The sequence below is a fragment of the Bradyrhizobium stylosanthis genome (assembly GCF_001641335.1).
Classification (GTDB): domain Bacteria; phylum Pseudomonadota; class Alphaproteobacteria; order Rhizobiales; family Xanthobacteraceae; genus Bradyrhizobium; species Bradyrhizobium stylosanthis.
Window position 1 is genome coordinate 453762 of record NZ_LVEM01000005.1, and the last position, 53331, is coordinate 507092.

57 protein-coding genes and 1 tRNA gene (1 of these 58 cut by a window edge) are annotated in these 53331 nt (G+C 65.9%); 44 read left to right on the forward strand and 14 right to left on the reverse strand.

Annotation, left to right across the window (positions count from 1 at the left end; translation table 11 throughout):
- Positions 1-72: 72 nt before the first annotated feature.
- Together A7X65_RS33380 and A7X65_RS33385 are read right to left on the reverse strand one after the other, a co-directional pair.
- A complete protein-coding gene (locus tag A7X65_RS33380; protein ID WP_063693350.1) occupies positions 73-1698 on the reverse strand; it encodes an MDR family MFS transporter in 1626 nt (541 codons plus the stop codon).
- Positions 1640-2890 (reverse strand): HlyD family secretion protein, encoded by a 1251-nt coding sequence (locus A7X65_RS33385; RefSeq protein WP_063693352.1) that lies wholly within the window; start codon positions 2888-2890, stop codon positions 1640-1642. The genes A7X65_RS33380 and A7X65_RS33385 overlap by 59 nt, the downstream gene beginning before the upstream one ends.
- A 90-nt stretch (positions 2891-2980) precedes the next feature.
- Here A7X65_RS33385 and A7X65_RS33390 point away from each other — a divergent pair, with 90 nt between their 5' ends.
- From A7X65_RS33390 to A7X65_RS33420, 7 genes are all read left to right on the forward strand, one after another.
- Positions 2981-3640, forward strand: coding sequence for a TetR/AcrR family transcriptional regulator (locus tag A7X65_RS33390; protein ID WP_063693355.1), 660 nt, complete (start codon positions 2981-2983; stop codon positions 3638-3640).
- A 47-nt stretch (positions 3641-3687) separates the two neighbouring features.
- Positions 3688-4143, forward strand: a complete 456-nt coding sequence (locus A7X65_RS33395) for a MarR family winged helix-turn-helix transcriptional regulator (RefSeq protein WP_063693358.1) — start codon at positions 3688-3690, stop codon at positions 4141-4143.
- 10 nt (positions 4144-4153) lie between these two features.
- Positions 4154-4924, forward strand: coding sequence for an enoyl-CoA hydratase (locus tag A7X65_RS33400; protein ID WP_063693361.1), 771 nt, complete (start codon positions 4154-4156; stop codon positions 4922-4924).
- A gap of 123 nt (positions 4925-5047) precedes the next feature.
- Entirely contained in the window at positions 5048-7129 is a 2082-nt protein-coding gene (locus A7X65_RS33405) for a methyl-accepting chemotaxis protein (protein ID WP_063693364.1), read from the forward strand.
- A gap of 296 nt (positions 7130-7425) precedes the next feature.
- Positions 7426-8364 carry a dihydrodipicolinate synthase family protein gene (locus tag A7X65_RS33410; protein WP_063693863.1) on the forward strand — a complete coding sequence of 313 codons (939 nt, stop codon included), beginning with the start codon at positions 7426-7428 and terminating at the stop codon, positions 8362-8364.
- Between the two features lie 382 nt (positions 8365-8746).
- On the forward strand, positions 8747-10147 hold the full coding sequence (locus tag A7X65_RS33415) for a selenium-binding protein SBP56-related protein (RefSeq protein ID WP_063693366.1): 1401 nt from the start codon (positions 8747-8749) through the stop codon (positions 10145-10147).
- A gap of 83 nt (positions 10148-10230) precedes the next feature.
- Complete coding sequence (locus A7X65_RS33420; RefSeq protein WP_156528345.1) at positions 10231-10824, forward strand: hypothetical protein; 594 nt, start codon at positions 10231-10233, stop codon at positions 10822-10824.
- Here A7X65_RS33420 and A7X65_RS33425 read toward each other — a convergent pair.
- Genes A7X65_RS33425 through A7X65_RS33435 form a run of 3 tightly spaced genes read right to left on the reverse strand, consistent with a single transcriptional unit; the run spans position 10802 to position 13386 of the window.
- Positions 10802-11515: a DUF1045 domain-containing protein gene (locus A7X65_RS33425; RefSeq protein WP_063693372.1), complete on the reverse strand. Its 714-nt coding sequence runs from the start codon at positions 11513-11515 to the stop codon at positions 10802-10804. The two genes, A7X65_RS33420 and A7X65_RS33425, sit on opposite strands and share 23 nt — an antisense overlap.
- 18 nt (positions 11516-11533) lie before the next feature.
- Complete coding sequence (locus tag A7X65_RS33430) at positions 11534-12727, reverse strand: alpha-D-ribose 1-methylphosphonate 5-triphosphate diphosphatase (protein WP_063693375.1); 1194 nt, start codon at positions 12725-12727, stop codon at positions 11534-11536.
- The gene (locus A7X65_RS33435) at positions 12724-13386 is read right to left on the reverse strand and encodes an LbetaH domain-containing protein (protein ID WP_063693378.1); all 663 of its coding nucleotides are present in this window, start codon (positions 13384-13386) and stop codon (positions 12724-12726) included. Before A7X65_RS33435 ends, A7X65_RS33430 begins: the two co-directional genes overlap by 4 nt.
- 176 nt (positions 13387-13562) lie before the next feature.
- Here A7X65_RS33435 and phnC point away from each other — a divergent pair, with 176 nt between their 5' ends.
- From phnC to phnE (A7X65_RS33455), 4 genes are all read left to right on the forward strand, one after another.
- On the forward strand, positions 13563-14372 hold the full coding sequence (gene phnC / locus A7X65_RS33440; protein ID WP_063693381.1) for a phosphonate ABC transporter ATP-binding protein: 810 nt from the start codon (positions 13563-13565) through the stop codon (positions 14370-14372).
- A 65-nt stretch (positions 14373-14437) separates the two neighbouring features.
- Positions 14438-15373, forward strand: coding sequence for a phosphonate ABC transporter substrate-binding protein (phnD, locus tag A7X65_RS33445; protein WP_063693383.1), 936 nt, complete (start codon positions 14438-14440; stop codon positions 15371-15373).
- A gap of 77 nt (positions 15374-15450) precedes the next feature.
- Positions 15451-16335 carry a phosphonate ABC transporter, permease protein PhnE gene (gene phnE, locus A7X65_RS33450; RefSeq protein WP_063693386.1) on the forward strand — a complete coding sequence of 295 codons (885 nt, stop codon included), beginning with the start codon at positions 15451-15453 and terminating at the stop codon, positions 16333-16335.
- 29 nt (positions 16336-16364) lie between these two features.
- Positions 16365-17180, forward strand: coding sequence for a phosphonate ABC transporter, permease protein PhnE (gene phnE / locus A7X65_RS33455; RefSeq protein ID WP_430643785.1), 816 nt, complete (start codon positions 16365-16367; stop codon positions 17178-17180).
- Positions 17181-17303: 123 nt separating this feature from the next.
- Here the strand turns inward: phnE (A7X65_RS33455) and phnF are convergent, their stop codons facing one another.
- Positions 17304-18032: a phosphonate metabolism transcriptional regulator PhnF gene (gene phnF, locus A7X65_RS33460; protein ID WP_063693864.1), complete on the reverse strand. Its 729-nt coding sequence runs from the start codon at positions 18030-18032 to the stop codon at positions 17304-17306.
- 119 nt (positions 18033-18151) lie between these two features.
- Between phnF and phnG the strand changes: the two genes are divergently transcribed.
- The 9 genes from phnG to A7X65_RS33505 are packed head-to-tail and all read left to right on the forward strand — an operon-like array spanning position 18152 to position 25128.
- Entirely contained in the window at positions 18152-18616 is a 465-nt protein-coding gene (gene phnG, locus A7X65_RS33465) for a phosphonate C-P lyase system protein PhnG (RefSeq protein ID WP_082885147.1), read from the forward strand.
- 4 nt (positions 18617-18620) lie between these two features.
- Positions 18621-19229 (forward strand): phosphonate C-P lyase system protein PhnH, encoded by a 609-nt coding sequence (gene phnH, locus A7X65_RS33470; protein ID WP_063693865.1) that lies wholly within the window; start codon positions 18621-18623, stop codon positions 19227-19229.
- A gap of 3 nt (positions 19230-19232) precedes the next feature.
- Positions 19233-20336 (forward strand): carbon-phosphorus lyase complex subunit, encoded by a 1104-nt coding sequence (locus A7X65_RS33475; protein ID WP_063693395.1) that lies wholly within the window; start codon positions 19233-19235, stop codon positions 20334-20336.
- Positions 20333-21229 carry an alpha-D-ribose 1-methylphosphonate 5-phosphate C-P-lyase PhnJ gene (locus A7X65_RS33480; RefSeq protein ID WP_063693398.1) on the forward strand — a complete coding sequence of 299 codons (897 nt, stop codon included), beginning with the start codon at positions 20333-20335 and terminating at the stop codon, positions 21227-21229. Before A7X65_RS33475 ends, A7X65_RS33480 begins: the two co-directional genes overlap by 4 nt.
- The gene (gene phnK, locus A7X65_RS33485; protein WP_063693401.1) at positions 21222-22019 is read left to right on the forward strand and encodes a phosphonate C-P lyase system protein PhnK; all 798 of its coding nucleotides are present in this window, start codon (positions 21222-21224) and stop codon (positions 22017-22019) included. Before A7X65_RS33480 ends, phnK begins: the two co-directional genes overlap by 8 nt.
- A gap of 8 nt (positions 22020-22027) precedes the next feature.
- Positions 22028-22726, forward strand: coding sequence for a phosphonate C-P lyase system protein PhnL (gene phnL / locus A7X65_RS33490; RefSeq protein ID WP_063693404.1), 699 nt, complete (start codon positions 22028-22030; stop codon positions 22724-22726).
- Positions 22727-22738: 12 nt separating this feature from the next.
- Complete coding sequence (locus A7X65_RS33495) at positions 22739-23896, forward strand: alpha-D-ribose 1-methylphosphonate 5-triphosphate diphosphatase (RefSeq protein WP_063693407.1); 1158 nt, start codon at positions 22739-22741, stop codon at positions 23894-23896.
- Complete coding sequence (phnN, locus tag A7X65_RS33500; RefSeq protein ID WP_063693410.1) at positions 23893-24489, forward strand: phosphonate metabolism protein/1,5-bisphosphokinase (PRPP-forming) PhnN; 597 nt, start codon at positions 23893-23895, stop codon at positions 24487-24489. The genes A7X65_RS33495 and phnN overlap by 4 nt, the downstream gene beginning before the upstream one ends.
- A gap of 27 nt (positions 24490-24516) precedes the next feature.
- Positions 24517-25128, forward strand: a complete 612-nt coding sequence (locus tag A7X65_RS33505; protein WP_063693413.1) for a pyridoxamine 5'-phosphate oxidase family protein — start codon at positions 24517-24519, stop codon at positions 25126-25128.
- A gap of 355 nt (positions 25129-25483) precedes the next feature.
- Here A7X65_RS33505 and A7X65_RS33510 read toward each other — a convergent pair whose 3' ends face one another.
- Positions 25484-26215, reverse strand: a complete 732-nt coding sequence (locus A7X65_RS33510; protein WP_063693417.1) for an SDR family NAD(P)-dependent oxidoreductase — start codon at positions 26213-26215, stop codon at positions 25484-25486.
- A 390-nt stretch (positions 26216-26605) separates the two neighbouring features.
- Here A7X65_RS33510 and A7X65_RS33515 point away from each other — a divergent pair, with 390 nt between their 5' ends.
- Together A7X65_RS33515 and A7X65_RS33520 are read left to right on the forward strand one after the other, a co-directional pair.
- Positions 26606-26827, forward strand: a complete 222-nt coding sequence (locus A7X65_RS33515) for a hypothetical protein (protein WP_063693420.1) — start codon at positions 26606-26608, stop codon at positions 26825-26827.
- A 20-nt stretch (positions 26828-26847) separates the two neighbouring features.
- On the forward strand, positions 26848-27801 hold the full coding sequence (locus tag A7X65_RS33520) for a sulfonate ABC transporter substrate-binding protein (protein WP_156528350.1): 954 nt from the start codon (positions 26848-26850) through the stop codon (positions 27799-27801).
- 143 nt (positions 27802-27944) lie between these two features.
- Here the strand turns inward: A7X65_RS33520 and A7X65_RS33525 are convergent, their stop codons facing one another.
- The 3 genes from A7X65_RS33525 to A7X65_RS33535 form a co-directional block, all read right to left on the reverse strand.
- Complete coding sequence (locus A7X65_RS33525; protein ID WP_063693423.1) at positions 27945-28727, reverse strand: alpha/beta fold hydrolase; 783 nt, start codon at positions 28725-28727, stop codon at positions 27945-27947.
- Between the two features lie 4 nt (positions 28728-28731).
- A complete protein-coding gene (locus tag A7X65_RS33530; RefSeq protein WP_063693426.1) occupies positions 28732-30027 on the reverse strand; it encodes an O-acetylhomoserine aminocarboxypropyltransferase in 1296 nt (431 codons plus the stop codon).
- 316 nt (positions 30028-30343) lie between these two features.
- The gene (locus A7X65_RS33535) at positions 30344-31135 is read right to left on the reverse strand and encodes an IclR family transcriptional regulator (protein ID WP_063693431.1); all 792 of its coding nucleotides are present in this window, start codon (positions 31133-31135) and stop codon (positions 30344-30346) included.
- Positions 31136-31266: 131 nt separating this feature from the next.
- On the opposite strand from A7X65_RS33535, the gene A7X65_RS33540 reads away from it, so the two are divergent.
- The 7 genes from A7X65_RS33540 to A7X65_RS33570 all read left to right on the forward strand — a co-directional run bounded on the left by A7X65_RS33540 (position 31267) and on the right by A7X65_RS33570 (position 37822).
- A complete protein-coding gene (locus A7X65_RS33540) occupies positions 31267-32232 on the forward strand; it encodes a Bug family tripartite tricarboxylate transporter substrate binding protein (protein ID WP_063693434.1) in 966 nt (321 codons plus the stop codon).
- A 4-nt stretch (positions 32233-32236) separates the two neighbouring features.
- Positions 32237-32854, forward strand: a complete 618-nt coding sequence (locus A7X65_RS33545; RefSeq protein ID WP_063693437.1) for a flavin reductase family protein — start codon at positions 32237-32239, stop codon at positions 32852-32854.
- Between the two features lie 53 nt (positions 32855-32907).
- Entirely contained in the window at positions 32908-33768 is an 861-nt protein-coding gene (locus A7X65_RS33550; RefSeq protein ID WP_063693440.1) for a fumarylacetoacetate hydrolase family protein, read from the forward strand.
- Positions 33769-33771: 3 nt separating this feature from the next.
- Positions 33772-34575, forward strand: coding sequence for a 2-oxo-hept-4-ene-1,7-dioate hydratase (gene hpaH / locus A7X65_RS33555; protein WP_063693444.1), 804 nt, complete (start codon positions 33772-33774; stop codon positions 34573-34575).
- 24 nt (positions 34576-34599) lie between these two features.
- Positions 34600-34995 (forward strand): RidA family protein, encoded by a 396-nt coding sequence (locus tag A7X65_RS33560; RefSeq protein ID WP_063693448.1) that lies wholly within the window; start codon positions 34600-34602, stop codon positions 34993-34995.
- A gap of 12 nt (positions 34996-35007) precedes the next feature.
- A complete protein-coding gene (locus A7X65_RS33565) occupies positions 35008-35883 on the forward strand; it encodes an amidohydrolase family protein (protein WP_063693451.1) in 876 nt (291 codons plus the stop codon).
- Between the two features lie 229 nt (positions 35884-36112).
- On the forward strand, positions 36113-37822 hold the full coding sequence (locus A7X65_RS33570) for a methyl-accepting chemotaxis protein (protein ID WP_063693454.1): 1710 nt from the start codon (positions 36113-36115) through the stop codon (positions 37820-37822).
- A 134-nt stretch (positions 37823-37956) separates the two neighbouring features.
- On the opposite strand, the gene A7X65_RS33575 is transcribed toward A7X65_RS33570, so the two are convergent.
- Positions 37957-38964, reverse strand: a complete 1008-nt coding sequence (locus tag A7X65_RS33575; protein WP_063693457.1) for an LLM class flavin-dependent oxidoreductase — start codon at positions 38962-38964, stop codon at positions 37957-37959.
- A gap of 260 nt (positions 38965-39224) precedes the next feature.
- Between A7X65_RS33575 and A7X65_RS42915 the strand changes: the two genes are divergently transcribed.
- The 5 genes from A7X65_RS42915 to A7X65_RS33600 all read left to right on the forward strand — a co-directional run bounded on the left by A7X65_RS42915 (position 39225) and on the right by A7X65_RS33600 (position 42177).
- Positions 39225-39401, forward strand: coding sequence for a hypothetical protein (locus A7X65_RS42915; protein WP_167358321.1), 177 nt, complete (start codon positions 39225-39227; stop codon positions 39399-39401).
- Positions 39402-39594: 193 nt separating this feature from the next.
- Positions 39595-40098 (forward strand): peptidase associated/transthyretin-like domain-containing protein, encoded by a 504-nt coding sequence (locus tag A7X65_RS33585; protein WP_063693463.1) that lies wholly within the window; start codon positions 39595-39597, stop codon positions 40096-40098.
- 10 nt (positions 40099-40108) lie between these two features.
- Complete coding sequence (locus A7X65_RS33590) at positions 40109-40747, forward strand: ferric reductase-like transmembrane domain-containing protein (RefSeq protein ID WP_063693466.1); 639 nt, start codon at positions 40109-40111, stop codon at positions 40745-40747.
- Positions 40748-40844: 97 nt separating this feature from the next.
- Positions 40845-41633, forward strand: a complete 789-nt coding sequence (locus A7X65_RS33595; RefSeq protein ID WP_063693469.1) for a class I SAM-dependent methyltransferase — start codon at positions 40845-40847, stop codon at positions 41631-41633.
- Between the two features lie 67 nt (positions 41634-41700).
- Complete coding sequence (locus A7X65_RS33600; protein ID WP_063693472.1) at positions 41701-42177, forward strand: cyclic nucleotide-binding domain-containing protein; 477 nt, start codon at positions 41701-41703, stop codon at positions 42175-42177.
- Positions 42178-42659: 482 nt separating this feature from the next.
- On the opposite strand, the gene A7X65_RS33605 is transcribed toward A7X65_RS33600, so the two are convergent.
- Entirely contained in the window at positions 42660-42923 is a 264-nt protein-coding gene (locus A7X65_RS33605; RefSeq protein ID WP_063693475.1) for a hypothetical protein, read from the reverse strand.
- A 1121-nt stretch (positions 42924-44044) separates the two neighbouring features.
- Positions 44045-44119, reverse strand: a tRNA-Thr gene (locus A7X65_RS33610).
- A 317-nt stretch (positions 44120-44436) separates the two neighbouring features.
- Here A7X65_RS33610 and A7X65_RS33615 point away from each other — a divergent pair.
- The 5 genes from A7X65_RS33615 (at position 44437) to A7X65_RS33635 (ending at position 48682) form a co-directional block, all read left to right on the forward strand.
- Positions 44437-44622, forward strand: coding sequence for a hypothetical protein (locus A7X65_RS33615; RefSeq protein ID WP_063693868.1), 186 nt, complete (start codon positions 44437-44439; stop codon positions 44620-44622).
- 68 nt (positions 44623-44690) lie between these two features.
- Positions 44691-46397, forward strand: a complete 1707-nt coding sequence (locus tag A7X65_RS33620; RefSeq protein ID WP_063693867.1) for an FAD-dependent oxidoreductase — start codon at positions 44691-44693, stop codon at positions 46395-46397.
- A gap of 318 nt (positions 46398-46715) precedes the next feature.
- The gene (locus tag A7X65_RS33625) at positions 46716-47024 is read left to right on the forward strand and encodes an EthD family reductase (RefSeq protein ID WP_063693478.1); all 309 of its coding nucleotides are present in this window, start codon (positions 46716-46718) and stop codon (positions 47022-47024) included.
- A 208-nt stretch (positions 47025-47232) separates the two neighbouring features.
- Positions 47233-47742, forward strand: a complete 510-nt coding sequence (locus A7X65_RS33630; RefSeq protein ID WP_063693481.1) for a hypothetical protein — start codon at positions 47233-47235, stop codon at positions 47740-47742.
- 115 nt (positions 47743-47857) lie between these two features.
- Entirely contained in the window at positions 47858-48682 is an 825-nt protein-coding gene (locus tag A7X65_RS33635; RefSeq protein ID WP_063693483.1) for an alpha/beta fold hydrolase, read from the forward strand.
- A 162-nt stretch (positions 48683-48844) separates the two neighbouring features.
- On the opposite strand, the gene A7X65_RS33640 is transcribed toward A7X65_RS33635, so the two are convergent.
- Positions 48845-49486 (reverse strand): TetR/AcrR family transcriptional regulator, encoded by a 642-nt coding sequence (locus A7X65_RS33640; protein WP_063693484.1) that lies wholly within the window; start codon positions 49484-49486, stop codon positions 48845-48847.
- Positions 49487-49570: 84 nt separating this feature from the next.
- Between A7X65_RS33640 and A7X65_RS33645 the strand changes: the two genes are divergently transcribed.
- The 5 genes from A7X65_RS33645 to A7X65_RS33665 all read left to right on the forward strand — a co-directional run.
- Entirely contained in the window at positions 49571-50509 is a 939-nt protein-coding gene (locus tag A7X65_RS33645) for an SDR family oxidoreductase (RefSeq protein WP_063693486.1), read from the forward strand.
- Between the two features lie 26 nt (positions 50510-50535).
- The gene (locus A7X65_RS33650; RefSeq protein WP_063693869.1) at positions 50536-51195 is read left to right on the forward strand and encodes a Rossmann-fold NAD(P)-binding domain-containing protein; all 660 of its coding nucleotides are present in this window, start codon (positions 50536-50538) and stop codon (positions 51193-51195) included.
- An 81-nt stretch (positions 51196-51276) separates the two neighbouring features.
- Positions 51277-51726, forward strand: coding sequence for a DUF2948 family protein (locus tag A7X65_RS33655; protein ID WP_063693488.1), 450 nt, complete (start codon positions 51277-51279; stop codon positions 51724-51726).
- Positions 51727-51877: 151 nt separating this feature from the next.
- Entirely contained in the window at positions 51878-53173 is a 1296-nt protein-coding gene (gene hisD, locus A7X65_RS33660) for a histidinol dehydrogenase (RefSeq protein WP_063693490.1), read from the forward strand.
- Positions 53170-53331: the 5' end (the start) of a UPF0262 family protein gene (locus tag A7X65_RS33665; protein WP_063693493.1), read on the forward strand. Its footprint extends 336 nt past the window's final position; the window shows 162 of its 498 coding nt (coding positions 1-162); it begins with the start codon at positions 53170-53172; its stop codon lies off the right edge, out of view. The genes hisD and A7X65_RS33665 overlap by 4 nt, the downstream gene beginning before the upstream one ends.

Sequence of the window (53331 nt, forward strand, 5' to 3'; positions counted from 1 at the left end):
GCCATCCACGTATGAACTCGCCGCACAGAGAACGTGGATGCCCGGGACAAGCCCGGGCATGACGATCTCCTGCTAATGCGCGCCGCCCCCTCCGCCCGCCGCCTTCACCCGCCGTGTCAGCAGCACCGCGATCGCGGCGAGCACGAGCACCACGCCGATCACGGCAAAGGTGTCGGAATAGCCCATCACCAGCGCCTGGCGCTTCACGGTCTTGCCGAGCGCGACGATGGCCTGCTCGCGCGCGGCGTTGGGGTCGGGGACGCCGTGGGCCATGAAATAATCCGTCATCTGCGCGATGCGGGCACGGACCTCCTCGCGGCCGAGCGTGACGGAATGGCCGATGATGTTCGAGTGGAACTGTTCGCGCTTGGTCACGATGGTGGCGAGCACCGCGGTGCCGATGGCGCCGCCGAGATTGCGCATCATGTTGGAGATGCCGGAGGCAGCGGGCGCATCCTGCGGCGCGACGCTGCCGAGGCTGAGCGCGGAGAGCGGCGCCAGCGTCAGCGCCTGACCCACGGCGCGCACGACGTTGGGGGCGAAGAACTGGTCGCCGGAATAGTCGAGCGACATCATGATGTTCATGAAGGAGCTTGCGGCGAACAGCAGCAGGCCGACGGTCGCGATATAGCGGGCATCGAAGCGCTGCATCAGCTTCGGCACCAGCGGGATCAGCAGGAGCTGCGGCAGGCCGGTCCAGGCCAGCACGTTGCCGATCTGCTCGGCATTGTAGCCCTGCACCTGGCCGAGATAGGCGGGCAGCAGATAGACCGAGCCGAACAGCGCGAAGCCGAGGAAGACCGCGGCGATCGTGCCGATGCCGAAATTCCACTGCGTCAACAGGCGCAGGCGCAAGAGCGGCTTCTCCACCACGAGCTCGTTGACGATGAACAGCGACAGGCTGATCGCGGCGATGACCGCGAGCCGCACGATGAAGGGCGAGCCGAACCAGTCGTCCTTGTTGCCTTCCTCCAGCACGGCCTGCAGCGAGGCGAGGCCGATCGCCATGGTCGCGATGCCGAACCAGTCGCCCTCGCGCAGCAGGCCGAGGTTCATCGGCTGGCGCTCCAGGGTGAAGAAGAGGATGCTCACCATCACGATTGTGGGCAGCACGTTGACATAGAAGATGGTCTGCCAGCCGTAATTCTCGGTGAGATAGCCGCCGATGGTCGGGCCGATCGCGGGAGCAAAGGTCACGGCGAGCGAGAACATGGCAAGGCCGATCGGCTGCTGCCCTTTCGGCAGCCTGGTGAAGACCAGCGTGAAGGCCATCGGGATCAGCACGCCGCCGAAGAAGCCCTGAAAGCCGCGCATCGCGATCATCGAGGGCAGGTCGTGGGTAAAGGCGCAGGCGACCGAGAACGCCGCGAACAGCGAGGCGAAGCTCAGCATGATGTTGCGGAACGAGAACACCCGCGACAGGTAGTCGGTCAGCGGAATGACGATGATCTCGCCGATCAAATAGGACGTCGAGATCCAGGAGCCGTTGTCGGCGCCGGTGCCGATGCCGCCTTCGATGTTGAGCAGCGAGGCGTTGGTGATCTGGATGTTCAGGATCGCCATGAAGGCGCCGATCATCGCCGCGAACACGGCGATCCAGACCGTGGCGCTGGCCCGGTTGGGATCGGCTGCGGCGCGCTCAGGCGTCGCGGTCGGTATGGCGGGCGCTGGCGTCGATATTGAGAGGCTGTTTGACATGGCACGACCCTCCGGAAACGGGCTTGGCTTTGAGCGTCGCTGCTGCTTGCGCGGCCGGCGCTGAACGCGTTGCGATCGTCGGGATCACGGACATGCCGGGCCGCAGCGCGATCGCAGACGCGGTCTCGGCGTCCAGCGCGATCTTCACGGGAATGCGCTGCACGATCTTGGTGAAATTGCCGGTGGCGTTGTCGGGCGGCAGCAGCGCGAACTCCTGGCCGCTGGCTGGCGCGATGGAATCGACATGGCCGTGGACGACCTGGCCCGGGAACGTGTCGATCTCGATCTCGACGCTCTGGCCGGCGCGGACATGGGTGAGCTGGGTTTCCTTGAAATTGGCGACGACATAGGCGCCATCGCTCGGCACGATCGCCATCAGCTGCGTGCCGGCCTGCACGTACTGGCCGACGCGCAAGGTGCGGTTGCCGACGACGCCGTCGATCGGCGAGACGATGGTGGTGTAGCCGAGATTGAGCTCGGCCTGATGCTGGAGCGCGACGGCGCGGGCGGCCGCGGCTTTCGCCTGCACGATCTCGGCCTTGAGCAGGTCGACCTGCTTCTGTGCGGAGACGAGGTTGGCGTTGTCGCGCGCGATCGCGGCGTCCGCGCCGGCGTCGCGTGCTTGCGCTTGCTGCGCGTTCTGCACGCTGCCATAGCCGGTCTTGGCGAGGTCGCTGTAGCGCTTGTTCTCCTGCTGGGCGAAGACCTTCGCGGCGGTGTCGACATCGATGGTCGCTTGCGCCGCAGTGATCACGGCCTCCTGAACCTCGAGCTGCGCCTGCTTGCTCGTCACCGTCGCGTTCGCGGCGGCGACGTCGGCCCTGGTCTGATCGAGCGCGACGCGGAAGTCGCGGTCGTCGATCCGGGCCAGCACCTGGCCGGCCTTCACATGCTCGTTATCGCCGACCAGGACGCGGTCCAGATAGCCGCTGACCTTCGGCGCGATCGTGGTGTTGTCGGCCTTCACATAGGCGTCATCGGTGGAGACGAGGAAGCGCCCTACCGTCCAGTAATCGTAGCCGTACAGAGTCGCGCCGGCGAGGGCCGCGGCGGCGGCGCCCGCCAGCAACAGCTTGCGAAGGTTGAGCTTTCGGCGCGGGGCGGGGGCCGGCGGCGCGGGCAGGATGCCTTCCGGGGCGCTTGTCGGGACCACGCTGGTTTCGCTCTTGGACGGGTTGGTGTGCACGGTCATAGCCGGATCCCTGAATTAGGAAACTTGACGATTTCCAAATTAGGACTAGCTTGGGAAGAGTCAATGGAATGACAGGCATCATCTAAAAACATGGCTCAGGCAAAACCGTCATCAGAAGGCCGCCCGCGCGGCCGGCCGCCGGTGCGCAGCGACGAGGAGACGAAGCAAATCGTCATCGAGGCCGCACGGCACGCCTTCGCGGTCGAGGGCTACGCTGCGACCAGCACCGAGGAATTGGCGCGCGGCGCCGGCATCTCCACCAAGACTCTCTATCGGTTGTTTCCCGGCAAGGCGGCGTTGTTCGAGGCGATGTGCGCGGACCGGCTCGACCGGCTGCTCTCCGACGTCAATCTGCAGGCCAGCAACCAGGCCGACATCGAAACCAATCTCGCTGCCGTCCTGGTCGCCTGCGCCGATCTCGCGCTCGATCCGGAGGTGGTGGCGCTGCAGCGCATGGTGCTGCAGCAATCCGCCACCTTCCCCGACCTCGCCGCGAATTTCTACCGGGACGGCATCTCCCGCACGGCGGCGGCGCTCGCCGGCTGGCTCCGCAACCAGGTGAAGAAGAAGCGCATCGTGCTCGACGACGTCGACGAAGCCGCCGGCATGATGATCGGCATGATGGTGTCGGCGCCGCAGCGCGCGGCGATCTATGCGAGCCGGACGTTGCCCTCGCGCAAGGAGATCGAGAAGCGGGCGCGGATTTGCGCCGCGATCCTCCTCGACGGCTGCCGCGGGCCGCCGGCCTAGCGGCGGCAGGCTTTGACAAGCCGCCGGGGTCGGGCTATATATTTCGCATGCGAAATAACGAGGCCGCGGCAAGGCACCATCGACTGATCTATCTGCTCAACGTGGCGCAGCGGCGTCTGCAACGCTGGATGGCGGCGCAGCCCTCGAGCGAGGTGACGCCGGCGCAGGCCGGGCTGCTGTTCATTCTCGGCAGGCAGGACGGCGTCCTGATGGGCGAGGCGGGCGCCGCGCTCGACCTGGGGCCGGCCGGCATTTCCGGACTTGTCGATCGCAGCGCCGCGGCGCGGCTGGTCGAGCGCCGGGCCGATCGCGAGGACGGCCGCGCCTGGCGGGTGTGGCTGACGCCGAAGGGACGTGGCGTGCTGGCGCAGGCGAAGACCGACGCGGCCGCGATCAACGCGGCACTGACGGAAGGATTCACGGCCGCGGAGATCGACGTCGTCGCGCGCTGGCTGACGAGCGTTCAGGACAAGTTTCCAAGAGCAAGAGATTCAGAGGACTAAGGAGAGACCCATGACCGATCACGTCCGCATCGAGAACAACGGCGGCATTCTCACCCTCACGCTGGCGCGTCCCGACAAGAAGAACGCGCTGACTGATGCGATGTACGGCAAGCTCGCCGACACCATCGAATCCGCCGAGTTCGACCTGTCCGCCCGCGTGATCCTGATCCGCGGCGAGGGCGACATGTTCACCGCCGGCAACGATGTCGGCGAGTTCGCGGCCGTCGCATCCGGCAAGTCGGAAGGCAGCCGCAACGTCGTCCGCTTCATCCAGTCGCTGGCGCGCTGCACCCGGCCGCTGGTCGCGGCGGTGCAGGGCCGCGCCGTCGGCGTCGGCACCACGATGCTGCTGCATTGCGACCTCGTCGTGCTCGCCGACAACGCGCAATTGTCGACGCCCTTCGTCAGCCTCGCTCTGGTGCCGGAGGCCGCCTCGAGCCTGCTGATGCCCGCGCGCATCGGCTATGCGCGCGCCTACGAGATGTTCGCGCTCGGCGAGACCGTGCCGGCCAAGGCCGCGCTGGAATGGGGCCTGGCCAACCGCGTCGTGCCGCTCGACAAGCTCGATGCCGAGGCGCTTGCGCTGGCGCAGCGGCTCGCCCGCCAACCGGCCGGCGCGCTCACCGCCACCAAGAAGCTGATGCGCAACGGCGAGGCGCTGGTCGCGCAGATGCAGGCCGAGGGCGAGCAGTTCGCTGAGCGGCTGCGCACCGCCGAGGCGCGCGAGGCGTTCACGGCGTTCGCCGAGCGCCGCCCGCCTGACTTCACCAAGGTCGCATGACGGATTGCGGGCGGGTCCGAATGCGTGCAACCGGAACCGCCCCAATTCAATTCAAACCTTAACGAAACATTGGCATGTCGCGGTGCAAGGTGGTCCTTACGTGAAATGTAGGCCCTTGACCCCATGTCCATTTTTAAGAAATCGGTAAGCACGCTTCTCCTGGTGCTGATGGCCCTGCTGGCGGTGGGCGCACTGACCAGCACGGCGATCCAGATGGTCGGGGCCTTCGGCCGTTACAATGACAGCCTCGAGACGGCCCGGCTTGCCGCCGCCGACAAGGCGATCTTCCATGGCGTGCTCGCGCTTCGCAACAATCGTGGCGATGCCCAGAGCGCGATCCTCGGCGAGGACGATCCCAAGGCAAAGCTCGCTGAGGCCGAGAAGGCCGAGCAGGCCGGCTATGACGGAATCATGACCGCGCTCGCGACCGTCGATTTCGCACGCCGCGACGAGCTCGCCGGCACGCTGAAGCAGCGCTGGAGCGACGCCGCGCCGCAGTTCCAGCTGTTCTACGACGAAGCCAAGCGTCCGCGTGCCGAGCGCAAGATCGAGCGGACCAATTCCTGGTACGATGCCGTCACCAAGGTCATCGACACCGCGAACCTCGCCTCCACCGCGGTCTCGAACCGCGCCTGGATGAACGATCCCTACATCGCCCGCATGATCCAGGTCCGCCGCTTCGCCTGGCAGGTGCGCGACCGCTACGGCATCCATTGCTCGTCGCTGCGCTCGAACGTCAACGGCAGCAAGCCGCTCGACGACGCGCAGAAGCGGCAGGTCGCACAATGGGACGGCACCATCACCTCCGGCTGGGCCGGCATGGCCGAATTGCTGGCCGCGCCCGACGTGACGGCGGAACTGGTGACGGCAGCGTCGGACGCCAAGGCCAAGACCGACGGCGTCCTCAAGCAGATCGGCGATCTCACCAAGAATTTCGACGGCAGCGGCAAGCCTGCGATGTCCGCTTCGGAGTGGAACACGCTCTGTCAGTCGCCGTTCCCGCTCATCGTCGGCGTGGCGACCAAGGCGCTCGATCAGTCGATTGCGCGCGCCGAGGCCGTCCAGGCGACGGCGCTCACCAAGCTCATCGTGCAGTCGCTCGCGTTCCTGCTCGCGCTGGCGGTGACGCTGGCCGGCGTCTACGTCGTGCGCAATCGCCTGATGCGCCCGGTTCGCGCCATCCTCGATGCCATCGCGCGGATCAGCGCACGCGACTATGCGACGCCGGTTCCGCAGTCCCGCTATCCCGACGAGTTCGGTACCATGGCGGCGGCGCTCGAGAGCCTGCGCGAAAGTGCGGCGACCGCCGAGCGTCTCGGCCGGGAGCGCGAATCGCAGCAGGCGCTGCAGCTGGCCCGCTCCGGTACGGTGGACGAGGCCTGCCGCAGTTTCGACGACACGGTGCAGGCGGTGATTCAAAGCGTCGCGGCGTCGGCGCGGGAGCTCGATGCCACCGCGACCGATGTGCGCACGCTGGTGTCGGAATCGAGCAGCCAGACCGCTGCGGTTTCCAGCGCGGCCGAGCAGGCCACCAACAATCTCGAGACCATCGCCGCCGCGACCGAAGAGCTGTCCGCTTCGGTCGGCGAAATCTCCGCGCAGGTCCAGTCCAGTGCGCAGGAGGCGCGTGAAGCCGTTTCGCAAGCCGAGCGGACCAATGCGACGGTCGAGATCCTCGATCAGACCGCAAGCCGGATCAGCGAGGTCGTGAAGATGATTCACGCCATCGCCGGCCAGACCAACCTGCTGGCGCTGAATGCCACGATCGAAGCGGCACGCGCGGGCGAAGCCGGCCGCGGCTTCGCCGTGGTCGCCGGCGAGGTCAAGAGCCTCGCGGCGCAGACCGCGACCGCGACGGAAGAGATTTCCCGCCAGGTCGAGGAGATCCAGGGCGCGACCGGGCAGGCGGTCTCCGCGATCCGTTCCATCGGCGGCGCCATCAGCGGCATCGACGAGAAGATGACGGCGATTGCCGCCGCCGTCGAGCAGCAGCGCGCGGCCACCACCGAGATCTCGCGCAACTTCCAGCAGGCCGCGCAGGGCACCCGCGAAGTCACCGATACCATCGGCAGCGTCGCCAAGCTCAATCACGAGACCGGCAATGCCGGAACGGTGCTATCGGACTCCGTGAAGAAGATGTCGGCGGACGCCGATCGTCTCCGCGTGGCGGTCGAGGGCTTTTTGGGAGCCGTGAAGACCGCGTAGTCGCCCCGGGTATCTTGCTCGGCCTGCATGGTTCGAGACGCCCGCCTTGGCGGGCTCCTCACCATGAGGGTCTGATATCCTGCCACGAAACGAGACCTCATCCTGAGGGCCCGCCATAGGCGGGCGTCTCGAAGGATGGCCCCAAGCGAGCTCTCCGCCGCGCCTCACATGTGATAGCTCCGCGTTCTCCACCCGACGTCGCGCGGGCATTGCCGCCACCGCGCGCGGCGGCTACATCTGTGCCGCCGCGTCACGCGGCAGCAGACGTTTAAGCCACATCAGGGATGGAGAGTTCGATGCCGGTCACCCCCCACAAGGCCCAGCGCCCCTATCGCGGCGTGTTCCCGGTCGCGCCCACCATCTTCGACGAGCGCGGCGAGCTCGACCTCGAAGGCCAGCGCCGCTGCATCGATTTCATGATCGACGCCGGCTCGCACGGCCTCTGCATTCTCGCCAATTTCTCCGAGCAGTTCGTGCTCACCGACGCCGAGCGCGAGACGGTGATGCATGCGGTGCTGGAGCATGTCGCGGGCCGGGTTCCCGTGATCGTCACCACCACGCATTTCAGCTCGGCCGTCTGCGCCGCGCGCAGCAAGCAGGCCGAGGCCGCCGGCGCGGCCATGGTGATGGTGATGCCGCCCTATCACGGCGCGACCTTCCGCGTGCCCGAGAAGGGCATCGTCGAATTCTTCAAGGTGCTCTCCGGCGCGATCAATATTCCGATCATGATCCAGGATGCGCCGGTGGCGGGCACGCCGCTGTCGGTCGAGCTGCTGGCGCGGCTGGCGCGCGAGCTCGCCAACATCCGTTATTTCAAGATCGAGGTGCCGGGCGCGGCCTCGAAGCTGCGCAGCCTGATCGAGGCGGGCGGCAAGGACATCGAGGGTCCGTGGGACGGCGAGGAAGCCATCACGCTGCTCGCCGATCTCGATGCGGGCGCCACCGGCGCCATGACCGGCGGCGGCTATCCCGACGGCATCCGCCAGATCATCGATCCCTATTTCGCCGGCGACCGGGAGAAGGCGAAGGCCGCCTATGAGCGCTGGCTGCCGCTGATCAACTACGAAAACCGCCAATGCGGCCTGATCGCCTGCAAGGCGATGATGCAGGCCGGCGGCGTGATCAAGTCGGAAGCCGTGCGCCATCCCTTGCAGCCGCTGCACCCGGCGACGCGCGCCGGGCTATTGGAGCTCGCCAAGGAGCGCGATGCGCTGGCGCTGCGCTGGGGGAAGTAGCGTCCACCCTACGAGAGCTGTTGTTGGATTTTCCGGTGTCGTCCCGGCGAAAGCCGGGACCCATAACCCCAGGGAGTGGTTATGGAGTGAACTGGTAACTCCGAGTCTTCGCCAAAGAACATCCTGTGGCTCTGGGTCCCGGCCTTCGCCGGGACGACACTGAATGTGACGCGCGCGCGTTCCACCTATCCCGCCGGTCCGCATTTCGGCCGACGGCGTCGAATTGGCGCGATTCCGCCAGTTTCCCGCAGGCCCGCGATGACCTATTGTACGTCCGCCAACCGGCCCTGCGGAGCATCTCAAGACATCGCGTAACACCTCTTCATTATGCCGTTATCCCGAGCCAGGTTGGAGCGAACCGACAGAACAGGGAGGCAGTGCCATGACGATGAGGCCGGATCCGACCTTTCACGCATCGCCCAAGCTTGCGATGGAAGCGCCTGCGGAGAACTTTGCCTACACGTTGCTGCTCAGTCCGGATTTCTCAAAGCCGGATGCTCTCGCGGTCATCGACGTCAAGCCGGGATCGCCGACCTATAGCCAGATCGTCCACACCGTGACGATGCCCAACAAGGGCGACGAGTCTCATCATTTCGGCTGGAATGCCTGCTCCTCCGCGCTGTCGCCGCTCGCCGGACACGCCTTCGTCGAGCGGCGCTATCTCATCATCCCCGGGCTGCGTTCGTCGCGGATCTACATCATCGATACCAAGCCGGATCCGACGAAAGCGAAGATCCACAAGATCATCGAACCGGAGGAGGTCTTCAAGAAGACCGGCTATTCGCGGCCGCACACCATCCATTGCGGGCCCGACGGCATCTATGTGAGCACGCTGGGCGGTGGCGGCAAAGACGGCACCAACGGACCGCCAGGCGTCTTCATCATGGATTGCGAGACCTTCGAGGTCCTCGGACGATGGGAGATCGACCGCGGCCCGCAGACACGGCACTATGATTTCTGGTGGAACCTGCCGCGCGATTACATGGTGACCAGCGAATGGGCGCTGCCGCCGCAGTTCGAGAACGGGATCGTCCCGGAAGATCTGCTTGCGAACAAATATGGTCATCATCTCCACTTCTGGGACCTTCGCGCCCGTCGCAACGTCCAGACCATCGATCTCGGCGCCAATCATCAGATGGCGCTGGAGGTGCGGCCGGCGCACGATCCCGTTCGCGAGTACGGCTTCGTCGGCGTCGTGGTCGACACCACCAACCTCGAAGCATCGATCTGGACCTGGTGGCGCGAGGGTGGAAAATTCCATGCCGAAAAGACCGCCACGATCCCTCCCGAACCCGCACCAAAGGAGAAGCTGCCGCCGCTGCTGCAGGGATTCGGCGCCGTGCCGCCGCTGGTGACGGACATCGACCTGTCGATGGACGACCGGTTTCTCTATGTCTCGTGCTGGGGCACGGGCGAGATGCGCCAGTACGACGTCAGTGATCCCCGCAAGCCGAAGCTGGCGGGCTCGGTCCACATCGGCGGCATCGCGCGCCGCACGCCCCATCCGAACGGCAAGGCCTTTGCGGCAGGCCCGCAGATGGTCGAGATCAGCCGCGACGGCAGACGCGTGTATTGGACCAATTCGCTCTACTCCACCTGGGACGACCAGTTCTATCCCGAGGGGGTTCCGGGCGTGGAGGTCATGGCCAATGTCGGTCGCAACGGCGGCCTCGAGCTCGACAAAAACTACTTCGTGAGCTTCCCCGACGGATATCGTGCGCATCAGATCAGGCTCGAGGGCGGTGATTGTTCGACCGACTCGTTTTGCTACCCGTCGGTCTAGATGGGACGCATGCGAGCCCGGCGCTTGGCTTGCTGTGGCTCGCGCTTGTTGCGAGCGGTCTCTATCACGGGATCAATCCGGGAATGGGATGGCCGCTCGCCGTTTCCGCCGGGCTCCTGGACAAGAGCCCGCGCGCGCTCTTCCGCGCATTGTGGGCCCTGGCGGCCGGACATCTCCTGGCAACACTTCTCGTGCTGCTGCCGTTCGCGTTCCTGCTCGTGCTGGCCGAGTGGCAGCGTCCGATCCAGATCGGTGCGAGCCTTCTCGTCATCGGCTTCGGCGTCTATCGGCTGATCGACCGCCGCCATCCACGCGCGCTGGCCCGAATTCCGCCGACGCAATTGGCGCTCTGGTCGTTTGCCGTCGCAATTGCTCACGGTGCCGCCCTGATGCTCGTGCCGATCTATCTCGGGCTCTGCCAGGCTTTCGAGCTCGATGCCGGCCATGAGGCGGCAGGCGCTCTGATGCAGGCAAATCTCGGAATGGCGGTGCTGGTGTCGCTGGTTCACGTCACTGCCATGGTCGGCGCCGGCGGATGTCTGGCGTGGCTGGTCTACCGCCATCTCGGATTGAAGTTCGTCTCGCGAAGCTGGTTCAATCTCGATGCCGTCTGGGCGACCAGCCTCGTTGTGGTCGGCGCGGTGGCGCTCGCCTTCAATCTCGTGAGCTGGCGCTGAGGAGAGCCCACTCGCCGATGATGCGAAAGCGCGCCTTGGCGTCGTCCTGCTTGAACAGCGTGATGCGGTCGACTGTGAGCGTATCGAGCTTCAGCGCCGCAAACCGCGCCCGCAGCATCTCCAGGATCGGGCCGCGCCGCTCCGCATCCAGCCGCCCCGTCAGCGTCATGTGGAAGCGGAATTCCTCCATCACGTAAGGGTAGCCCCAGCGGTCGAGATAGTCGCGCTGCCGCTCGCTCAGCTTCTCCGGCTTGCGCCGCGCGCGATCGTCCGCCGTCAGCGGCGCACGGAAAGCGTCGAAATCGCGGACGCAATCGGCGGCGAGCTGTTGCAGCGCATCGACCGGCTCCGCCGGAATGACGGCGATGAAGCCGCTGATGGAATCGACGATGGGGCGGATCACCGGAATGGGCCGCGCCTTGGCCGCGAATGCCGTGCAGGCTCCGATCAGGTCGGCTTCGGTCGTCCCGGGCGAGGCCGCCATCGGCGCCTTCAACGTGCCGTGAAAGCCGTATTTGCGGGGATCGCTGGTGACGTCGCGCCAGTCCGGCGCGACATGCAGCGCGTCCTTCGGAAACGAAAGCTCGTCGCCGGTATAGGCATCATAGCCGAGCAGCTCGGCGCCGAAGCGGGAGAGGCGGCTGTCGCTGCCTGCGGCAAAATAGATCGCGTAACGGGGAAAACCTGTCATCGTCTCAGCATAACCAATTTATGCGGCGACGACAGCCTCGCGCGGCGCCGTCACCGCCGCGAGCAACCGCGAGGCATCGGTGAGATGCACGAGCTTGCCGCCCGAGATCACGGCAATCAGGCGCGGGCGCAGGGGCATGGTATCGTCGACCAGCAGGATGTCGGCGCGGCGGCCTTGCGCAAGGATGCCGCGATCGGTCAGGCCGGTCGCGCGGGCGGGCCCGGCGGAGACCAGATCCCAGGCCGCGGTCAGCGGCACCACGCCGTCGGCGGCGAGGCGGAAGGCGGCGAGCAGCTGCGCGGGATAGTAATAGTCCGACGCCAGCACCGAGCAGAGCCCCTTGGCGATCATGTCGGACGCCTTGGTCCAGCCGGTGTGGCTGCCGCCGCGCACGACGTTCGGCGCGCCATAGACGATGGCATCGCCGTGGTTCGCGGCAGCGCGCGCGGTTTCCTCGTTGATCGGAAACTCCGCGATGCCGGCACCGAGCTCGCGGAATTCCTGCCGCATCGCCGGCGTCGCATCGTCATGCGACAGCATCCGCACCTCGGCGGCGCGGGCAGCCGCGGCCAGCCTCGACACCGAAGCCGGCACGTCAGCGGCGCGCGAGATGACCCGATCGACCAGGCCGTCGAAATCCTCGGACGACAGCCCCGTGCGCTCCACCATGCGGTTGCGCTTGCGCGGCTTGGCCATGTCGGCGACGGTGCCGTCCATGTGGTCGTTGAAGGCGAACAGGTCGACACGGCCCTCGCCGAGCCATTGCGCGATCTCGTCCTCGGCGTCGAGATTGTAGGTCTCGTGCCGCAGGTGGAAGCGGGTATCGGCGGCGAATTGCGGGCGCTGCCGCTCGATCGCCTCCATCAGGCCGCGCGCATTGCCGGCGCTGCGCAGGCCCGGCTCCCACGAGCAGGTCGTGGCGTGGAACACCGTGGTGATGCCGTTGCTGATCGCCTGGCGATCGCTGTCGGCGAGCGCGACGTCGATCGGGAAGTCGACGCCGGCGCGCGGCATCATCTGTCGCTCGAAGGCATCGCCGTGCAGATCGACGATGCCGGGCAGGACCAGCAGGTTGCGCGCATCGATCGCCAGCCGCGCCCGGCCGCGCGAGCCGCCGATGTCCACGATGTCAGTTCCGGACACGCTCAGGGAGGCTTCGACGATCTCGGTGCCGATCAGGGCCCGGCCGCCTTCAAGGAAAATGTCTGTCACGCGATGGCGCTTTTCTTGCTGGTGCGAGGGGAAGCCGTCCGTGCTTCATATGTGGCGAGGAAATCTTCAATCCCGAGCTTGCGAAAATGGGGCAGGGCTTCACGCAATTTGTCGTGATCCCAGTCCCACCAGGCGAGCCGCGCAAGCCGTCCGGCGATGTCTTCCGAGAACCTCCGCCGCACGATCCGCGCCGGATTGCCGGCGACGATGGTATAGGCGGGCACGTCCTTGGTGACGATGGCGCCGGCCGCGATGACGGCGCCGGTGCCGATGTTGCGGCCCGGCAGCACGACCGCGCCGTGACCGATCCAGACGTCATGGCCGATATGGACGTGGTGCTGGCGCCGCCAGTCGAAGAACTCGGTGTCGTCGCCCTCGCCCGGGAAGTAGGCGCTGGAGCGATAGGTGAAGTGGGCCTGCGTCGCGCGGTGCATCGGGTGATTGCCCGGGTTGATGCGCGTCATCGCCGCGATCGAGCAGAACTTCCCGATCGTGGTGTAGGTGATCTGGGCGTCGTTCACGACATAGGAGTAATCGCCCATCGTGACCTCGTGCAGGATGGTGCGCGCGCCGACCTCGGTGTAGGCGCCGAGCCGGGTCTCATGAAGCTTCGCGGAAGCGTCGATGGTCGGTTGGACTGAAAGCACCTTGCCGGCCATATTTGCGTCCGTAGTTTCGAGGGGCGGGCCATCCTCTTCGAGTGGCTCGATGACAATGTCATGACATGGCGATGACAGGGGATGAGGTGTGTAGGATCGCCGCACCGCAACGCGTGTGTCACACAAGTGTCAAGCGTCGGCGTTAGCGGTTGGCTCCAGCTACTCTGGAGCCTTGCATGCTGGTGGTTGAAGGTCTGACGTGCCGCTTTGGCGCAAAAGCGGCGGTGGACGACGCTTCGTTTCAAGTGTCCCCCGGCGGGTTCGTCGGTGTGATCGGACGATCCGGCGCTGGCAAGTCGACCATGCTGCGCATGATCAATCGCCTCGCGACGCCGACGCAGGGTCGTATCCTGTTCGACGGCCTCGACGTCACCGCGCTGCGCGGCAAGGAATTGCGCCAGTGGCGCGCGCGCTCGGCGATGATCTTTCAGCAGTTCAACCTGGTCGGCCGCCTCGATGTGCTGACCAACGTGCTGATGGGACGCCTGGCGACCATGCCGGCCTGGCGCTCGCTGACGCAGACCTGGCCCGAACAGGACAAGGCGCTGGCGATGTCGGCGCTCGAGCAGTTCGACATCGCCTCGCTCGCCGCCCAGCGCGCCGACCAGCTCTCCGGCGGCCAGCAGCAGCGCGTCGCGATCGCCCGTGCCTTGGTGCAGCAGCCCGACATCATCCTCGCCGACGAGCCGATCGCCTCGCTCGATCCGCGCAACACCAAGATCGTGATGGATGCGCTGCTGCGCATCAACAAGCATTTCGGCATCACCGTGCTCTGCAACCTGCATTCGCTCGATCTCGCCCGCAGCTATTGCGACCGCCTGATCGGCATGGCCGCCGGCCGCGTGGTGTTTGATGGCGCGCCGTCCGCGTTGACCGACCATGTCGCGCGCGAGCTCTACGACCTCGAAGCCGCCGACGTCATGGGTGGCCTGCCTGTCCCGGCGCCCGAGGGCGTGCCGGCGCTCGGAACCGCCGCGGCCGCCTGAGCCGCGTCGCACCAGTTCAGTTGCCAGATTTGCGTCAACCGACCCCAACCGATGAAGAGGGTATCATGATCACTCGCAGACTCGTTCTTGCCGGCGCCGCCGCGCTCGCCTTCACCACCGCCGCCTCGGCGGACGACTGGAAAGCAAAGTATCCCGAGCTGACCTTCGCGGTCGTCCCGGCCGAGAACGCCTCCGGCGTCACCGAGCGCTGGGCGCCGTTCATGAGCTATCTCTCCAAGGAATTGGGTGTGAAGGTCACGCTGCGCATTGCCAACGACTACGCCGCTGTCATCGAAGGCCAGCGCGCCGGCAACATCCATATCGCCAGCTACGGCTCGGCCTCGTTCGCCCGCGCCCGCCTGACCGGCGTCAAGACCGACGCCTTCGCCAACGACATCAACGCCGACGGCTCGACCGGCTACTACTCGGTGTTCTTCGTCAAGGCGAACAGCGCCTACAAGAAGATCGACGACCTCAAGGGCAAGAACCTCGGCCTGGTCGATCCGAACTCGACCTCCGGCAACAACGTGCCGCGCTTCGAGCTCGACAAGATGGGCATCCCGGATGCCGACACCTATTTCAGCAAGGTCGTCTTCACCGGCAGCCACGAGAACGCGATGCTGGCGCTCGCGCAGGGCACGGTCGATGTCGCCGCCAACCAGTGGACCACCGATGACGATTCGACGCTGGCGCAGATGCTGACCAAGGGCATGCTGAAGAATGCCGACGGCTCGGCGATGAAGAAGGACGACTTCCGTATCATCCACAAGTCGGCGCCGATCATCAACGGCCCCTACGCCTACAACTCCGACCTGCCGGATGACGCCAAGGCCGCCATCGCGAAGGCCTTTTTCGACGCGCCGGCGAAGGACAAAGTGGCGTTCGATCGCCTCCAGGACGGTCAGAAGAAGGGCTTTAATCACGCCACCACCAAGGACTGGGATGGCACGATCGAGCTGATCAAGTTCGTCGACGCACTGCGTAAGAAGAAGGCGTCCTGAGTTTTCGGGACGAGCTACTCGAGCCGGGTCGACGGACCCGGCTCTTTCTCTTTTGAACGACCACTCACGCTGACCCCATGACCGTCGCGGTTTCGATCCTCCCCGAGCAGCAGCTGGCCGCGCTCAACGCCGCCTATCGCGAGGCGGTGGCGCGCAGGCGGCTTCGTCTGCTGTTGGGCGCCGTCATCTTCGCCGCTGCGCTGCTTCTCGCCGCGATCGGCGCCGAGGTGAACTTGCGCACGCTGTTCGCCCATTTCGGCAACTTCGTCAGCTATTTCGACCGCATCCTCACGCTCGAGAACGGCCAGCGCGTCTGGACCGATTTCGGCGAGTGGCTCTGGGGCTGGCGCAAATGGCTGAAGATGCTGGGCGAGACGCTGCTGATCTCCTATGTCGGCACGCTGATCGGCGCGATCTTCGCCTTCGCTCTCAACTTCTTCGCGGCCGAGAATACTTCGCCCGCGCCCTGGCTGCGCTTCGTCGTGCGCCGTCTGCTCGAATTCGCCCGTACAGTTCCCGGCATCGTCTTCGCGCTGGTGTTCGTCATCGCCTTCGGGCTCGGGCCGATGGCCGGCGTGCTCGCGATCGCGATCCACTCCACCGGCGCGCTTGGCAAGCTGTTTTCCGAGATCGTCGAGAACGCCGACATGAAGCCGGTCGAAGGCATCCGTTCGACGGGGGCGAGCTGGCTGTCCTGCATGCGTTTCGCCATCGTGCCGCAGGTCACGGCCGGCTATGCCAGCTACGCGCTGCTCCGCTTCGAGATCAACGTCCGCGAAGCCTCCGTGATGGGCTTTGTCGGCGCCGGCGGCATCGGCCAGGAACTCGTCGTCGCCATCCGCAAGTTCTACTATTCGGACGTCAGCGCCATCCTGCTCACCATCGTCGTCACGGTCTTCATCATCGACATCACGACCGGCTGGCTGCGCGGCCGCCTGTTCGGCAAGGAGGCGCGGACGTGACGACGCCGCAGCAGGTCGATCCGCGCGAGATGCGCGCGCGCTACCCCGACATTTTCGATCGGCCGGCCTCGGCACGGCTCGCGATGCCGGCGATGATCGTCGCGGCGCTCGCTATCCTGATCTACGGCCTCGTCGATCTCGATTTCTCACCGTCGCGGTTCTTCGCAGGCCTCAGCCAGCTCGGCTGGATCAGCCTGATGATGATCCCGCCGGATCCCGGCTCCTCGCTGCCGATCTATCTGAAGGCGCTCGGCGAAACGCTCTCGATCGCGCTGCTCGGCACCACGCTCGCCGCGGTGTTCGCGCTTCCTGTCAGCCTGCTGGCTGCGCGCAACATCATCCCCTCGCAGATACTGCGCTTTCCCGTGCGGCGCTTCCTCGATTCGATCCGTGGCGTCGACACGCTGATCTGGGCGCTGGTGTGGATCAACGTCGTCGGCCTCGGGCCGTTCGCCGGCGTGCTTGCCATCGCCGTGTCGGATTTCGGCGCCTTCGGCAAGCTGTTCTCGGAGGCGATCGAGGGGGCCGACCAGAAGCAGGTCGAAGGCATCCGCGCCTCCGGCGGCAGCGCGCTGCACGAGATCCGCTTCGGCCTGCTGCCGCAGGTGCTGCCCGTCATCGCCGGCCAAGTGCTCTATTTCATCGAGTCCAACACACGCTCGGCCACCATCATCGGCATCGTCGGCGCCGGCGGCATCGGCCTCCAGCTAGCCGAGCAGATCCGTGTGCTGGAATGGCAGAAGGTGTCGTTCCTGATCCTGATGATCCTGGTCGCCGTCGCCGCGATCGATTTCATCTCGAGCAAGCTGCGGTTTGCGATCATCGGCAGGCGAGCTATCGCCTGAGCGGACAGTGCCGTAGGGTGGCAAAGCGCAGCGTGCCCACCACCTCTAGCAATTGAGAAAGATCGTGGGCACGGCGCAAGCGCGGCTTTGCCCACCCTACGGCACGGGTTTCGTGGAGAGAGCCTACGGCTCCACCAGAAACTCCACGCGCTCCGCCGCAAACCGCGAATGCTTGGTCACCAGCGGCTTGCCCTCGAGATCGTGGTCGGTGGCATCGACCACCAGGATCGGCCGTCCCAGCGGAAGATCGAGCCGCGCGGCATCGGTCGCATCGACGATGCCCGCGGTGATGCGGGTTGCGCCGCGGCGATAGTCGCGCACGCCGTAATGCTCGAGCAGCTTCGTCATCGAGCGCGTCGCGGCAAACACCTCGCCTGCGCCCGGAAACAATTCGGATGACACCCACGTCGTGGAGACGCAGATCGGCGTGCGGTCGGCCAGCCGAATCGCCTCGATCCGCACCAGCGGCGCGCCGGTCTTCAATCCAAGCTCGCGTGCGAGCTCGCGGGTCGCGACGTCCTCGGTCGCCTCGATCAGCCGGCCATGCGGCTCGCGGCCGTCTGCGCCGACGATCTCGGAGAAGCGCGTGCGCGAGCGCAAGGGATAGGCGAGCTTCTGCGCCTCGACATAGGTTCCGCTGCCGCGCTCGGCGCGCACCAGGCCGCGCTCGGCAAGGGCTGCGAGCGCGCGCCGCACGGTGTGGCGGTTCACGCGATAGGTTTCGGCGATCTCCATCTCGCCCGGCAGCTTGTCGCCGGCCGCAAAGCGGCCGTCGGCAATGCCGCGCTCGATGCCGTCGGCGACGAGGCGCCATAGCGCGACGCCCGAGGAGGCTGTGTCCTGCATGCTCATGTCGTCGGCCAAGCTAGCTCAGAAATCACACCTTTGTCACGAAACAGTCATGGCGCTCCCTTATGAAGTTGTCTATTATCATAGACAACTTCGGTTCGGCAAGTTTCGTCAAAGACGCGGTGGATCCGGTGACCCCTCACAATACCCAGCAAGCCCAGCGTAAGGCCGCCATGGCCGTGCTGGCGCACGCGGAGGCGGGCGAGATCGCCGCTCGCCTCCGCAACCTTGCGCTTCCAGCCCATCAGGACCTGCGCACGCCGGAGAACGGCCTCGTCATGCTGCGCGGCCGGGTCGGCGGCGACGGCGCGCCGTTCAATCTCGGCGAGGCCACGGTGTCGCGCGCGGCGGTGCGGCTCGCGAGCGGTGAGGTCGGCTTCGGCTACACGCTCGGGCGCGACAGTGAGAAGGCGCGGCTGATCGCGCTGTGCGATGCGCTGGTGCAGTCGCGTGATTTCGGCCCCGCCGTCGAGCGCGACGTCATCGCGCCATTGCGCGAGCAGCTTACGGTCAGGCAGAAGCAGGCGGCGGCAGAGACCGCCGCGACGAAGGTTGATTTCTACACCATGGTGCGCGGTGAAGGGTGAGATCATGACCACCATTGCGGAATTGCCGCCGGGATTCGCCGACAAGGTGCTGTCGGCGCAATCGACCTTTCGTTCGGTCATGGACGCGATGGCGCGGCCGGGCTCGGTGCAGCGCATCGTGCCGATGGCGGGTGCGCCCGGCATGATGATGCGCGGCACCGCCGCGATCGCGCTGACGCTGTTCGACCACGACACGCCGCTCTGGCTCGATGCGCGGATGTCGGAAAGCTCCGACGTGACGAAGTGGCTGAAGTTCCACACCGGCGCGCCGGTCGTGCAGGATTCCTCGATCGCCGCGTTCGCGCTCGTCAGCGACGGCGGTGCGCTGCCCCCGCTCGAGCGCTTTGCGCTCGGCTCCAGCGAATATCCGGACCGTTCGACCACGGTGATCATCCAGGTCGACAGCCTGACCGCGGGGCGCAGCTTCGAGCTGCGCGGCCCCGGCATCGACGGGGTCGCCACGCTGCAGGCGTCGATCAAGCCGTTCGACCTGTTCGAGCGCCTGCGCATGAACGAAGCACTGTTTCCGCGCGGCATCGACGTGGTGCTGGTCGCCGATGACGCCGTGGTCGCGATCCCCCGCACCACTCGCGTCGTGAGCAAGGGAAGCTAACGCATGTATGTCGCAGTCAAAGGCGGCGAACGCGCCATCGAGAATGCCCATCGCCAGCTCGCACACAAGCGGCGCGGCGACCAGAGCGTCGCGGAAGTCTCGCTCGACCAGATCTCGGAGCAACTTGGCCTCGCCGTGGACCGTGTCATGAGCGAAGGGTCGCTTTATGACCGCGAGCTCGCGGCGCTCGCCATCAAGCAGGCGCGCGGCGATCTGATCGAGGCGATCTTCCTGGTCCGCGCCTTCCGCGCCACGCTGCCGCGCTTCGGCATCAGCGAGCCGGTCGACACCGGTGCGATGCGCGTGGAGCGCCGCGTGTCGGCGACCTTCAAGGACATCCCCGGCGGACAGATCCTGGGTCCGACCTTCGACTACACGCACCGCCTGCTCGATCCCTCACTCGCCGAGGGATTCGTGCCGGAGGCGCCGGCAACGGCCGAAGCCTCCACCGCGCCGACCCCGCGCGTCACCGACATTCTGGGCCGCGACGGATTGATCGAATCATCGCCGCAGGCCGAGGACGGTGCCGTCGTCGGCGATCTCACCCGCGAACCCCTCAACTTCCCGGCCGACCGCGACCTGCGCCTGCAGAATCTCGCGCGCGGCGACGAGGGATTTCTGCTGGCGATGGGCTATTCCACCCAGCGCGGCTATGGCCGCAACCATCCCTTCGTCGGCGAGATCCGCTTCGGCGAGGTCGAGGTCGAATTTCTCGCCGAGGACGTCGGCTTCGCCGTGCCGCTCGGCGCGATCGAGCTCACCGAGTGCCAGATGGTCAACCAGTTCAAGGGCTCTGCGACCGAAGCGCCGTGCTTCACCCGCGGCTATGGCCTCGCCTTCGGCCAGAGCGAGCGCAAGACGATGTCGATGGCGCTGGTCGATCGCGCGCTCCGCGCCCGCGAGCTCGGCGAAGAGGCGCTCGCGCCGGCGCAGGACGAGGAATTCGTGATGTCGCATTCGGACAACGTCCAGGCGACCGGCTTCGTCGAGCACCTCAAGCTGCCGCACTATGTCGACTTCCAGTCCGAGCTCGGCCTGCTCCGCAAGCTGCGCAAGGAGTTTGCCGAGGCCAACGCGCCCGATGCCATGAAGGAGGCCGCGGAATGAACGCGCCCGCCTACAACTTCGCTTATCTCGACGAGCAGACCAAGCGGATGATCCGCCGCGCGATCCTCAAGGCGATCGCGATCCCCGGCTACCAGGTGCCGTTCGCCAGCCGCGAGATGCCGATGCCCTATGGCTGGGGCACCGGCGGCGTGCAGGTCACGGCCGCGATCCTCGGTCCTCAGGACGTGCTGAAGGTGATCGACCAGGGCTCCGACGACACCACCAATGCGATCTCGATCCGCAAGTTCTTCGCCAAGACCGCCGGCGTCGCCACCACGACGGCGACGGACGAGGCAACGGTGATCCAGACCCGCCACCGCATCCCGGAGACGGCGCTGCACGCGAACCAGGTGCTGGTCTATCAGGTGCCGATCCCCGAGCCGCTGCGTTTCCTCGAGCCGCGCGAGACCGAGACGCGGCGCATGCATGCGCTCGCCGAATACGGCCTGATGCATGTCAAGCTGTACGAGGACATCGCGCGCTTCGGCCACATCGCGACCGCCTATGCCTATCCGGTGAAGGTGAACGCCCGCTACGTGATGGACCCGTCGCCGACGCCGAAATTCGACAACCCCAAGATGGACAATTGCCCGGCGCTGCAGCTGTTCGGCGCCGGCCGCGAGAAGCGCATCTACGCGATCCCGCCCTATACGCAAGTTGTGTCGCTCGATTTCGAGGATCACCCGTTCGAGCCCTATCGCTTCAACGCGCCCTGTGCGCTGTGCGGTGCCGAGAATTCCTATCTCGACGAGATCGTCACCGACGACAAGGGCGGCCGCATGTTCGTCTGCTCCGACACCGATTATTGCGAGGGCCGTCAGGCCGCCGGCCATCACGGCAGCCTCAGCGCCGCGCCGTACAAGGAGAAGGCGCAGGAGAAATCAAATGGTTGATCAAGCCGCGCTCGAAAACGACGAGCCGCTGCTGGTCGCGGAGGCGCTCAGCAAGTCGTTCGGCCGCATCGCCGCCTGCCGCGACGTGTCGTTCGCGCTCTATCCGGGCGAGGTGCTGGCGATCGTCGGCGAATCCGGCTCGGGCAAGTCGACGCTGCTGCAGATGCTGTCGGGCCAGCTCACCCCGAGCGCCGGCCACGTCTCCTATCGCATGCGCGACGGCATCACCCGCGATCTGACGACGCTGGGCGAAGCCGAGCGCCGTTTCCTGTTCCGCACCGACTGGGGCTTCGTCCACCAGGATCCCGCGCAGGGCTTGCGTATGGCGGTGTCGGCCGGTGCCAATGTCGGCGAGCGCCTGATGGCGGTGGGCTGGAATCACTATGGTCGCATCCGCGACACCGCGTCCGACTGGCTGACCCGCGTCGAGATCGACACAGCGCGCATCGACGATGCGCCGCGCACCTATTCCGGCGGCATGCGCCAGCGCCTCCAGATCGCCCGCAACCTCGTCACCGAGCCGCGGCTGGTGTTCATGGACGAGCCGACCGGCGGTCTCGATGTCTCCGTGCAGGCGCGCCTGCTCGACCTCTTGCGCAGCCTCGTCGCCGAGCTGAACCTCGCCGTCGTCATCGTCACCCACGATCTTGCGGTGGCGCGCCTGCTGTCGCACCGCGTGATGGTGATGAAGGGCGGCCGCGTCATTGAGACCGGTCTCACCGACCAGGTGCTCGACGATCCCCGCGAGCCTTATACCCAGCTTCTCGTCTCCTCGATTCTACCGCCATGAGTTCTCCGATGACCGCCATGATCGAAGTCACCGACGCGAAGAAGACCTTCACGATGCACCTGCAGGGCGGCATCGAGCTGCCCGTCGTCAGCGGCGTGACGTTCAACGTCAATCCGGGCGAATGCGTCGTGCTGTCGGGGCCGTCGGGCGCCGGCAAGTCGTCGATCCTGAAGATGATCTTCGGCAACTATCGCTGCGATAGCGGCCGCATCGGCATCCGCCATCGCGGCGCGGTGATCGATCTCGCGACCGCCGAGCCGCGGCAGGTGCTCAACGTCCGCCGCTCTACCATCGGCTATGTCAGCCAGTTCCTGCGGGCCGTGCCGCGGGTCGCCACCGTCGACGTCGTCGCCGAGCCGCTGATCGTGAACGGTGTGAGCCGGGCCGATGCCCAGGCGCGCGCCGGCGAGCTGCTGCATCGCCTCAACATCCCCGAGCGGCTCTGGCAGCTTCCGCCCGCGACCTTCTCCGGCGGCGAGCAGCAGCGCGTCAACATCGCGCGCGGCTTCATCTCGGACCTGCCGATCCTGCTGCTGGACGAGCCCACCGCCTCGCTCGATGCCGCCAACCGCGCCGTGGTGGTCGAGCTGGTCGCCGAGAAGAAACGCCAGGGCGTCGCCATGGTCGCCATTGTCCATGACGACGAAATCCGTCATTTGATTACCAATCGTATCGTCGACGTCACCAGCTTTGCCGCCGCCGCCTGAAGGAAGAGGGAAATGAACGCCAAGCCGAAGGAATCCGTGATCGCCAACGCCAGGATCGTGCTGGCCGACCGGGTGATCGAGCAGGGCTGGCTTGCTCTTGCCGACGGACGCATTGCCGAGATCGGCGATGGGACTGCGCCCGCGGGTGCCGAGGATGCCGGCGGCGATTTGATCATGCCTGGCCTGATCGAGCTCCACACCGACCATCTCGAAGCGCATTACGTGCCGCGCCCGAAAGTGTTCTGGAATCCGGTCGCGGCCGTGATCTCCTATGACGGGCAGCTTGCCACCTCAGGCATCACCACCGTGTTCGATTCGCTCCGGGTCTGGCGCGAGGACGGCGCCGAGGAGGTCGATGGCCGCGCCGGCGTGCTCGCCGCCGCGATCACCACCGCGCGCGAGGCCAGCCTGCTGCGCGCCGACCACTTCCTGCATCTGCGCTGCGAGATCCCGATGCCGAGCGTGGTCGAGGAGGCCAAGGAGCTGATCGACCGCCCCGACGTCAAGCTGATGTCGCTGATGGACCACACGCCCGGCCAGCGCCAGTTCCGCGACGAGGTCAAGCTGCGCGATTATTATCGCGGCAAGGGCGGCGGCAAGACCGACGCCGAGCTCGACGAGCTGTTCGCGAAGCGCTTCGAATATCAGAGGCTCTATGCTGCGGCCAACATGCGCGAGATCGTGGCGCTGGCGCATGAGTACAAAATTCCGCTCGCGAGCCACGACGACACCACCGAGGAGAACGTCGCGGACGCGCTGCGCGATGGCGTTTCGGTGGCAGAGTTTCCGACCACGCTGGAGGCCGCACGCGCCCTGCATCAGGCCGGCATCGGCATCCTGATGGGCGCGCCCAACGTCGTGCGCGGCGGCTCGCATTCCGGCAATATCGCCGCGGTCGATCTCGCCCGCGAAGGCCTGCTCGACATCCTGTCGTCGGACTACATTCCGTCGAGCCTGCTGATGGCCGCGCTGCAGCTGCCCGAGCACGTGCCTGCGATCAGCCTTCCGGCGGCGGTTCAGACCGTGACCAGGGCGCCCGCCCAGGCCGTCGGCCTCACCGACCGCGGCGAGGTCGCGACCGGCAAGCGCGCCGACCTGATCCGCGTGCACATCGCGGGCACCGTTCCCGTGGTCCGCAGCGTCTGGCGCGAAGGACACCGCGTCGCATGAGCGAGACGGCGGTCATGGCGCAGGACGAGGCGGGCGCGATTGGCCCCGGCCGTCTCGTGCTCGTGGTCGGCCCGAGCGGCGCCGGCAAGGACACGTTGCTGCGGCTCGCGCAGGCGGCCTGCAGCGACGATCCCAATACCGTCTTCCCGCGCCGCATCGTGACGCGCGCCTCCTCCGCCGACGAGGACAATGTCGCGGTGAGCCCCGACGAATTCCGCCGCTCGCGCGAGCACGGCGACTTCGCCGTGCACTGGGAGGCGCATGGACATTCTTACGCCTTGCCGAGCGACATCAACGACGACATCCGTGCCGGCCGTGCGGTCGTCGCCAACGTCTCGCGCACCGTGATTGCCGCGTTGCGTCACGCCTATGCCAATGTCGTGGTGGTCGCGATCACAGCGCCGCCGGAGGTGCTGGCGCAGCGGCTTGCGGCGCGCGCTCGGCAAAGCGACGGCAACATCGCGGAGCGGCTGTCGCGCAGCGTCGATGACGCGTCGGCGCACGCCGATATCACCATCGTCAATGCCGGCAGCGCGGAGCATCACAGCCGCCAGCTCGTAAGCGTGATCAGGAATGAAGGCCGGCAGGAGTAGCTGTCGGTACAACAAGGAGAGAGCGGAATGACGGTGATCGAAACGGTCGAGCAGCTTGAAGCCATCTACGGCGCCACCAACGACGCCTCGACCGTGAAAGTCGCCGACCACGTCACCCCGCTCTACCGCGTATTCATCGAGAAGGCGCCGTTTGCCGCGCTCGCCACCATCGGGCCGGAGGGCATCGACTGCTCGCCGCGCGGCGATCTTCCCGGCTTCGTCCGCATCCACGATCCCAAGACGCTGATGCTGCCGGACCGCCGCGGCAACAACCGCGTCGATTCCCTGCGCAACATCGTGCGCGACCCCAGGGTGTCGCTGATGTTCCTGATCCCGGGTTCGGGCAATGCGGTGCGGGCCAACGGCCGCGCGCATCTCTCGGTCGATCCAGGCTTGCTCGACTCGTTCAAGGTCGAGGGCAAGGCGCCGCGCAGCGTGATGGTGATGAACGTGGACGAGATCTACTTCCAGTGCGCCCGCGCCATCGTCCGCTCCGACCTCTGGAACCCCGACAAGCGCGTCGACCCCAAGACGCTGCCGACGCCGGGCCAGATCCTCGCCGAGATGAGCCAGAACAAGGTCGGCGGCGCGGAGTACGACCGCATCTGGCCGGAGCGCGCGGCGGCCACGATGTGGTGAGCCAACACTCTCTCGTCTCCCTCGCCCCGCTCTTGCGGGGAGAGGGCGGGGTGAGGGGCCCTCTCCGAGCGCTCGATCGTTGTGAGACCTGTACCCCCTCACCCGGATCGCGCCGGACGATGCTTCGCATCGCCGGGGGCGATCCGACCTCTCCCCGCAGGCGGGGAGAGGTGAAGGAAGTGAGCGACCATCTTTCCGCGAGTCCAATATCGTAGGGTGGGCAAAGGCGCACTTGCGCCGTGCCCACGCATTCTCGCCAATCACACGCAAATCGTGGGCACGCTTCGCTTTGCCCACCCTACGGCACTGCGCCTCTGGCGATCGTCAAGCCCGGCCATGACGGCGTGTATGCCCTCTAATTAAACGCCATGCCGCCGCTTAGCGCGACGGTCTGGCCGGTCATGTAGGCGTTGTCCACCAGCAGCATCACGGCTTTCGCCACCTCGTCCGCCGTGCCGAAGCGGCCGAGCGGGATGCGGCTGATGAGCTGGGGCTGGCCGCTCATCATGTCGGTTTCGATCAGCGACGGCGCCACCGCGTTGACGGTGATGCCGTCCTTCACCAGCTGCGCCGCATAGCCTCGCGTCAATCCCTCCATGCCGGCCTTGGATGCATTGTAGTGCGGTCCGATCGAACCGGCACCGCGCGCCGCGCCCGAGGAGATGTTGACGATGCGGCCCCATTTCCGCGCGCGCATCGACGGCAGCACCGCCTGCGTACACAGGAAGACCGATTTCAGGTTGACCAGGATGGTGCGGTCGAAATCCTCCTCGCTCAAATCGTCGATCCCCCGCGTGATCGCGATGCCGGCATTGTTGACGAGGATGTCGATCGGCCCGAGCCCGGCCGTGACGCGCTCGACCATGCCGGCCACGGCCTCGGCTTTCGAGACGTCGGCGGCAACCACGATGGCGCGGCCGCCCTGCTTGACGATCTCGCCTGCAAGCTGCTCGGCCTGGCCAATCTGCTCGCGGCAGTTGATCGCCACCGCCGCGCCTGATGCGGCCAGCGCGCGACAGACGGCTGCGCCAATTCCGCGCGAGCCGCCGGTCACCAGCGCAGTGCGCCCTTTCAGATCGTTCGCCATCTCTGCACCTCCCGATTCTTCTGTTTTGTGGCTGCGAAAATCGTATCACACCGGCCGCGCGCAGGCGTTGAACTCATCGCGAGATGAATCCGGCTGCCCGTGCTTGCCGCGGGAGAAGCGGCCCGGCGTGCGGCCTTCAAATATGGATAGCCATTTCATTGACCAATCGGGCCAAGCGCTCGATAGTCGGAGCATCCAAACTGCTCCTCAGGCCCAAGCCGCACCATGAGAACCGATCACCAGCGCAATCAGAACGACATGCAGGCATGCATGACGCGGCGCTGTTTCTCGGCGGCAACGGGCGCCTGTTGTTGTTGCTGATCATCTCCTAGCAGCACCTCATATCAAAAATCCACGACAGGAACGCCGAGTTTCGGCGAACGAGCAGCCATGTCCCAGACCCAGTCGAACGCCTACATCATCGAGATCCACGACCGCGCCGCCGGCATCATCACGAGAGATGAGCGCGGCTTCCGCTTCTTCTCCTCCGAGCGCCTGTTCGACAGCCTCGAAGGCCGCCAGTTCCGCTCCGCGCGCGAGGCCGAGCGCGCCGCCCGCGCCGTGTTCTCCGAACGCAGCCGCCGCGCGAGCTCGCAACTCTTCGCCAACTGACCCCACCGAAAGGCTACGTCATGATCACCCGACGACACATTCTGGCAACGACCCTGTTGCTTGCGACGGCCCTCGCGGCTCCCGCTCACGCCGAGGACAAGCCGGCGGAAATCCGCATCGGCACGCAGAAGGGCGGCTTCTTCCCAGCCGTGCGTCAACGGCAGACGCTCGAGAACGCCTTCAAGCCGCTCGGCATCGAGATCAAATGGGTCGATTTCCAGTTCGGTCCGCCGCTGCTGGAGGCCATCAATGTCGGCAGCGTCGATTTCGGCTATGTCGGCGACTCCCCGCCGATCTTCGCGCAGGCCGGCGGCGCCAAGATCCGCTACGTCGCGGCGGTGAAGTCCGAAGGCGACAACCAGGCGATCATCGTGCCGAAGGATTCGTCCATCAAGTCGCTCGCCGATCTCAAGGGCAAGCGTGTCGCCTTCGGCAAGGGATCGAGTGCGCATAATCTCCTCGTCGCGGCGCTCGAAAAGGCCGGCCTGTCCTGGCCCGACATCACGCCGGCGCCGCTTGCGCCGGCCGATGCGACGGCCGCCTTCGTCAAGGGCTCGGTCGACGCCTGGTCGATCTGGGATCCGTATCTCGCGCTCGCCGAGTTGAAGGAGAACGCGCGGGTCCTCGCCTTCGACAAGGACGTCCATAAGCCAAATGCCTTCTACATCGCCAACACGGATTTCGTGGAGAAATATCCGTCGCTGGTCGCCAGGCTGAACACGACGTTTGCGTCCGAAGGCAAGTGGGCGGAAGCACATCACGAGGAGGTCGCGAAGGCCCAGTCCGAAGCGACCGGTGTCGACATCGAAGCCGTCAGGCGCTTCGTCAATCGCTCCAGCTATAGCGTGGTTCCGCTCGACGCCGAGGTGATCAAAACCCAGCAGGCGGTCGCCGATCGTTTTGCAAAGCTCGGCCTGATCCCGAAGCCGGTCAACGTCTCCGACATCGTCTGGAAATGGACGCCGGGGTCCTGAGGCAAACGAGATGTCGTCATGCCCGGGCTTATCCCGGGCATCCACGTTCTCACTTCCGTGCGGCCAGGCGTGGATGGCCGGGACAAGCCCGGCCATGACGCCAGTGGCACGATCTCTGTCCAAACTTTCAAGTCGGATACGACTCAGCCTGTCAGCGCGGCCAGCAGCTCGTCCGGCCGCTCGGCCATGATCATGTGGCCGGCACCCGGCACCACGACGGTCTTCGCATGCGGGATCGCGGCGGCAAGCGCCTTGCCGGCCTTGGCAGGTGTCATCATGTCCCGCTCGCCGAGGATCAGCGTCGTCGGCACCTTCACGCTTCCCGCGGCGGCAAGCGCATTCGTATAGGAATTGCAGGCCGACAAATCCCTGAACAGCACGCCCGGCTCGCACGCCTTCAGCACCGACTGCGCGCCGCCATGCATCCACAGGCCCGGCGCGAGGCTGCCGCCGAGCTCGGCGTTGAAGCCGAGGCCCCAGATCGAGACCATGTCGTTGGCATCCTGCGAATTGGCCTCCGCGGCCTTCAGCAGATCGGGGCCGACCGTCATGGTCGCGGCGGTGCCGATCAGGCTCAGCGCGGAGACCTTGTCGGGGTGCCGCGCCGCGGTTTCCAGCGAGATCAGCGATCCCATGGAGTGACCGATCAGGTGCGCCTTCGCGACGCCGGCCGCATCGATCAGTGCGGCCGTCCAGTCGGCCATCTCGGCGATGGTCGAGAGCGAGGGGCCGGCCGTGCGGCCGTGGCCGGGCAGGTCGGGCGCGAGAACGGAGAAACCATGATGCGCGAACCAGCGCGTATGCAGCGCCCAGGTCGAACGGTCGAAGCCGGCGCCGTGGATGAAGACGACCGCGGGCAGGGACTTGTCGAAGTCGCGGCCGCCGGTTGCGACAAACACATCTTTGCCGTTGACGGAAAGCATCATGGTGTCAGGCCTTTTGCGAGATGCGCAGCGCTTGGTTGAGATCGTCGATGATGTCGGAGGCGGTTTCGATGCCGACCGACAGCCGCACCAGCTCCTCGCCGATGCCGGCGGCCTTGAGCTGCGCGGCGTCCATCTGCTGATGCGTGGTCGAGGCCGGGTGGATCACCAGCGTCTTGGCATCGCCGACATTGGCGAGATGGCTGATCATGCGTAGCGACTCGATGAATTTGCGCCCGGCGGGCCGGCCGCCCTTGATGCCGAAGGAGACGATCGAGCCGGCGCCGCGCGGCAGCAGCGTCTTGGCGAGCTGATAGTCCGCGTGGTCCTCGAGCGAGGGATGCAGCACCCAGTCCACGGCCTTGTTCGACTTCAGCGCCTCCAGCACCAGATGCGTGTTCTGCATATGCCGGTCCATGCGAACGCCGAGCGTCTCGACGCCTTGCAGCAGCTGGAACGCGTTGGTCGGCGACAGGCAGGCGCCGAAATCGCGCAGGCCCTCGGTGCGGGCGCGCATGATGAAGGCCGCGGTACCGAACTGCTCGTCGAAGACGATGCCGTGATAGCCGCCATAGGGCTCGGTCAGCACGCCGAACTTGCCCGATGCGCGCCAATCGAAGTTTCCGCCGTCGACGATGGCGCCGCCGATCGCGATGCCGTGGCCGCCGATCCATTTGGTTGCCGAATGCATGACGATGTCGGCCCCTAACTCGATGGGACGGCTGAGATAGGGCGTGGCAAAGGTGTTGTCGATCAGCAGCGGAATCTTCGCGTCGTGCGCGATCTGCGCGACCTTGGGGATGTCGAGGACTTCCAGTCCGGGATTGCCGATGGTCTCGCCGATCACGAGCTTGGTGTTCGGCTTGATGGCGCCGCGGAACGCGTCGAGATCGCGCGGCTTCACGAAGGTCGTGGTGATGCCGAAGCGCGGCAGCGTGTGCGCCAACAAATTGATGGTGCCGCCATAGAGCGAGCTCGAGGCCACGATGTGGTCGCCGGCATTGAGCAGCGTGGCGATGGCCAGGTGCAGCGCGGCCATGCCGCTCGCGGTGCAGATCGCGCCGACGCCGCCTTCGAGTGCCGCGAGCCGCTCCTCGAGCACGCCCGTGGTCGGGTTGGAGATGCGCGTGTAGATGTGCCCGGCGCGCTCCAAATTGAACAGCGCGGCGGCGTGGTCGGAATCCTGGAACACGTAGGACGTGGTCTGGTAGATCGGCACCGCGCGGGCGCCGGTCGTGGGATCCGGATGCTGGCCCGCATGCAGGCTCAGGGTTTCGAAGGCAGGCGGTTTAGGTGCGGGCATGCGTGGCCTCGTTGGTCGGTCGGCGAGGCGGTCGTTGTGCCACAAAATAGCGCGGGAAGTCAGCCCATTGACAGCGGTGGTGCGCTCCCTCGCCCCGCTTGCGGCCGGCCGCATGATGAGCCTGGCGGGGCCTGAGCGAGCGCCTCGTCCGTCGAGACGACCGCTTCCAGCGGTCTCCCAGGATGAGGCTGGGCGGCAGCTTTGCGTGTGAAAATGCTACCACGCACTCAGTCCTCATCCTGAGGAGCCCGCAAAGCGGGCGTCTCGAAGGTTGGCCGCATGCGAGCTTCGCGCCGCAAGTGGGGAGCGGCGAAAGCTACCCCCCGATCGCCTGCTCGATGATCCGCGCCTCCCGCAGCAGGATCTCGACGACTTCCTGCTCGCGGCGGGGGCCGAGCCTCGTTCGAACGGCGGAGACGGTCATGGCCGCTGCGGGCCGTCCGTCCGGCGTCTTGATCCAGGTCGAGATCGACTTCGTGCCCTGCACGAGGCCGATCTCTCGCATGCCGTATCCCAGCCGCCTGGCTGCGGTGATCTCGCCCATCACGGTCGCAACGTCGGTCCGGTAGGATTCGAAGCGCTTCTCGTTGGCTGCGACGATTTTTCGCGCGTCCTGCGCCGGCATGGCGGCGAGGATGGCGACGCCCGCGCTGGAGACGCCGAGCGGTCGGCGCGCACCGACCTCGATCGACAGCACCTGGATCGGATAGACGCCGATCCTGCGGTCGACGCACAGCGTGTCGTTGCCGGTGCGCACCGTCAGGAACAGCGTGTCGCCGATCTCGGCGGAGGCGCGGCGCAGCGACGGATTTGCCGCAACCAGCAGCCGCGACGGCCGCGGTCGTGCCAGCGCGAGTTCCGGCACCTGGTTGCCGATCGCGTAGCGGCCGGTACGCTCGTGCCGTTCGACGATGCCTTCCTCGATCAGCACGTGCACGATGCGATGCACGGTCGGACGGGTGAGGCCGGTCGTGCGCACCACCTCGGCCAATGGCACACCGTCCTCGCGGCCTGCGGCAAGAATGCGCAGCACCGCGAGCGCGCGCCGGATCGCCTGCGCGCCTTGTCGCGGTTCCATCGCATTGCGGGCCAATCTGGTTCTGTCCATAATATGGACGAGAACGCCACAATTCTCTCGACAGGTAAAGTGCGCATCTGGAGATTGCGCCGCGATCGGGATGCCGTGCGCGACGTCATCGGCACCCGGTATGGAATTGGAAGGGCTGCTGGGAGGTTAACATGAGATTAATCTGGATTGCCATCGCTGTCGCAACTGCGATGCTGGCGGGCCCCGCGTCGGGCCAGCAATGGCCGGCGCGCAACGTCAAGCTGATCGTGCCTTATCCCGCGGGCGGCAATGTCGACAGCGCCGCGCGCATCGTCGCCGACAAGCTGCAAGAGAAGCTCGGCCAGCCCTTCATCATCGAGAACAAGGCCGGCGCCGGCGGCATGATCGCGGGCGAGGCCTTCGCGAAGTCCGCGCCCGACGGCTACACGCTGTTCGTCGGCGCCAACGGCCCGGTGCTGTTCGCGACCGAGATCAACAAGCGCGACGCCTATAACTGGAAGAAGGACTTCCTGCCGATCTCGACCATCTCGATGACGCCGCTGGTGCTCGAGGTGCATCCCTCGGTGCAGGCCAACAATTTCAAGGAATTCATCGACCTCGCCAAGCGCGAGCCCGGCAAGCTGACCATGGCTTCGCCCGGTCCCGGCACCACCAACCATCTTCTCAGCGAGCTGATGCAGTCGAACCTCGACCTGCAATGGGTCACCGCGCACTACCGCGGCAATGCGCCGGCGATCAACGATCTGCTCGGCGGCCAGGTGCAGTTCGCATTCGACCAACTCACGGTCAGCCTCCAGCACATCAAGGCCGGCCTGTTCCGCGCGCTCGCGGTGACCAGCCCGCATCGCCTGAAGTCGCTGCCCGACGTGCCGACCTTCGCCGAGCTCGGCTACAAGGATTTCGACGGCCAGACCTTTACCGGCCTGTTCGCCCCCGCGGGCACGCCGGCGCCGATCGTGGAGAAGCTGCACGAAGCACTGGTCGCGATCCTGAAGGACCCCGGCGTGGTCGACAAGTTCGAAAAACTCGGCGGCGAAGCCACGCCGATGACGCCGGACGAGTTCAGGGCCTATCTCGAGCGCGAGGACGCCAAGTGGATTCCGGTCGTCCGCAAGGCCAACATCAAGGCTGACTGATCGCATGCGGATCGATCCCACCGAGCTTGGCGCGGAGCGCATCTACCGCCTGATGACCGGCATCGTGGTGCCGCGCCCGATCGCGTGGGTCACCAGCCTGTCGAGCAAGGGCGTGCTCAACCTCGCCCCGTTCAGCGCCTTCACCTTCGTCTCGCAGAAGCCGCCGATGCTCGCCATCAGCGTCGGCCGCAAGGGCGCCGACTACAAGGACACCGCGCACAACATCCTCGACACCGAGGAATATGTGATCCACATCGCCGATACCCCGCTGATGCAGGCCTTGCACGACAGCTCCGTCGAGCATCCGCCCGAGATCAGCGAGGTCGAGCATCTCGGCCTGGAGACGATCCAGAGCGAGCGCATCAAGGTGCCGCGCCTTGCCGCCGCGCCCGTGGCGATGGAATGCCGCTTCCGGCAATGCCTCGAATTCGGCGACGCCAAGAGCCGGCTCATCGTCGGTGAGGTCGTGATGTTCCATCTGCGCGACGGCCTCGTCAACGACGGCAAGGTCGAGACCAAGGCGCTCGACCCGATCGCCCGCATCGGCGGGCCGCGTTACGCCCGCCTCGGCGAGATCGTGACGCTGAACACCGTGTTCCAGACGCCCAAATCGAAAGACTGAGCGCGGGCCGGCCGATCCGCCCAGCCGCCTCAAGATCATCGGAGGAAATCACAATGCGACTCCTGAGCTATCTCCTGGACGGCGAGGCGCGCTATGGCGCGGCCGTGGACGGCGGCGTGGTCGATCTGACCCGGCGTATCGGCCGCGACTATTCGGACGTGAAGGCGCTGATCGCGGCCAATGCGCTCGCCGACGCGCAGGAAGCCGTCGCCGGACAGAAGCCGGACCATGCGCTGGACAAGCTCGTCCTGCTGCCGCCGGTGCTGGCGCCGGAAAAGCTCTGGTGCATCGGCGTCAACTACGCCGAGCGCAACGCCGAATACAAGGACAACTCGGACCTGCCCAAATATCCGAGCCTGTTCGTCCGCAGCATGTCCTCGATGACGGGCTCCGGCCAGACGCTGGAAAAACCTCACGTGTCCGAGCAGCTCGACTATGAAGGCGAACTCGTCATCGTGATCGGGCAGGGCGGCCGGCACATCAAGCGCGAGCAGGCGTGGTCGCATATCTTCGGCATGACGCTGTGCAACGAGGGCACGATCCGCGACTGGCTGCGCCACGGCAAGTTCAACGTCACGCAGGGCAAGAATTTCGATCGCTCCGGCAGCATCGGTCCCTGGATCGTCACCGCGGAAGAGCTCGATCCGCGCGGGCCGCACGACATCATCACCCGCGTCAACGGCGAGGTGCGGCAGCAGGACACGACCGAACGGCTGATGTTCCCGTTCGACTATCTGATCTCCTATCTCTCGACTTTCGCCACGTTGAAGCCCGGCGACATGATCGTGACGGGCACGCCGACCGGGGCGGGGGTTCGCTTCGATCCGCCGCGCTGGCTGAAGGTCGGCGACGTCGTCGAGGTCGAGTCCAGCCGCATCGGCGTGCTCAGAAACACCGTCGCCGCGGAGCAGTAGACCATGCTGGACGCTGCCACGATCGAACGCCTTGCCGCGCGCCTCGACGAGGCCGAGCGCACCAAGACGCTGATCAACATGTTCACGAAGGACTATCCCGATTTCAGCATCGAGGATGCCTATGCCATCCAGCGCGCCTGGACCAGGCTCCAGCTCGGCCGCGGCCGGATCATCAAGGGGCACAAGATCGGCCTGACCTCGAAGGCGATGCAGAACGCGGTCGGCATCAACGAGCCCGATTACGGCGTGCTGTTCGCCGACATGTTCTATGCCGACGCCCAGCCGATCCCGTTCGACCGCTTTCATGCGCCGCGCATCGAGGTCGAACTCGCCTTCGTGCTGAAGGCGCCGCTGCGCGGGCCCGGCTGCACCATCTTCGACGTGCTCAACGCCACCGACTACGTCACGCCGGCGCTGGAGATCCTGGAGACGCGCATGCACCGCATCGACCCCGAGACGGGCAAGACGCGAAAAGTCATGGACACCATCTCGGACAACGCGGCCAATGCCGCGCTGGTGCTCGGCGGCCGGCCGATCCGCCCGATGGATGCGGATCTGCGCTGGATCGGCGCGCTTCTGTTCCGCAACGGCGAGGTCGAGGAGACCGGGCTTGCCGCCGGCGTGCTCAACCATCCGGCCAACGGCATCGCCTGGCTCGCCAACCGCCTCGCGCCGCATGACGAATATCTCGCTGCCGGCGAGGTGGTGCTGGCGGGATCGTTCACGCGTCCGGTCGACATCCGTCGCGGCGACACCTTCCATGCCGACTACGGCGCCTTCGGCTCGGTGTCCTGCCAGTTCGTCTGAACCAATAACAAGAGGAAGCGCATCATGACCGGTCAATCGCGGCGCAAGAGCATCCACATCGGCGGCTTCAAGCACGTCAATCCGATTCCGAACGCCTGCCGCATCGGCAATCTCGTGATGTCCGGCGTGATCCTCGGCCGCGACCCAGCGACCAATGCGATGCCGGAGAGTCTCGACGCGCAATGCGCCAACATGTTCGCGCATATGAAGGCGACGGTGGAGGCCGCCGGCGGCACCACGGACGATATCATCAAGATGACGGTGTGGCTGAAGGACCGCACGCAGCGCGGGCCCGTCAATGTCGAGTGGCTGAAGATGTTTCCGGACGAGCATTCGCGCCCGGCGCGCCACGCGCTGCCGATGGACAACATGGATGGCGGCGCGCTGGTGCAGTGCGACTTCACCGCCGTGATCGACTGAGGAGTTTTGCGCATGCCGACCTATCTGCCGTTCGATCCCAATCCGCGCCGCCCGAGCAAGGCGCCGCCGCCCAAGACCATCGACAGCCAGTTTCACGTGCTCGGGCCCATCGAGAAATATCCGGAGCGTCCCGGCGCCGCCTACCGGATGCCGAGCGCGACCTGGGAAGCAGCGCTGCGCATGCACAAGACACTCGGCATCGAGCGCGGCATCATCGTGCAGACCACGACCTACGGCGCCGACCATGCCGTCGTGCTCGACGGCCTCGCCGCGATGGGCCCGAACTATCGCGGCTGCGCCAACGCGCTGGTGTTCGCCGAAGCGAGCGACTCCTATCTGTCCAAGCTGCATGATGCCGGCGTGCGCGGCGCGCGTTTCAGCTTCCGCCAGGAGCTCGGCGCCGTGTTGTCGGATGCCGATTTCGCCCGCGCCATCGCCCGCATCCGCGAGCTCGGCTGGTACGTCAAGATCCAGCCGGAGAAGGACGGCATCGTCTCCAGCGTCGCCAAGTACGAGAACCTCGACGTGCCCGTGCTGATCGACCACATGGCGCGTCCCTTGCCCTCGAACGGCAAGGACGATCCCAACCTGCGCAAGATGCTCGAGCTGCTCAAGAAGGGCAATTTCTGGGTCATGCTGTCGCTCGGAGAGAAGACCTCGCAGACCGGCGCGCCTTACGACGACGTGATCCCGATCGCGCGCGCCTATATCGAAGCGGCCCCCGATCGCTGCGTCTGGGCCAGCGACTGGCCGCACCCGGTCTCCGTCAAGCAGCCGCCAAATGACGCCGATCTGCTCGAGCTGATGTACCGCTATGTCGCGGATGAGGCCGAGCTGAAGAAGATTCTGGTGAGCAATCCGGCAAAGCTGTTCGGCTATCCGGACTGAGCGGTTCGGCGATCACGCGCGTTCTCTTGTGCCGGCCTTGCGTCCGACGACGCGGCCGGCACGCTCATTTTGCCGGCATCTCCGTATTAATCCCGAGGTAAGACACGCGGCGCATTCGCGGCGTAAATGAGTTCCTTAAGAAATTTGCTCTAATTCTAGGCATTCCCACCTCGTGATGGCAGCCGCCCTGTTTTTCGAGCGCGGCGCCCAACAACACCGAAGAGGCAGAATGCCAGCTCTCAAGAAGCTGTTTTCCCTTCGTTCGATCGGCGCCAAGCTCGCTCTCATGACCATGGTCGCCGCCCTCTGCATGGCGCTGGTCGCCTCGACCGTGCTGTGGATCGCCCGGGGCCAGCTCGTCACCGAGCGTGTCGAGAAGGCGCATGCCGCCGTCGACATCGTCTGGAACCTCGCCGATGGCTATTACAAGGCGTACAAGGCCGGCCAGATGAGCGAGGAGGAGGCTAAGAAGCGCTTCCTCGAAGCCAATAATTACGTCTGGTACGAAGACCGCACCAACTACGCCTATATCTACGACTACGAGACCGGGCTCTGCGTCTCCAATCCCGGCATTCCGCAATTCGTCGGCAAGGACATGCGTCCGAACAAGGACGCCAACGGCATGCTGTTCGCCGTCGCGCTGATGGACATCGCCAAGAAGGGCCAGGGCACTCTGCGTTATTCGTTCCGCCGCAGTGGTAACGACGCGACGCCGCTCGACAAGGTCGCCTTCACGCGCGGCTTTGCCCCGTGGAAGCTGATGATCGGCTCGGCCGAATACATGTCGGAGGTCGACAACTCCTTCTGGTCGATGGTGCAGACCGCCTCGATGGTCATTGCGGTGCTGATGCTGATCTCGATCGCGATCGCCTGGGCCGTCGGCCGCAGCGTGGTCAAGCCTCTGACCAGCCTGAAGGAGCGCATGGCCTCGCTCAGCGAAGGCCAGCTCGATGCGCCCGTCGCACATGCCGACCGGCAGGACGAAATTGGCGAGATGGCGCGCACCGTCCAGGTGTTTCGCGATGCCATGATCGAGACCAGCCGCCTGCGCGAGGAGCAGGCCGTCGCCGAACAGCGCCAGATCGAGGCGCGCAAGGTCGACATGAGCCGGCTCGCCGATCAGTTCGAGCGCGAGGTCGGCGAGATCATCGAGCTCGTCTCGGTCGCCGCCGGGCAGCTCGAAACGTCGTCGACCACGCTGTCGAAGACCGCCGACACCGTCGCGCAGGTCTCGAACCGGGCCTCGAACGCGTCGGGCGAGGCCTCGTCTAACGTGCATTCGGTGGCCGCCGCGAGCGAGGAGCTTGCCTCCTCCATCGGCGAGATCAGCCGTCAGGTCGAGACCTCGGCGCGGATCGCCGGCGAAGCCGTCAGCCAGGCGCAGAAGACCGATTCGCGCATCAGCGAGCTGTCGCAGGCCGCAGGCCGGATCGGTGACGTCGTCGATCTGATCCAGACCATCGCCGGCCAGACCAACCTGCTGGCGCTCAACGCCACCATCGAGGCGGCGCGTGCGGGCGATGCCGGCCGCGGCTTTGCCGTGGTCGCGTCCGAGGTGAAGTCGCTGGCCGAGCAGACCGCGAAAGCGACCGACGAGATCGGCCAGCAGATCGCCGACATCCAGTCGGCGACGCGCGACTCGGTGACGGCGATCAAGGAGATCGGCGCCACGATCGGGCGCATCTCGGAAATCGCCGCCGCGATCTCCACCTCGGTCGAGCAGCAGGGCTCGGCGACGCAGGAGATCTCCCGCAACGTGCAGCGCGCGGCCACGGGCACCTCGCAGGTCGAGGCCAGCATCGCCGACGTCCAGCGCGGTGCGTCCGAGACCGGCGGCGCCTCCGCGCAGGTGCAGTCCGCCGCGCAATCGCTCGCCACCGAAAGCGCACGCCTGAAGCGCGGCGTTGCCGGCTTCATGAACTCGATCCGGGCGGCGTAAGCGACGCTCGGAAATAAAGCGTCATGGCCGGGCTTGTCCCGGCCATCCACGCCTTGCGACTCGGCACAAAGAACGTGGATGCCCGGGACAGGCCCGGGCATGACGACCTTTGGTGAAGGTTCGACGTACTTCGCTTACACCACCGGTCGCTTCGCCAGCCGATCCCGCACCTCGGCGGCGATCTCGAACGAACGCAGCCGCGCGGCGTGGTCGTAGATCTGTCCCGTGGTCATCAGCTCGTCTGCGCCGGTGTCCGCGATCAGCGCCCTGAGCCTCTCTTCGACCATGTCAGGCGTGCCGACCGCGGTGCAGGACAGCGACTGGCCGACCATGGACTTCTCGGCCGGCGACCACAGCGCGTCCATGTCGTCGACCGGCGGCGGCAGCGGTCCCGGCGTGCCGCGGCGCAAATTGATGAACTGCTGCTGCAGCGAGGTGAACATGCGCTGTGCCTCGGCATCGCTGTCCGCCGCGAACACGTTGACGCCGACCATCGCATAGGGCTTGTCGAGCTGCGCCGAGGGCTCGAAGCGCGCGCGGTACTCGCGCAGCGCCGGCATCATCATCTGCGGCGCGAAATGCGAGGCGAAGGCAAACGGCAGGCCGAGCATCGCGGCCAGCTGCGCGCCAAACGTGCTCGATCCCAGGATCCACAGCGGCACCTTCGTCCCCATGCCGGGCACGGCGCGGATCGCCTGGTTCGGTTGCACGTCGCCGAGCAGCGCCTGCAATTCCAGCACGTCATGCGGAAAATTCTCGGACGTGGTGGCGAGGTCGCGCCGCAGCGCCCGCGCGGTGAACTGGTCGGTGCCCGGCGCGCGGCCAAGCCCGAGATCGATCCGCCCGGGAAAGAGCGATTCCAGCGTGCCGAACTGCTCGGCGATGACCAACGGCGAATGGTTCGGCAGCATGATCCCGCCGGAGCCGACGCGGATCGTCTTCGTGCCGCCCGCGACATGGGCGATCACCACGGAGGTCGCCGCGCTCGCGATCCCCGTCATGTTGTGGTGCTCGGCCAGCCAGAACCGCTTGAAACCCCATGTCTCCGCATGCTGGGCCAGATCGAGCGAATTGCGGAACGCCTGAGCTGCGTCGCCACCCTGACGGATGGGCGCGAGGTCGAGCACGGAGAAGGGGATCATGCGAGGTACCGGTGAGGAGCGCAACGCGCCGGGGCTGCGTATGTAATGACGTCCGGCCCGAAATGTTAGCGCCGCAGTGGGGACGGGACACCGGCGCAACGATGCCATTCGAAATTGTCGTGGGTGACCAGCGAACCGCCCGGATGCTGTTTTGGCCCAGCGGGCATTCAGCGCAGGTTTGACCTACGTCAACATGCGGGACCTGGCCTCATCCTCAGTTCCGGCATTGCTTGCCTCGATGTCCTTTCGGGAGAGGTATGATGGCCGATCCGACCAAGCTCTCGGTTGAGAAAGCGCTGGAAAAGATACGTCAGCGTGACGAGCCGAAATCAGAGAATTCGAACCTCGACGAAAAAACCGACGCTCTCAACGCGGAGATAAAGCGTATGCGAGCACAACGGCTCCGCCTCGAACGACAACAGGGCAAGCGTAGCTGAGCGCTGCCGTTCCCGGCGGTTGGACAAGGACGTATTCTGGATATTCCGCCGCCCGACTGCGGCGATGCGGCCCGCATGCCCGTTCACAACACTGTTATTGCGGCCCATGGCGCCCAAGGTCGCAACTGGGCGTTTTGCGTTTGTTGCTGTACCCTTGGCGGTGCCACTGCACGGCCCGCCCGGAGGATCTGACATGACGATTGTCGTACTCAACCGCCGCAATCTCCTCGTCGCCGGCGGGTCCGTCCTCGCAACCGGCGTCCTGGCAAGCGGCGTTCCCGGCCTGCTGTTGCCCGCCCGCGCCGACGGTCTCGCACCGACCGAAACCATGTCCGGCGGGGCGAACAATTACCGCAAGGGCGCGGCGATCGTGGACCGCATTGGCAAAGGCGGCTTCTGGATGAGCGGCACCGTCCGCCGCGCCGGCGACGGCGCGCCGCTCGCCGGGCAGCGCATCCAGATATGGGCGCACACCGTCGAAGGCCAGGAGCACGAGCCGCAGAGTCACGGCGCCACGCTCACCGACAAGGACGGCAAATTCCGGCTCGAGATGCCGCAGATCATTCCGATCTTCGGCCAGCCGCATGGCCATCTCGCCTATGACAGCGGCGAGTTCAAGACCGTCTTCCTGCGGCCGGTGATGCGCAGCCCGAAGGACACCAGCCTCGAAGCGCATTTCGTGCTGCAGGCCGCCTGACGGATTGCAAATGACGCGGTGGGCATTGGCCCGGGTGATCCTGATCTGGGCCGCTCTTGCCGTGGCCATCGGCGTGCCGATCGCGTTCGCCGCTGGAAGCGAGCAGCTCGCGTGGCGCGGTCCGGTCTACATCCTCGCCGGCTTCGCAGGCATCGTCGCGCTCGGTCTCGTGCTCATTCAGCCTCTGCTGATCGGCGGATATCTGCCGGGCTTTTCGGCCTATCGCGGCCGGAGGGCCCATCACTGGATCGGCGGCGCGCTGGTCCTGGCGGTGGTGATCCATGTCGCCGGCCTCTGGATCACGAGCCCGCCCGACATGATCGACGCGCTGACCTACGCATCGCCGACGCCGTTTTCGCCTTTCGGCGTGACCGCGATGTGGGCCATCTTCCTCGTCGCGCTGCTGGCGTCGCTGCGGCGACGACTGGGCCTGAGGCCGCGAACCTGGCGCTTCCTTCACATGCCGCTCGCGCTCGTCATCGTCGTCGGCAGCGTAGCCCATTGCCTGCTGATCGAGGGAACGATGGAGACGATCTCCAAGGCCGCGCTGTGCGCGCTCGTGCTCGCGGCGACCGCAAAAGCCATGATCGACCTGCAGGTGTGGCGAAAGCGCAGGGCGCTGCGCGGGGAGGGCACCGCGCGGCAATAAGCCGGACGAACCGGGCCCATCGTACACTTCCCCGGTCCCGTCCTTTGTGTGCAGAATGGCGCGCGCGAGGGATCGTCATCGGGTGGGGGATCTTGAAATGGCAGGGCAGACCATTCATTTCGACGACGGTGCCGCCTACGAACAGATGATGGGTATCTGGAGCCGGTTCGCCGGCACCATATTCCTCGACTGGCTGGCACCGCCCGCGGGCCTGCGGTGGATCGACATCGGCTGCGGCAACGGTGCCTTCACCGAACTCCTGGTCGAGCGATGCAGCCCGGTCGAGGTCCAGGGCATCGATCCCTCCGCGGAGCAGCTCGCCTTTGCCCGGACACGGCCGTCGGCGCGAGTGGCCAGGTTTCAGCAGGGCGATGCCATGGCGCTGCCCTTCGCCGACGGCAGTTTCGACGCGGCGGTGATGGCGCTGGTTCTCGTCTTCGTTCCGGATCCCGCCAAGGGTATCAGCGAGATGGCGCGGGTCGTCGTCCCCGGCGGCACCGTCGCAACCTACATGTGGGACATGCTGGGTGGTGGCTTTCCGCTCGACCCGATCTACGACGAGATCAGGGCGATGGGCCTTGCGGCAACGCGCCCGCCGCAGATGGAGGCCTCCCGCATGGACGCGTTGCGCGAGCTCTGGCGCGGAGCAGGTCTCGAGGACGTGCAGACGCGGGAGATCACGGTGCAGCGGACCTTTTCCGGTTTCGACGATTTCTGGTCAACCAATCTGAAGTCTCCCGCGCTTCGCCCTTCCGTTGCGGCGATGAAGCCCGCGGAAGTCGAGACACTCATCGCGCGGGTCCGTGCGCGCCTGCCGGCGGATGCCGACGGTCGCATCACCTACAGCGCACGCGCCCATGCGATCAGGGGGCGCCGTCCCGCATAGCTTGCAGTGCGCGAGGCCGCTATGCGCCTTGCTTGCTGCACCGGACGATGGGGCGTAACGTCGAGCGATGGTTGCCATTGCTCCCGATCTGAAAGCGTTCCTGCTGGCGACGCCGTTCTTCGGCGGTCTTCCGGAGCCGAGCCTCGACCTCCTCGTCTCGATGCTGGTCGAGCGCCGCTTCGATGCCGGCGCGACCGTCGTCGCGGAAGGCGAGGCCGGACGTTCGATGTTCATCGTCAAATCCGGCCGCCTCGCGGTGAGCAAACGGGCGACCGCGGGAAGCGTCGTCCCGATTTCCGTTCTGGATCCCGGCGATTTCTTCGGCGAGATGACGCTGATCGAAATGCAGAACCGTTCCGCCACCGTGGTCGCGGAAGCACCGACGGTGCTGTACGAGCTGACCGCGCAGAATCTCTATGCCTGCTACAAGACAGACATCCACGCCTATGTGATCGTCCTGCAGAACATCAACCGCGAGCTCTGCAGAAGGCTGCGCCGTTCCGACGATCGGTTCGCGGGACGGCTGGAGCGAGACGACGATTGATCGTGCGTAGGATGGGTAGAGCGCAGCGAAACCCATCATGCCTCGGCACCGGCAGTGCCTCGATGGGTTTCGCTGCGCTCTACCCATCCTACGAGCTACTACAAGGCAGACATCCACGCTTATGTGATCGTCCTGCAGGACATCAACCGCGAGCTCTGCAGAAGGCTACGCCGTTCCGACGATCGGTTCGCGGGACGACTGGAGCGAGACGACGATTGATCGTGCGTAGGATGGGTAGAGCGCAGCGAAACCCATCATGCCTCGGCATCGAACAAGTTTGTAGCCCGGATGGAGCGAAGCGCAATCCGGGACGGCTGTGTCCACGGCGATCGATCCCGGATTACGCTTGCGCTCCATCCGGGCTTCGCCACAGGACATCAGGTGAGTGACGAGAATTGATCGTGCGTAGCGGGTAGGATGGGTAGAGCCCTTGCGAACCTATCATGATTGTCATCGAGGTAAGGCCCACCCCACGATGACGATCATGGCCGTCCAGCAGACGGATAGAACTGCGTTAGAAACTCGGCGATCTCGTGATCGTCTGCCTGCCAACGTGGCCCACGTTCGTTTCGCATCAGTGAGAGGCCGAGGAGTTCAAGCGGGCAATCGGCCACAAGCTCGAGCGTTCCTTTCTTCGCGATCCAGCGCTCTTCGCCGTCTCTATCGAGCGAATAGCCCAATTGGACGAGCGTGAGATACGCTGGAGCTTCCGTGTTGCCTGCTGCGGCAATGGTTTCTTGCGTCATCTCATTCCCATGCCCATCGAGCTTAGTAAGCGTAGGATGGATAGAGCATTTGCGAAACCCATCATGCCTCGGCACCGGCAGTGCCTCGATGGGTTTCGCTGCGCTCTACCCATCCTACGAGCCGGTTTGCCGGCGCGGCTACAGCAGCGCCAATGAGTGCAGCGAGTTTCTATGAAGGCCGAAGGCAACGAGGCCGGAGAGAAGCAGCGCAGTCCCAGTCACGATCAGGCAACACGCAATCACTATTGGAGCCTCGGGTTCGTCATCGATGACGAAGACGATAATAGATAAAATTTTACCGACAATCGAAAGGAAGAATTAACCTTACCTGGGCGGCCAGGTCGCCGGCATCCGGTCTTCGGATGGATCGGCGTGCGTAGGATGGGTAGAGCGCAGCGAAACCCATCATGCCTCGGCACCGAACAAGCCCTCGATGGGTTTCGCTTGCGCTCTACCCATCCTACGAGCCTCAGATGGATCGGCGGGGTTGTGTCCCCATGCATGCCGATCTGCCCGTCGGGCAAAACACCTCCAAGCCCCGTCAATCCCTCTCATCAAAAATATTCCACTTTACCGAAATTCGGAATCGCGGCATTCTCGCGCCATCCCGGTCCCCGGAGAGGGGCGATCGTACGTCGCAGCGAACGTGGATCGGGGTGCGGTGGACGCGGCTGCGTCGGGCACGCCAAGGCGGGACCAGGGCGAGATGAACCTCGTGAGGTCGGTCGGCGTGCAGACGGACGGCGTAGCCAGCGTACGGCAAAACCATGTGGTCCTGACCGTCGTTGCTACGGTCAAGCCTTGCGGAGATGGCTTTGGGCTCGACCGGGTCTGGAGACATCGCCAATTCGCGAGGCGACGGAGGCCAGAAGGAACTCGGCTCCGGGGAGAGCAGGCATAAGCCGTCAAACCACTGCGCAGGGAAGGCCGGGTGTTTCCGGCCCACCTGTCGTCCCGTCTGCGCATTTGCGTGTGCAAATCTTCGCGCAGCGGATCATGGGTGCCAGCCGGCACCCGGTCTTCCCTGCGCCCTCTTCACGGAAGAGGGACAAGGAACGAGCAAAACTCGGGCATCTCGAGCCGCGAGAATGCCGATCTGTGCGTGATTGAACCGAGGAGAATGGTGCTGCCAGACAGGATTGAACTGTCGACCTCTCCATTACCAATGGAGTGCTCTACCACTGAGCTACGGCAGCATGTGCTGGGATCAGAATCGGCCGCCACAGGGGCCTAACCAAGCGGGCCGATATCTGCCACAAGCCCCCCTCCTGTGCAAGCTTGCAAGGCCGCTCAAAACGAGAAAATCGGGCCGATATCGAGGCCAAAATGCCCGTTTTCGCTCGAAACAGCAGACTTTTCCCCGATTCGCGGGCCGATGTCCCCACCCAACTGGCCAGTTGGCCCGGGGCGCGGATTCGATCCATTTCGAGTTTCGCACGATCGGTCGCGTCCTGCCTCTTGAGCTGCCATGTTCGTTGGGCATGTTATGGCCGATCGCTGCGATGGACCTTCGATGACTGAGCGGAACGACAGAAGCGAGAAACAGGGCAGGGCCTCGCGGGACGACCGGCTGAAATCGGCGCTGCGCGAGAACCTGAAGCGGCGGAAGCTGCAGGCGCGCGAGCGCGCCGCCGCCGAGCCCTCGCAGGATGACGATGGTTCCCTAGATGAGGGGACCGCCGGCAAGATCGACGATTGAAGACCGGCGATTGAAGTCCCGGCGAATGAAGGCCGGCAGCTGGATTTTTGGAATGGACGGGAATGACGATGGCGCAGGACGAGGTGCAGAGAACCGACAGGGAAGCGCTGATGGCGCAATTCACGCGTCCCGAGCAGACCTTTCCGACGCTGACACCTGCCGAAATCGAGCGCCTGCGCCATTTCGGCGAGGTTCAGCACTATAAGGACGGCGTGCTGCTGTTCGAGACCGGCCAGCCCGGGCCGGGCATGTTCGTGGTGCTGGCGGGGCACGTCGCCGTCACCCAGCGCGACGGCCTCGGTCACGTCACCCCGGTGATCGATCAGGGGCCGGGACAGTTTCTCGCCGAGCTCGGCCAGCTCTCGGGCCGGCCGGCGCTGGTCGACGGTCGCGCCGAGGGCGATGTCGAGGTGCTGCTGGTGCCGCCGGACCGGCTGCGCGCACTGCTGGTGGCCGAAGCCGAGCTCGGCGAGCGCATCATGCGCGCGCTGATCCTGCGCCGGGTCAACCTGATCCAGGGCGGCATCGGCGGCCCCGTGCTGATCGGGCCGTCGAACTCCGCCGGCGTGGTGCGCCTGCAGAGCTTTCTCACCCGCAACGGCCAGCCGCATCATCTGCTCGATCCCGCCAGCGAGCATGATGCCGCCGAGCTGATCGCGCGCTATTCGCCGAAGCCGGAGGATTGGCCGCTGGTCGTTACCGCCGGCGGCACGGTGCTGCGCAACCCCAGCGAGACCGAGCTCGGCCGCGCCATCGGCATGATCGGCGGTGCCAAGGACAACCGCATCTACGACGTCGCCATCGTCGGCTGCGGACCGGCGGGGCTCGCGACCGCGGTCTATGCGGCCTCGGAAGGTCTCTCGGTCGCCGTGGTCGACACCCGCGCCTTCGGCGGCCAGGCCGGCGCCAGCGCGCGCATCGAGAACTATCTGGGTTTCCCGACCGGCATCTCCGGCCAGGCGCTGGCGGGCCGCGCCTTCACCCAGGCGCAGAAGTTCGGCGCCGAGATCATGATCCCGATGTCGGTGAGCTCGCTGGATTGCTCGCGCGCCAACGGCAGCTTCAAGCTGGCGCTGGATTGCGGCGACACCTTGCGTTCGCGCGCGGTGGTGGTCGCCAGCGGCGCGCGCTATCGCCGTCCCGACATCGAAAACCTCGACAAGTTCGAGGGCCGCGGCGTCTGGTACTGGGCATCCCCGGTCGAGGCGAAGCTGTGCGCCGGCGAAGAAGTGGCGCTGGTCGGCGCCGGCAATTCGGCGGGCCAGGCCGCGGTGTTCCTGTCGGGCCACGCCAAGCGCGTGCTGATGATCATCCGCGGCGGCGGCCTCGGGGCCAGCATGTCGCGCTATCTCATCGAGCGCATCGAAGCGACGCCGAACATCGAATTGATGTTCAACACCGAGATCACCGCGCTCGAGGGCGACGACACCTCGCTGCTGCGGCGGATCCGCTGGAAGAGCCGGCTGTCGGACGACGAGGACTCCGCCGACATCCGCAATCTCTTCCTGTTCGTCGGCGCCGATCCCGCCACCTCGTGGCTCGACGGCTGCGGCGTGACGCTCGATCGCGGCGGCTTCGTCGTCACGGGCGCGCAATCCGAGCTGAACCAGGGCAAGCTGGTGGCGCCGCTCGAGACCTCGGTACCCGGCGTCTACGCCGTCGGCGACGTCCGCTCCGGCTCGGTCAAGCGCGTCGGCGGTGCCATCGGCGAAGGCGCCCAGGTCGTGGCCTCCCTGCACGGCTATCTTGGCGACGCCGCAAAACCGGCGCTCTAAAAGCGTTTTCGAGCGAAGTGGATCCCCGGTTCGCGTCAAGAAAACGCGTCAAAACAAGAATCTAGAGGTTCGTTCCGATTCCATCGGAAGCGGAACGAGGCTCTCGTCAAGGAGAAGGCAAGGGAATGGCAAGTCGAATGAGGCTTGCCATCTTGCCGGCAACTACAGACTATCCCCTCATCCTGAGGAGCCGCGACAGCGGCGTCTCGAAGGATGCAGGCCCGGAATAACGACCCGGGCCTCGATGGTTCGAGACGCGTGCTTCGCACGCTCCTCACCATGAGGATCGACAAACAAAACGCCCAACGGGAGGACTAAATGGCCGAACTCGTCGTGCTCTACAAAACACCAAAAGACGCTGCCGCCTTCGACAAGCACTATGCCGAGACCCACATTCCGCTCGCCAAGAAACTGCCCGGCCTGAAGAACTACGCCGTCAGCACCGGCCCGGTCGGCTCGCCCGCCGGTCCCTCAGGCGTTCACCTCGTCGCCATCCTCTCCTTCGACAGCGTGGCCGACATCCAGAAGGCCTTCGGCAGCGACGCGGGCAAGGCGGCCGCGGGTGACGTGCCGAAATTCGCCAGCGGCGGCGCCGACCTCCTGATCTTCGACACCAAGAACGTGTGAGACACGCACACAGCGTCTTGCCTGCGGCGAATTCGATTCAACTTTCGTCGCAAGTTTGCCGCTGTTTGCGACAACGGTGCAAATAATTCAGCCATGCGTTTGTCGATTCGCACGACGGCGCATGGCTCCGCGCAAGCCTGTGACATTGCGTGAGTAGCCATTCGATGAGGGCCGTAATACCATCTCGCAGCTTCCCGGAGAGAGTGAGATGATGTTTGGATTGAGCCTGTCTGCGATTACACTGATCCATGTCGTCATCAGCCTGATTGCGATCGTCGCCGGTTTCGTCGTGATGTTCGGCCTGCTCGGCTCGAAATCGATGCCGGGCCTCACCGCGATCTTCCTGCTGTTCACTATCCTCACCAGCGCCACCGGCTTCCTGTTTCCGTTCAAGGAGCTGCTGCCCTCGCACATCATCGGCATCATCTCGCTGGTGCTGCTCGCGATCGCCTGCCTCGCGCTCTACGGCATGAAACTCGCTGGCGTGTGGCGTCCGGTCTACATCGTGACCGCGATGATCTCGCTCTATTTCAACGTCTTCGTGCTGGTGATCCAGTCGTTCCTGAAGATTCCGGCGCTTGCCGCGCTCGCGCCCGCCGTGCCGCCGGCGCCGCCCTCCGGTCCGGTGTTCGCCGTGGTGCAGGGCATCGTGCTGGTGTTTTTCGTGGTGCTGACGATCGGCGCCTGGCGCCGCTACAAGCCGATGACGTTTGCTTGAACGCACGTTTCCGGTCGATGCGTGGCATCGACCTCGTGATATCGCACAACCATCTCTGGATCACCGGCTCGCATCTTTGCGAGTCCCGGATTGATTTTCACTGAAGGAGCCATTCATGCCCACCATCACCACCAAGGACGGCGTCGAGATTTTCTTCAAGGATTGGGGTTCTGGCCAGCCGATCGTGTTCAGCCATGGCTGGCCACTGTCGTCGGACGACTGGGACGCGCAGATGATGTATTTCGTCACGCGCGGCTATCGGGTCATCGCCCATGACCGCCGTGGCCACGGCCGCTCGTCGCAGGTCGCCGACGGTCACGACATGGATCATTACGCCGACGATCTCGCGGCGGTCACCGCGCATCTCGACCTCAAGAACGCCATCCATGTCGGCCATTCCACCGGCGGCGGCGAAGTCGTGCACTACATCGCCCGTCACGGCGAGAGCCGCGTCGCCAAGGCGGCGATCCTCTCGGCGGTGCCGCCGCTGATGGTGCAGACCGCGGCCAATCCCGGCGGCCTGCCGAAGAGCGTGTTCGACGATCTCCAGAAGCAGCTCGCCGCCAGCCGCACGCAGTTCTATCGCGACCTCGCCTCCGGCCCGTTCTACGGCTTCAACCGTCCCGGCGCCAAGCCGTCGGAAGCGGTGATCCAGAACTGGTGGCGCCAGGGCATGATGGGCGGCGCGAAGGCGCATTACGACGGCATCGTCGCGTTCTCGCAGACCGACTTCACCGAGGACCTGAAGAAGATCGACGTGCCAGTCCTGGTGATGCACGGCGACGACGACCAGATCGTGCCTTACGCCGATTCCGGTCCGCTCTCGGCCAAGCTGCTCAAGAAGGGCACCCTGAAGACCTACAAGGGATTCCCCCACGGCATGCCGACCACGCACGCCGAGACGATCAACGCGGACCTGCTGGCGTTCTTCAAGGAGTGAGGGACGCTGATCTTACCCTCTCCCCTTGTGGGAGAGGGTGGCTCGCCGCGGAGCGGCGAGACGGGTGAGGGGTCTGTCTCGGCGCGTGAGATCGTGGAGGCAAACCCCTCATCCGGCGCTTCGCGCCACCTTCTCCCACAAGGGGAGAAGGAAGAAGGAGTCTCACTCCAATATCGCCCGGATCGCATCGAAGGTGCGCTTCACAAAAGCCTCCGGCTTCTCGCGCGCACCCTCGCCGATCCAGCTTTCGCCGCCGACGCGCATCGCGCCGGTGGCGATCATCGCGACGAGGCGGGCCTTCTGCCGGTCGGATTTGCGCCCCGACCGCTGGGCCAGCCCTTCGGCAAGTGCGCGCTCCAGCTTTTCGTATTTGAGCTGGTCGCGGGCGTGGAGCGCCGGGTTGTCGCGCTTGAGCCGCGACATCGCGGCCGCCTCCGCGGGATCGATCCGCTTCACCGCCGCGGCGATCGCATTCTCGGCGGCGGTCAGCATGGACTCGTCGGCCGGACGCGCGAGGATCTCGGCGACCAGCGCGCTTGCCGCATCCTCCTGCCAGGCGGCGACGACGTCCTCCTTGGACGCGAAATAGTGGAAGAAGCTGCGGCGCGACATCTCCGCGCCGGCCGCGATGTCGTCGATGGTCGTGGCCTCGAAGCCGCGCTCCAGGAACAGCGCCATCGCCGCGCGCTTGAGCCGCTCGCGCGTCTGTTGCTGCTTGCGCTCGCGAAGGCCCGGCGCCGCCGGCGATTTCTCTCCCCGCGTCAATGGCTTGGCGCTTGTCCTGGCAGGCTTCGAAACCTTCAAATTATTTCACCTCTTGCAAATTTGCACTCAGTGCACATTTAGACCCGTCGCGGGCCTTATTCCAGCCCCGAACGGAGACGCGGCATGACCGACTGGAGCACGGCAGACATTTCCTCTCTCAGCGGCAAGACCGCGGTCGTGACCGGGGCCACGGGCGGCCTCGGTTACGAGACAGCGATGGCGCTGGCAGGCGCCGGTGCCATTGTCATACTCACGGGGCGCAACGACGCAAAGGGCCTGCGGGCGATCGAGAGCATCTGCGAGCGGTTTCCCAATGCGTTGATCGCCTATGAGCCTCTCGATCTCGCCAGCCTGTCCTCCGTCGCCGATTTCGCACGGCGCTTTGCCGCCAGCAACGAGCAGCTCGATCTCCTCGTCAACAATGCCGGCGTGATGGCGCTGCCGAAGCGGCAGCAGACCGAGGATGGTTTCGAGATGCAGCTCGGCACCAACTATTTCGGCCATTACGCGCTGACGGCGCGCCTGCTGCCGCAGCTTCGCCGCGCCAGGGCACCGCGTGTCGTCAACCTCTCGAGCCTTGCGCACCGCTCCGGCGCGATCAATTTCAACGACCTGCAGGGCAAGCATTCCTACCGTCCCTGGCGCGCTTATTGCCAGTCCAAGCTCGCGATGCTGATGTTTGCCTTGGAATTGCAGCGGCGCAGCCTCGCTAGCGGCTGGGGTGTGACGAGCCTGGCCGCGCATCCCGGCTACGCGCGGACCGATCTCATTGCGAACGGGCCGGGCACCAGCTCGTTCCAGTCGCGGGTCGGCCGGTGGCTCCAGCCGCTGATGAGCCATTCCGCGGCCGAGGGCGCGTTGCCGACGCTGTTCGCCGCGACCTCGCCGGCCGCCGAGCCCGGCGGCTACTACGGTCCGAACGGCTTCTACGAGTTGAAGGGCCCGCCGGCGCCGGCGAAGATCATGCCGCAGGCGAAGGACTTCGCCGCGGCTGCCATGCTGTGGGATGTCTCGGCAACGTTGACCGGTGTATCCTTCGACGAGATCGCGGTCGCTGCATGAGCCGCGACATCGTTGGAGACGTCGCGATGCGAGTCATCATCTTCGGTGCGACCGGCATGGTCGGGCAGGGCGTCCTGCGCGAGTGCCTGATCGACCCCGGCATCGCGCGCGTGCTCGTGGTCGGCCGCAGCCCGACCGGCGTGCACGACCCCAAGCTCGCCGAGATCATCCACGACGACTTCCTGAATTACTCGGCGATCGAAGCAGAGCTCACCGGCTACGACGCCTGCTTTTTCTGCCTCGGCGTCTCCTCGATCGGCATGAGCGAGGAGCGCTACCGCCATCTCACCTACGACCTCACGCTCGCGGCTGCGACGACGCTGGCGCGGCTCAATCCGCAGATGACGTTCACCTATGTCACCGGCGCCGGCACCGATTCCACCGAGCAGGGGCCGCGGATGTGGGCGCGGGTCAAGGGCAAGACCGAGAACGACCTGCTCAAGCTGCCGTTCAAGGCGGCCTACATGTTCCGGCCCGGCGCGATCCAGCCGCTGCATGGGGCCCGTTCCAAGACCGCCTGGGTGCAGGCGGTCTATACCGCAACCTCGCCGCTCTGGTCGGTGCTGCGCCGGATCTCGCCCACCCTCGTCACCTCGACCGAGCAGATGGGCCGCGCCATGATCCACGTCGCCCGGCAGGGGTATCCGCGGAAGGTGCTGGAAATGGCGGATATCAATGGCATCTAGCCGGCCAGGGCGTTAGTTGTGGGGAAATTTCCGCGCCTGCGCGCGTTGAACCCCATCCGCCCTGAAGGAGAAGCGCCGGCGATGTCTCCCCAGCTCAAAATGATTGCGCTCGATGCCGACGATCTCGCCGTCATCTCCACCCATGTCCAGGACGCCCGCGTGCAGGCTGCCGACATCGTCTGGCGGCAGGGGGAAAAGCGGCTGGTGGTCGGCATGAGCCGGCTGGACTGGGAGCAGACGCTGGACGGGACGGCCGAGCCGCGCCGGCTGGTCGCCGCCCTCCGCTTCGACCGCGTGCTCGCCTGCAAATCGCGCAACATCGACCTGGGCGCGCCGGAGAAGGTCCTGGACCTCGTCGGCATCGAGTTTCACCCCCAGGACGGCCGCGCCGAGGAGCCCGGCGGCAGCGCCCTGCTGCTGTTCGCCGAAGGCGGCGCCATCCGGCTCGACGTCGAATGCCTGGAATGCGAGCTGACCGATCTCGGGATGGATGATTTGGGGACGGGCCTGGAGACCGAGGGGGAGGGGTGAGGTGGTATGCCAACGCCACGCATTCCGCCGCCGTCGCGGCGAAAACCGGGACCCGCCTTCCAAGGGTTGACGGCGGGGGGCCGCCGCGCCATTGAGCAGGGGCCCGGGTGAGCCAATCCGCCCCAAAGACCAGCCGGAAGCCAAGCCAGAAATGCCCGTTCGTCTCGACCGCAGCAGCGCCGATTTTGACCAGCGATTCGCGGCCTTCCTCGCCGCCAAGCGCGAGGTCTCGGCCGACGTGGAGGCAGCCGCGCGCGCCATCGTCGACGATGTGGCGAAGCGCGGCGATGCGGCCCTGCTCGAGGCGACTGCCAAGTTCGATCGCTTGAAGCTGGACGCATCCGGCCTGCGTATCACGGCGGCCGAGATCGAGACGGCCGTGAAGGCCTGCGATGCCGCGACGCTGGATGCCCTCAAGCTCGCCCGCGACCGCATCGAGACCTACCACAGCCGCCAATTGCCGAAGGACGAGCGCTTCACCGATCCGCTCGGCGTCGAGCTTGGCTGGCGCTACACCGCGATCGAATCTGCCGGCCTCTATGTTCCCGGCGGAACCGCGGCCTATCCGTCCTCTGTGCTGATGAATGCGGTGCCGGCAAAGGTCGCCGGCGTCTCGCGCCTCGTGATGGTGGTGCCTTCGCCCGACGGCAAGCTCAATCCGCTGGTGCTGGCGGCCGCGCATCTCGGCGGCGTCACCGAGATCTATCGCGTCGGCGGCGCGCAGGCCGTGGCCGCGCTCGCGCACGGCACCGCGACGATCGCGCCGGTCGCCAAGATCGTCGGCCCGGGCAATGCCTATGTCGCCGCCGCAAAGCGGCTGGTGTTCGGCAAGGTCGGCATCGACATGATCGCCGGTCCCTCCGAAGTGCTTGTCATCGCCGACGATACCGGCAATGCCGACTGGATCGCCGCCGATCTCCTGGCGCAGGCCGAGCACGATGCCAGCGCGCAATCGATCCTGATCACCGATTCGGCGCGGCTTGCCGCCGATGTCGAGAAGGCTGTCGAGGCGCAGCTGAAGACGCTGCCGCGCGCGACGATCGCAGGCACTTCGTGGGCCGATTTCGGCGCCATCATCATGGTGAAGAACCTCAACGACGCCATTCCGCTGGCGGATGCGATCGCGGCCGAGCATCTCGAGATCATGACGGTCGATCCCGACGCGCTCGCCGCCAGGATACGCAACGCCGGCGCGGTGTTCCTCGGCGCCCATACGCCTGAAGCGATCGGCGACTATGTCGGCGGCTCCAACCACGTGCTGCCGACGGCGCGCTCGGCGCGGTTCTCCTCGGGCCTCTCGGTGCACGACTTCATGAAGCGCACCTCGATCCTGAAATGCGGCCCGGATCAGCTGCGTGCGCTGGGACCTGCCGCGATGACCCTCGGCAAGGCGGAGGGGCTGGACGCCCATTCGCGTTCGATTGGATTGCGCCTCAATCTGTCATGACAAAGCCGCCCGAACAGGACGACTCCAGCAATCGCATCGTCGCGGTCACCCTCGACGAGGACTCGATCGGCCGTTCCGGGCCCGACATCGAGCACGAGCGCGCGATCGCGATCTACGACCTGATCGAGCAGAACCTGTTCGCGCCGGACGGCGCCGAC

What these genes read in the sequence shown, in the direction of transcription:
- A7X65_RS33420 (WP_156528345.1), top strand. Translation starts at nt 10,231, where the DNA reads ATGGGATGGCCGCTCGCCGTTTCCGCCGGGCTCCTGGACAAGAGCCCG.
- A7X65_RS33515 (WP_063693420.1), top strand. Translation starts at nt 26,606, where the DNA reads ATGTCCCAGACCCAGTCGAACGCCTACATCATCGAGATCCACGACCGC.
- A7X65_RS33545 (WP_063693437.1), top strand. Translation starts at nt 32,237, where the DNA reads ATGCGGATCGATCCCACCGAGCTTGGCGCGGAGCGCATCTACCGCCTG.
- A7X65_RS33535 (WP_063693431.1), bottom strand. Translation starts at nt 31,135, where the DNA reads ATGGACAGAACCAGATTGGCCCGCAATGCGATGGAACCGCGACAAGGC.
- A7X65_RS33475 (WP_063693395.1), top strand. Translation starts at nt 19,233, where the DNA reads ATGTATGTCGCAGTCAAAGGCGGCGAACGCGCCATCGAGAATGCCCAT.
- A7X65_RS33550 (WP_063693440.1), top strand. Translation starts at nt 32,908, where the DNA reads ATGCGACTCCTGAGCTATCTCCTGGACGGCGAGGCGCGCTATGGCGCG.
- A7X65_RS33575 (WP_063693457.1), bottom strand. Translation starts at nt 38,964, where the DNA reads ATGATCCCCTTCTCCGTGCTCGACCTCGCGCCCATCCGTCAGGGTGGC.
- A7X65_RS33385 (WP_063693352.1), bottom strand. Translation starts at nt 2,890, where the DNA reads ATGACCGTGCACACCAACCCGTCCAAGAGCGAAACCAGCGTGGTCCCG.
- A7X65_RS33600 (WP_063693472.1), top strand. Translation starts at nt 41,701, where the DNA reads ATGGTTGCCATTGCTCCCGATCTGAAAGCGTTCCTGCTGGCGACGCCG.
- A7X65_RS33480 (WP_063693398.1), top strand. Translation starts at nt 20,333, where the DNA reads ATGAACGCGCCCGCCTACAACTTCGCTTATCTCGACGAGCAGACCAAG.
- A7X65_RS33525 (WP_063693423.1), bottom strand. Translation starts at nt 28,727, where the DNA reads ATGATGCTTTCCGTCAACGGCAAAGATGTGTTTGTCGCAACCGGCGGC.
- phnL (WP_063693404.1), top strand. Translation starts at nt 22,028, where the DNA reads ATGACCGCCATGATCGAAGTCACCGACGCGAAGAAGACCTTCACGATG.
- phnF (WP_063693864.1), bottom strand. Translation starts at nt 18,032, where the DNA reads ATGAGCATGCAGGACACAGCCTCCTCGGGCGTCGCGCTATGGCGCCTC.
- A7X65_RS33570 (WP_063693454.1), top strand. Translation starts at nt 36,113, where the DNA reads ATGCCAGCTCTCAAGAAGCTGTTTTCCCTTCGTTCGATCGGCGCCAAG.
- A7X65_RS33650 (WP_063693869.1), top strand. Translation starts at nt 50,536, where the DNA reads ATGCGAGTCATCATCTTCGGTGCGACCGGCATGGTCGGGCAGGGCGTC.
- A7X65_RS33405 (WP_063693364.1), top strand. Translation starts at nt 5,048, where the DNA reads ATGTCCATTTTTAAGAAATCGGTAAGCACGCTTCTCCTGGTGCTGATG.
- A7X65_RS33630 (WP_063693481.1), top strand. Translation starts at nt 47,233, where the DNA reads ATGATGTTTGGATTGAGCCTGTCTGCGATTACACTGATCCATGTCGTC.
- A7X65_RS33595 (WP_063693469.1), top strand. Translation starts at nt 40,845, where the DNA reads ATGGCAGGGCAGACCATTCATTTCGACGACGGTGCCGCCTACGAACAG.
- A7X65_RS33435 (WP_063693378.1), bottom strand. Translation starts at nt 13,386, where the DNA reads ATGGCCGGCAAGGTGCTTTCAGTCCAACCGACCATCGACGCTTCCGCG.
- A7X65_RS33495 (WP_063693407.1), top strand. Translation starts at nt 22,739, where the DNA reads ATGAACGCCAAGCCGAAGGAATCCGTGATCGCCAACGCCAGGATCGTG.
- A7X65_RS33540 (WP_063693434.1), top strand. Translation starts at nt 31,267, where the DNA reads ATGAGATTAATCTGGATTGCCATCGCTGTCGCAACTGCGATGCTGGCG.
- phnC (WP_063693381.1), top strand. Translation starts at nt 13,563, where the DNA reads ATGCTGGTGGTTGAAGGTCTGACGTGCCGCTTTGGCGCAAAAGCGGCG.
- A7X65_RS33635 (WP_063693483.1), top strand. Translation starts at nt 47,858, where the DNA reads ATGCCCACCATCACCACCAAGGACGGCGTCGAGATTTTCTTCAAGGAT.
- A7X65_RS33410 (WP_063693863.1), top strand. Translation starts at nt 7,426, where the DNA reads ATGCCGGTCACCCCCCACAAGGCCCAGCGCCCCTATCGCGGCGTGTTC.
- A7X65_RS33620 (WP_063693867.1), top strand. Translation starts at nt 44,691, where the DNA reads ATGGCGCAGGACGAGGTGCAGAGAACCGACAGGGAAGCGCTGATGGCG.
- phnE (WP_430643785.1), top strand. Translation starts at nt 16,365, where the DNA reads ATGCGCGCGCGCTACCCCGACATTTTCGATCGGCCGGCCTCGGCACGG.
- A7X65_RS33605 (WP_063693475.1), bottom strand. Translation starts at nt 42,923, where the DNA reads ATGACGCAAGAAACCATTGCCGCAGCAGGCAACACGGAAGCTCCAGCG.
- A7X65_RS33530 (WP_063693426.1), bottom strand. Translation starts at nt 30,027, where the DNA reads ATGCCCGCACCTAAACCGCCTGCCTTCGAAACCCTGAGCCTGCATGCG.
- A7X65_RS33590 (WP_063693466.1), top strand. Translation starts at nt 40,109, where the DNA reads ATGACGCGGTGGGCATTGGCCCGGGTGATCCTGATCTGGGCCGCTCTT.
- phnN (WP_063693410.1), top strand. Translation starts at nt 23,893, where the DNA reads ATGAGCGAGACGGCGGTCATGGCGCAGGACGAGGCGGGCGCGATTGGC.
- A7X65_RS33520 (WP_156528350.1), top strand. Translation starts at nt 26,848, where the DNA reads ATGATCACCCGACGACACATTCTGGCAACGACCCTGTTGCTTGCGACG.
- A7X65_RS33395 (WP_063693358.1), top strand. Translation starts at nt 3,688, where the DNA reads ATGCGAAATAACGAGGCCGCGGCAAGGCACCATCGACTGATCTATCTG.
- phnK (WP_063693401.1), top strand. Translation starts at nt 21,222, where the DNA reads ATGGTTGATCAAGCCGCGCTCGAAAACGACGAGCCGCTGCTGGTCGCG.
- A7X65_RS33560 (WP_063693448.1), top strand. Translation starts at nt 34,600, where the DNA reads ATGACCGGTCAATCGCGGCGCAAGAGCATCCACATCGGCGGCTTCAAG.
- A7X65_RS33645 (WP_063693486.1), top strand. Translation starts at nt 49,571, where the DNA reads ATGACCGACTGGAGCACGGCAGACATTTCCTCTCTCAGCGGCAAGACC.
- A7X65_RS33415 (WP_063693366.1), top strand. Translation starts at nt 8,747, where the DNA reads ATGACGATGAGGCCGGATCCGACCTTTCACGCATCGCCCAAGCTTGCG.
- A7X65_RS33565 (WP_063693451.1), top strand. Translation starts at nt 35,008, where the DNA reads ATGCCGACCTATCTGCCGTTCGATCCCAATCCGCGCCGCCCGAGCAAG.
- A7X65_RS33400 (WP_063693361.1), top strand. Translation starts at nt 4,154, where the DNA reads ATGACCGATCACGTCCGCATCGAGAACAACGGCGGCATTCTCACCCTC.
- A7X65_RS42915 (WP_167358321.1), top strand. Translation starts at nt 39,225, where the DNA reads ATGGCCGATCCGACCAAGCTCTCGGTTGAGAAAGCGCTGGAAAAGATA.
- A7X65_RS33425 (WP_063693372.1), bottom strand. Translation starts at nt 11,515, where the DNA reads ATGACAGGTTTTCCCCGTTACGCGATCTATTTTGCCGCAGGCAGCGAC.
- hisD (WP_063693490.1), top strand. Translation starts at nt 51,878, where the DNA reads ATGCCCGTTCGTCTCGACCGCAGCAGCGCCGATTTTGACCAGCGATTC.
- A7X65_RS33585 (WP_063693463.1), top strand. Translation starts at nt 39,595, where the DNA reads ATGACGATTGTCGTACTCAACCGCCGCAATCTCCTCGTCGCCGGCGGG.
- hpaH (WP_063693444.1), top strand. Translation starts at nt 33,772, where the DNA reads ATGCTGGACGCTGCCACGATCGAACGCCTTGCCGCGCGCCTCGACGAG.
- A7X65_RS33615 (WP_063693868.1), top strand. Translation starts at nt 44,437, where the DNA reads ATGACTGAGCGGAACGACAGAAGCGAGAAACAGGGCAGGGCCTCGCGG.
- A7X65_RS33505 (WP_063693413.1), top strand. Translation starts at nt 24,517, where the DNA reads ATGACGGTGATCGAAACGGTCGAGCAGCTTGAAGCCATCTACGGCGCC.
- A7X65_RS33625 (WP_063693478.1), top strand. Translation starts at nt 46,716, where the DNA reads ATGGCCGAACTCGTCGTGCTCTACAAAACACCAAAAGACGCTGCCGCC.
- A7X65_RS33510 (WP_063693417.1), bottom strand. Translation starts at nt 26,215, where the DNA reads ATGGCGAACGATCTGAAAGGGCGCACTGCGCTGGTGACCGGCGGCTCG.
- A7X65_RS33380 (WP_063693350.1), bottom strand. Translation starts at nt 1,698, where the DNA reads ATGTCAAACAGCCTCTCAATATCGACGCCAGCGCCCGCCATACCGACC.
- A7X65_RS33390 (WP_063693355.1), top strand. Translation starts at nt 2,981, where the DNA reads ATGGCTCAGGCAAAACCGTCATCAGAAGGCCGCCCGCGCGGCCGGCCG.
- A7X65_RS33655 (WP_063693488.1), top strand. Translation starts at nt 51,277, where the DNA reads ATGTCTCCCCAGCTCAAAATGATTGCGCTCGATGCCGACGATCTCGCC.
- phnD (WP_063693383.1), top strand. Translation starts at nt 14,438, where the DNA reads ATGATCACTCGCAGACTCGTTCTTGCCGGCGCCGCCGCGCTCGCCTTC.
- phnE (WP_063693386.1), top strand. Translation starts at nt 15,451, where the DNA reads ATGACCGTCGCGGTTTCGATCCTCCCCGAGCAGCAGCTGGCCGCGCTC.
- phnH (WP_063693865.1), top strand. Translation starts at nt 18,621, where the DNA reads ATGACCACCATTGCGGAATTGCCGCCGGGATTCGCCGACAAGGTGCTG.